Origin of the sequence: Sphingopyxis sp. H053, assembly GCF_001468225.1 — a bacterium.
Lineage (GTDB): Bacteria > Pseudomonadota > Alphaproteobacteria > Sphingomonadales > Sphingomonadaceae > Sphingopyxis.
In genome coordinates, this window is record NZ_LNRU01000005.1 from 223103 (window position 1) to 279154 (window position 56052).

Genomic DNA, 56052 nt, shown 5'->3' on the forward strand with positions numbered 1-56052 from the left:
ATCGGCTGTCGCCGCGCGGCAGGGCGCTGCTCGACACCCTGCCCCGCTAGCGGCGTCAGGCGAGCTCGGCTTTGAACAACGCCAGCATCCGCGCCCACGCCTTTTCGGCCGCCGCCTCGTTGTAGGCGCGGCCGTCGGGCGGGCACCAGCCGTGCATCGCGCCTTCGTAAACCTCGACCTCGTGCCACTGCTTGCGCGGTTCGAGAACGGCCTTGAGCAGTATCTTCTCGTTCGGCGTTTCCTTGTCGTCGTTATCGGCGATCGCGAACAGGTAACCGGCGTTGGTTTTCGGAATCAGCAGGTGCGGGCTGTCGGGCTTGTCGGTGCCGACCCCGCCGCCATGGAAGCTGCCCGCCGCGCCGACGCGATCGGGCTTCAGCGCCGCGGTATAGATCGTCATCGCCCCGCCCATGCAATAGCCGGTCGTGCCGATCTTGCGCTTGGTATCGACCTCCTTCTGCGCATCGAGGAAAGCCAGATGCGCCTTGGCATCGGTTTCGACGATCGGGCGCGTCAGCAGCTTCAGGTAACCGAACAGTTTTTCGCGGATCGCCGGATCGTTGAAATCGCTCGTCGCGGTCACGACGGGCGACTTCTGCCAGCGGTAGAAGGGATTGACGCAGAGCACCGCATAGCCCTCGCCCGCCAGCCGGTCGGCCATCTGGCGAAAGGCGGGACGCAGCCCGCGAATGTCGGGCCAGATGAGCACGCCGGGATGCTTGCCGCTCGCGGGCGCGACGAAATAGGCGTCGCAGGTGCCATCGGCGGTCTTGATCTCGACATCGCGGCCCTTCACCGGCTTGCCCGCGATCGCACGCGCGGGCAGCGCCGCGATCAGCGCACCGGCACTAGCAAGCGCGGCAAAACTACGCCGCCCGACGGGCAATCCCGCGCGGTCGAGATCGGCTTCGGTGTTTTCGGTGCACATATCTCTCTCCTCGAAAGGCGTTTTGAAAAAATCGCGGAAAACTGCGTAACTTCACTCGCGATTGCATATTTCGTCCCGCGGTCGGGATCGAACCGGGCGCGAAGCTAATCCAGCGATCCAAAGTAGGACAGAGATTTTTGCAGCTTCAATCCTCCCTGCGGCGAAGCCATGGGGAGGGGGACCATCCAAAGGATGGTGGCGGGGCAGCGACGTCGCGCCATTGGCCCCTCCGTCAGCGCTTTGCGCTGCCACCTCCCCATGGCTTCGCCACAGGGAGGATCATTTGAGGTTGAGCGTCAGCGCTGCAACCTCGTCGAACGTCAGCGCCACATGATGCACGCCAACCTCTTGCAGCATCGCGCCATGGCCCGCGCGGTCGACGATATGCCCCGCGCCGCAAAAGCCGACGACGGTCATCCCCGCCGCAATCGCCGCCTGCGCGCCGGTCGGCGAATCCTCGATCGCTAGGCACGCGGCCGGATCGACGCCCAGCCCCTTCGCGGCGGCGAGATAGATATCGGGATGGGGCTTGCCGCGGTCCCAGTCGTCGGCGCTGTAGACATGTTCGCCGAAATGATGGCCGAGCCCGAACAGGCCGAGCGCCCAGCCGATATATTCGGCGCGGCTCGACGAGGCGATCGCGCGCGGCATGGAGCCCACGCTGCCGAGGAAATCCGCGACGCCCGGGACGGCATCGAACCCTTCCATATAACGCGCCCGTGCCCGCGCGCGGTGCGTCTCACGAAAGTCGACCGGCAGCGGACGCCCGTAACGCGCGACGATGCGCCGCTCGGTTTCCTGCCAGTTGTGGCCATAATAGTCGCGCAGGCATTCGTCATAGGTCGCGGGCATGCCGGCGGCGGTCAGGCTCTCCGCCAGCGACAGGTTGGCGCGCACCTCGCTGTCGGCGACGACGCCGTCGAAATCGAAGATGATCGCGGCGGGACGGGTCGATCTGATATTCTTCATATTTCCCGCCTAGAGCATCGGGGATCAGGAGACACCCCAATGAAATTCATTTCGCTCAAGTCGCGCGGCGGCAATTACCTCGTCGTCGCCGAAAATGTCGCCTGGCTCCGCGACTATGAAAATGGCCAGACGCAGGTCGGCATGGTCGGCGGCGCGCCCTTGCTCGTCGCCGGCAAGATCGACGAAATCGCCGCGTCGATTCTCGAGCAGGCTAATGCGGCGGAGTGATGGGCGGGCGCCCTACTCCACTGTAACCGACTTGGCCAGATTGCGCGGCTGATCGACATCGGTCCCCTTCGCCACGGCGACATGATAGGCCAGCAACTGCACCGGCACCGCATAGACGAGCGGCGCGATCAGCGGGTGGACCTTGGGCATTTCGATCGTCGCCATGCAGCCGTCGCCGGCTTCGGCGAGGCCCTCGGCGTCCGAAATCAGCACGACCTTGCCGCCGCGCGCCATGACTTCCTGCATGTTACTGACGGTCTTTTCGAACAGCGGGCCCGACGGGGCGAGGACGATCACCGGCACCGCCTCGTCGATCAGTGCGATCGGCCCGTGCTTCATCTCGCCCGAGGCGTAACCCTCGGCGTGGATGTACGAAATTTCCTTGAGCTTGAGCGCGCCTTCGAGCGCGAGCGGATAGTCGGGGCCGCGGCCGAGGTAGAGGACGTCGCGCGCGGGAGCGACGAGGTGCGCCATCTTGGAGATTTCCTCGTCGTGCGCGAGCGCCGCGTTGAGCGCGGCGGGCGCCTCGATCAGATGCTTGACGATCTCGCGCTCTTCAGCGGCGCTGAGCTTGCCTTTCTTGAGCGCGAGGTGCGCGGCGAGCGCGGCGAGCACCGCGAGCTGGCAGGTGAACGCCTTGGTCGACGCGACGCCGATTTCGGGCCCCGCGTGGGTTGGAAGCAGCAGATCGGCTTCGCGCGCCATGCTGCTCGTCGGCACGTTGACGACGACCGCGATCGTCTGCCCGTTCGCCTTGCAATGGCGGAGCGCTGCGAGCGTGTCGGCGGTCTCGCCCGACTGCGAGATGAAGAGCGCGAGCCCGCCGGGCTGGAGCACCGGGTCGCGGTAGCGGAATTCGGAGGCGACATCGATGTCGACCGGGACACGGGCAAAAGTCTCAAACCAATATTTCGCGACCATGCCGGCGTAAAAGCTGGTCCCGCACGCGACGATGGTGATGCGCTCGACCTTGGACAAGTCGAAGTCCATCTGCGGCAGCGCGACGGTCTGTTCGAGCGGGCGGATGTAGGAGGAGAGCGTCTGCGCGACCACCGTCGGCTGCTCGAAAATCTCCTTCTGCATGAAGTGGCGGTAATTGCCCTTCTCGACCGCCGCGGCGGTGACCCCCGAGGTGGTGATTTCGCGCGTCACCGGGTTGTTTGCGGCGTCGTAGATCTGCGCGCCGTCGCGGGTGATGACGACCCAGTCGCCTTCGTCGAGATAGGCGATCTTTTGCGTCAGCGGCGCGAGCGCGAGCGCGTCCGAGCCGAGATAGGTTTCGCCATCGCCATAGCCGACGACGAGCGGCGAGCCGAGGCGTGCGCCGATGAGCAGATCGGGATGCTGGCGGAAGGCGATCGCGAGCGCGAAGGCGCCGCGGAGCTGTGGAAGCACCGCCTTCACCGCCTCCTGCGGCGACAGGCCGGCTTCGATCTGTTCGCTGACGAGATGCGCAACAACCTCGGTATCGGTCTCGCTTTCGAACTTACGGCCGCGCGCCTGCAAGGCTTCGCGCAGCGGCTTGAAATTCTCGATGATCCCGTTGTGGACGAGCGCGACTTCGCCCGTCGCGTGCGGGTGCGCGTTGCTCGTGGTCGGCGCGCCGTGCGTCGCCCAGCGCGTGTGCGCGATGCCGACGGTGCCCGGCGCGGGATTGCCGGCGAGTTCCTTGACGAGATTGCCCAGCTTGCCCTCGGCGCGGCGGCGGATCAGCTGGCCGCCCTCGACCGTGCACACGCCCGCCGAGTCATAGCCGCGATATTCCATGCGCTTCAGCCCGTCGACCAGGCGGTCCGCCACCTGGGCCGTGCCGATGATTCCGATAATTCCGCACATGGGTAATTGCTTTCGTTAGAGCGTGTAAGGAACGCGAATGCCCGGCATGTTGGCCGGAAAATCCTTGGTGTTTCGTGTCACCAGCACCCGGCCGCGCGACTGCGCTGTCGCCAGAATGATGGCGTCGGGCGATTTCAGCCGCGGCCGATCGCGGCGAAGGTTGGCGGCGCGCCCTGCGATCTCTTCATCGACCTCGTCGACGCCGAAACCCGAAAGCAGCGTCTCGGCCCGGCGCAGCCCTTCGCCCTCGCCCTTCGACATCACCTCGATCCACACCATCCGGCTTACCCAGAGGCGATCGCGCTGAAGAGCGCGCTCAATCTCCCGGCGCGCTTCGGGGAAACCGCGAAGCGCGTCGATCAATATATTGCTGTCGAAGGTAAAGCCGCTCACGTCCGGCCTTGCTTCTTCTTTTTCTTCGGCTTGGCATCTGCCGCTTCGGGAGCGTCCAATGCGACACCGTTTTCGGCCGCCCATGCTTTATGAATTTCATGCTCGCGGTCATCGTCTTCGTCGAACAGGTCGGGAAATTCGGCGCGAACCTCTGCATAGTCGGCGTCCCAAGGCCGCGTCCATGACGCGCGTTCGCGCCGCTGCCATTCGACGGCATCGCCTATATCGGTGCGATCTTTCCACGCTCCGAATCCGACATCGAGCCAGTCCTTCGGCGTTTCGGCCCGATAGGCCGCCACCGCCTCGCGAAGAACCGATGCGCGCGACTTCCCCTGCTCGGCCGCGAGCTGGTCGAGCCATTTGATGTCGTCGTCAGGCAGATCGGCAAGGATGCGGGTCATTGATATACTGATATCATATCATGATATCATGTCAACCGATCGACTTGCGATAGACGAGAAAACCCGATTTTTCGGCAATCCGATCATAGAGTATCATCGCCGCGTCGTTCGTTTCGTGCGTCAGCCAATAGACACGCGGCAGCGAACGCTCCTTTGCCGCGTCATAGACGGCCTCGATCAGCGCACGGCCAACGCCCTTTCCGCGCGCTTCGGCGGTGGTGAAAAGGTCCTGCAGATAAAGCGACGGTAGCAACGACGTCGTGCTGCGGTGGAGCAGATAATGGGTGAGGCCCAGAAGCGCGCCGTCCTGTTCGGCGACAAGCGCGAACATCGGCTCATAGGGATCGAAGAAGCGCTCCCACGTCGCGGCGGTGATCTCCGGCGCCAGCGCCGTATCGCCGCTACGGCCGTAGAATGCGTTGTAGCCGTCCCATAAAGGCAGCCAGCGATCATAGTCGGCGCGCGCCGCCGGACGGACGATCGGGCCGCTCATGTTCGCCCGAAATTCCGGTCGACGAAGATCATCGCGAACTGCACCGGATCGGGCGCCTCGCCATTGCCCGCGGCGAAGCGTGCCTTGCCGTCGGTCCAGATTTTCAGGATCTGCGCCTTCACCTCGGGGCCGAACTTCATCTGCTGCTCGACGATCTGTTCCCAGCTGCCCGTCACACCGAAGCTCTGTTCGAGCTGCGGCACCATCGCCTTGCAATAAGTCTCGGTCGCGGCGTCGAGATGGCCGATCGCCTTCAGCACCCAGGCGTCGACAAAGCGCAGGAAGGGCTTGTCGGTATAGCGATCACTCATTGCGTCTTCTCCATCATCCATTCGTCCCGCAGCAGGCCGTAGATCAGCGAATCGCGCACGCCGATATGCGTCTCCCACTCGCCGCGCAGCCTGCCTTCGCGCTGGAACCCCAGCCGTTCGAGCAGCCCGATCGAGCCGGGGTTTTCGGGGTCGGTGTCGGCAAAGATCCGGCGCAGCCCCATCTCGCCGAAGCCATGGTCGATCACCCGCGTCACCGCTTCGCGCGCGATACCGCTGCCCCAACGGTCACGGCGCAGGATATAGCCGATCTCTTTCACGTCGGGCTTGCCGTCGATCAGGATCACCCAGCCGAGCGCGGCATCATCGCCCGCGGTGATCGCCCAGCACAGATAGCCCTGCCCTTCGCTGGCATTGCCTTTGACATAGGCCTCGGTCTCGGCGGGCGATATATGCGGCCCGCTCGACCACCAGGTCATCACCTCGGGATCGGACAGCACCGGGAACAGCGCGGCGGCGTCGTCGTCGCGCAGCTGGCGCAGCACGAGGCGCGCGGTCGTCAGCGTCGGTGCGGGCATCGGGCTATTTCTTTTCCGCCGCTTTTTTCTTGCGCATCGCGTCGTGGAAGCGATCGGCCCAGCCGGGCTTGACCAGCTGCTCGGCGCGAACGAGGCGGAGTTCGCCGTCGGCGACGTCGAGCGTCACCGCGCTGCCCGCGGCGACGATCGCGTCGCGGCCGATCCTGACCGGCGCAATCAGTGCGCTGTTCGATCCGATGAAGGCATTCTCGCCGATCTCGGTCTTATATTTGAAATAGCCATCATAGTTGCACGTGATCGTGCCTGCGCCGATGTTCGCGCCGGCCCCCACGGTGACGTCGCCGAGGTAGGTGAGGTGATTCGCCTTCGCGCCCTTGCCGAGCACCGCTTTTTTGGTTTCGACGAAATTGCCGATCTTGGCCTTCTCGCCGAGGATGGTGCCGGGGCGCAGCCGCGCGAACGGGCCGACCTCGCAGCCGGTGCCGACGATGGCGCCTTCGATATGGCAGTTCGCGCGGATCTTCACATTGTCTGCGATCTTCGCGCCGGGGCCGAAGAAGACATTGGGTTCGATCGTCACGTCGCGGCCAAGCTCGGTATCCCACGCGAACCAGACGGTGTCGGGGGCGATCAGCGTAACGCCGTCGGCCATCGCGTCGCGACGGCGAAGCGCCTGCCAGTCGGCCTCCATCGAGGCGAGTTCACCGCGGCTGTTGATGCCGGCGACATCATAGGGGTCAGTCTTAATCACGACGCAGCGCCGCTTGTCGGCAATCGCAAGGTTGACGATATCGACAAGATAATATTCGCCCGCCGCATTCTCGTTGGTGACCCGGGCAAGCAATGCGAACAGATCCTTTGCGCGCACCGCCATCAGGCCGCTGTTGCAGACGCGAAAGTCGCGTTCGACCTGCGTCGCGTCTTTATATTCGACCATCTTGGTGATGGTGCCATCGTCCCAGCTGATGACCCGGCCATATTGCAATCCGTCCCACGGCTCGAAACCGAGCACGACGACCGCGGGCGCATCTTCCGCGTTCAGCCGGTCGATCATCGCCTGCATCGTCGCCGCGGGAACGAAGGGCACATCGCCGTAGAGGATCAGCACATCGCCGTCGAAACCCGCGAGCGCGGCTTCGGCCTGCTGAACCGCATGCCCGGTGCCGAGCTGCGGCTCTTGCACCGCCAGATCGGCGCTGCCTGCAAGCGCGGCTTCGAGCTGGTCGGCCTTGTCGCCGACGACCACGACCTTCTTCGCAGGGCTGAGTTCGTCGACGCTCGCCATCAGGTGCAGCAGCATCGGCCGGCCGGCGATCGGGTGCAGAACCTTGTGCAAGTCGGACTTCATGCGGGTGCCCTTGCCCGCGGCAAGGACGATAGCGGCGATTTTATTGCTCATGCGCGCTGCCATGCCAGCAAATCATTGCGGTTTCCAGAGCATCGCGCCATGCGCGGCGGATGAACGGATTTCCTTTTGCGATCGTCGGCTTCGACCTCGACGGCACGCTCCTCGATACGCTCGGCGACCTTGCGGCGGCGGTCAATCATACGCTGGGGCTGATGGACCGCGCCCCGCTGGCCGAGGCGGCGGTGCGGCCGATGATCGGACGCGGCGCGAAGCATATGCTCGAGGAAGGGCTGCGCGCGTCGGGCGGCGTCCCCGATGGCGCGGTCGAGCGGCTTTATCCCGAACTGCTCGATTTCTACGAAGCGCATATCGCGGTCCACAGCCGCCCCTTTCCGGGTGTGATCGCCGCGCTCGACCGGCTGGGCGCGCTGGGCGTGCGCACCGCGGTCGTCACCAACAAGGCCGAGCATCTGGCGCGCCTCCTGCTCGGCGAATATGATCTGGCCGACCGCATGGCGACGATCATCGGCGGCGACACGCTGGGCGTCCGCAAGCCGTCGCCCGAACCGATCCATGCGATGATCGAGCGATGCGGCGGCGGGCGCGCGGCCTTCGTTGGCGACAGCATTTATGATGTGATGGCGGCGAAGAATGCGGGCGTGCCGAGCGTCGCGGTCAGCTTCGGCTTTCTCGACCGGCCCGCCAGCGAGCTCGGCGCCGACCATGTCATCGATCATTTCGACGAACTGGTGCCGCTGCTCGAAACGCTTTAGCGCTTCCGCCACTTCGTCCAGAGATGCCTGGCGAGCATCGCAGGCGGCATGCGCAGCCAGTGTGAGCGGATGTAGAAAGCCTGTTCGAGCAGCGGATCGGTCACGCGCCCCCAATCGTCGCGCGCGAAGAGGCGGCGGCGGAACCATACGTCGGACGGATCCTGCCGATCCCACGCGCTCGGCAGCGCCACCCCATAAAGATCGCGCGACAGCCGCGCGGCGCGGTGAACGGCGCTTTGCAACCCGTGCAGCGCTGCCCGCCCGTCGAGCTCCCCCCAATAGCCCGGATCGGCGGCGGCGAAATCGCGCGTCATCGTGTGGAAATCCCACAGATTGCGCAGCCCACCCTGCAAATCGCCGTCGGCAAGCATATGCGCGGCGCAGTGGCACGCCATGTCGGCAGGGTTCAGCACCGCGAACCCCGCGCCGCTCGTCACCGCATCGCCGACCAGCGCCAGCGCGTCGGGCGTGATCCGGTGGGTGCGCGGCAGGATGGTGTGGTGGACGTCGATCATCCGGTCGCGCGCCTTGTGGATCATCGGCGGTAGCTCGTGCATATGCTGGCGGTAATAGGCGTCGTCATAGGGATCGGACTTCACCCATTCCCACCCCGCCTTGAGCAGCAGATTTTCGGCGCGGCGGATGTCGGGCGCGAGGACCAATATGTCGAGGTCGCCGATCTGGCGTCCAGCGGCGCACGACATATCGGCGGCGGCATAGGCCGCGCCTTTCAGCAGCACGAACTCGATCCCCGCGGGGGCGAGCGCGCGCCGCGCCATCTCGGCCTCCCACAAGGCCTGCGCCTGCGCGACTTTCGCGGCGGCGCGCTGATCGGCAAAGAGCGCGGCGACGGCCGGCGGCAGGCAGGCATCGGCGAGCCGGTGCGCGAGCGTCGCGAGCATCGCCTCGCTGCGCGCGACGCCGATCACGCCGTCCCAGTCGCGCGGGCCGAGTGCGGCGGGGTCGCGGCGGCCGGCGAGCAGGTCGACGAAGCTTCGTACCGCGCTCACTTCGCCGCCTCCGCCCAGAGCTGCTCGACCAGCGCGATACCGGCGGCGCTGTCGGGATAGGAAATGGCGAAAGCCGGGGTTTCGCGAACGAGCCGCGTCAGCGCGGCGAAACCCGCCTCGCCGAGCGCGACATAATTGGTCGACGCCTCGGTCAACCGGACGAACGCCTCGCCCTCGCCCATCGGCTCGACACTTGCCTCGCCGCCGAAGCGCGGGAACAGCAGCAGCGCCGGGCGCGCGGGCTCGTGCATCGCCGCGATCGCATCGGCACGCGGGATCAGGTGACGGATATCGCCCTTCGGCGTTGCGGCGAGCAACGGACCGAGCCGCGACGGGTCGACGCGGGCCGCGACCTCGGCGATCGCTTCATTCTTCAGGCTGACCGCGCGCGGGAAAGCGAAGGCATTGCCGCCGGCGGGGTCGATCAGCGTGAATTCGTCGCCCATCAGCCGCCAGTCGCCCCCACCCTCCTTCTCGCCGAGCAGCGCCGCGAGCGTCGATTTGCCCGACCCCGATTCGCCCGACATGATCAGCGCGCGGCCATCCTTCGCCACCGCGCTCGCATGCAGCAGCATGTGCCGCCGCCAGCCAAGCGCGACCTGCAAATTCATCCCCATTTCGGCCGCGAGTAGCCCCATCGAGAGTGGCAGCGGCAGCGCATCGGGGACAACGAAATCGCCGCCGATGTGGACCGACGGCCGAAGCCAGCGCCGCCACGGCCGCGCCGCGAACAGCCGCACGGTCGCGTCGGAAGGGCGCGTATCGTCCTGCGGATACCCCGCGTACAGATGTTCGAGCGCCGCGATCGGCTCGGCCCAGTCGCTTCCGATCCGGAACTGTACCGGGCCGACGGCAATGCGCGTGCTGTGCCTCACGCGCGCTCCACCAACCCCATCGCCGCGAGCTCGCGCAGCCGTTCGGCCAGGATGGGCTGCGCATCCTCCGTCGCGTCGAGATCGAACGCGGCGGCAAGGCGCGCGGCGAGACTGGCGGCATTGCAGGCATCGGCGCCCATCGCGTCCAGTATCTCGGGCATCGGCGATACGACGAGATGCGTTTGCATCGACCGCCGGTCGAAAATCGCGGTCAGTTCGCCCAACGGCTCGACGCGCAATGCATCGGCCGGTGCGGCGCGATAGATGCGATCAGCCATAATCTTCGGCGGCGGCGGTCAGTTTCGCAAGGATGGCCATCAGCGTCGCGCGTTCGCTGGCGCTGATGTTCGATTCGAGCTGCGTCTCGCTGGCCAGCGCCGCGGGGACGATCGCGTCGTAAAGCGAACGCCCCGTTTCGGTGAGTTCGAGATGGTGCGAACGCCCGTCTGCCTCATGCGCCTGGCGCGCGATGAGCTGGCGGTCGGCGAGCGCCTTGGCGGCGCGGTTCACCGTCACCTTGTCCATGCGCGTCGCCTCGACCAGCTCGCGCTGCGTCTTCGGCTGGCCTTCGCCGAGCACCGCCATCAACCGCCATTCGGGGATCTTCAGCCCAAAGCGATTCTCATATTCGGCGGCGATCCGGCTCGACAGGGCGTTGGAGGCGATGGACAGGCGGTAGGGCAGGAAATTATCGAGATTCAGCTTCTTCGCGGCCATGAATTGGTCACCCCCACACGCTCAAAAAATCCCGGCGCGCCCATCCTATCGCCTGTTTCGGGCCTGTGAAGGGCGGAATGACGCGAAAGTCAGAAAGACATGCGCGCGCCGACCCACAAGGTGCGCGGCGTCGCGCGTTCGACGATGCCCGACGACGAGATCGCGGCGGGCACCAACTCGTCGAAGAGATTCTCGCCGCGCGCCTCGATGCTGATCGCCTTGGTCAGTTTCCACGACAGCCCGGCGTCGAGTGTCAGTGCGTCACCGAGTTCGAGCAGGCCGAGGTCGTCCTCATTCTGCTTGCCGACATAACGCAGCGTCGCAAAGCCGTCGAACGGACCGCCGGTATTGCTGCGCAGCGACACGCTGCCGCCGTGTTTTGCGATCTGCGCCGGGCGGCGGCCGTCGAGCGCCAGCGCCGCGCCCGATGCATCGACCTTCGCGTCGGTGAAGGCATAGGTCGCGCGCAGCGTCGCGGGGCCGATCCGCTGCTCGGCGCTGACTTCGACGCCCTTGCTGTCAATCGCTTCGAGATTCTGCCGCTGGTTGAGGTTCGGCGCGAGCGTCACATTGGCGATCGCGTTCGTCAGATGGTTGACGAACAATGTCGCCGACAGCTTGGTGTCGCCATTGTCCCAATCGGCGCCGACCTCGCCGCCCCACAGGCGTTCGGGTTTCAGCGCGGCATTCGCGGTCGTCACTTCGGCGCCGACGCGGAACGGGCGATAGAGTTCGTTGAGCGTCGGCAGGCGCCAGCCGCGATAGGCGGCGGCGCGCAGCGAGAATGCGTCCGACGTCCAGCGCACGCCGGCGCGGCCGCTGCCTTCCCAGCCCTGCCGCGCGGCGAAGCGCAGGTCGGTGATGACGGGACCCGCGATATTGCGTTCGAGCCGATAGCCCTCGCCGAGCCACCAACGGTCGACGCGGCCGCTGAGCGTCCACAGAAAGCCGTCATTGACATCGCCCGACGTCCATTCGGCGAAGGCACCGACGGTATCGCTGCTGCCGCCCGCGGTGCGGTGGCGACCCGGCGTGACGCCGCTGAAGAAGAAATCCTCCTCGGTGCGTCCGGTTGTCCGCCGCCAGTCGGCGCCGATGCGAAGCGGGTTGGCGTCGCCGATCAGCGGCCGCAACTCGACGCGCGCGCCCAGCCCGGTGGCCGGCACCCGCTGAAAAAGCGCCGGTGCGACGCTGTTCCGTCCCGCCGGGACGCTTGCGAAGCCGCTTTCGAAATCACGAAGCTGGATATAACCGAGCGCGAGCCATTGCGTTTCGCCAACCGGATCATGGATGAAGCGAAGGCTGGCATCGACCCCATCGACCTGGCTTTGCGTAAAATCGGTGCCCCGGTCGCGCCGATCCGAAAAGCCGCGCACGCTCGCTTCGATCCGGCTGTCATCGCCGGCATCGAAGCGCAGGCGCAGGCCGAGCCCGCCCTGTTCATAGGGCGCGGCGCGATCGACGATGCCGCGCTGTCCCTTCGCGACCGGCACAAAACCGTCGCCGCGGCTGTAGCGCCCGTCCACCGCGATGTGTCCGCTGCCGACCTCGCCGCCGACCGACGCCGACGCGTCCCAACTGTCGCGGCTGCCATAGGCGAGGCTCGCCTCGCCGCCATCGGTCATCTCGGAATAAAGCCCGATCGTTCCGGCTAGCGCACCCGGCCCGTCAGCTCCGCTGCCACCGCCGCGCGCGATCGCGATGCCGCCGAGGTTGATCGCATCATAGGCGCTCCAAGCGACCCAACCACCGAACGGGTCAGCCTGCGGCACGCCGTCGAGCGTGACGAGCGCGCGGCTCGATGCGTTCCCGCCTAGCCCCCGCAATGTCACGCCTTGGCTGGTCGGGTGCGCAGTGCGGCCGTCCGAGCGGCGGAACTGGACAATACCAGCCTCGTCACGCAGCCGATTTTCGACGCGTGCCCCCATACCCGGCTCAAAATCAGTCAGCACCGTCGCGCCCAGCGGATTGCGGGCATTATTGGGCAGCAGCCCACCGTTCACCACGATCGCGTCCGGATAATATATCTTTGTCGGGATAGTGATCGGCTCGAGAGAATCCGAGACTTGGTCGTCCTGCGCCATCGCCGCCGCCGGCAGCGCCAGCGCGAGGGTTCCCGTCAGAAGGCGGATCACGCGGGCTTGACCGCGTCGGGGTGGGCGCGCTGGAACGCCTCATGCTCCATGCAGGCGGCGTCGATTTCGATCAGCCGCGGGAAGGCATCCAGCGGCACCTCGAAACGCCGCGCGTTGTAGATTTGCGGCACAAGACAGCAGTCGGCGATCCCCGGCGTATCGCCGCCGAGATAGCGGCCGTCACCCGCCATCGCCTCGAGCGCCTCGAACCCCTGGCTGATCCATGTCGCGATCCAGCGGTCCTTGGTCTGCTCGTTGAGGCCGAGGTCGCGCTTCAGATATTTGAGCACGCGCAGATTGTTGAGCGGATGGATGTCGCTCGCGATCACCTGCGCGCGTGCAAGCGCGACGGCGCGCGGCATCGCTTCCTCGGGGATCAGCCGCGGTTCGGGAAAGGCACGGTCGAGCCAGTCGATGATCGCCATGCTCTGGATGATCGGCTCACCATCGACGACGAGCATCGGGACAAAGCCTTGCGCATTAAGTTCGAGATAGGCGTCGCTGCGCTGCTCCCCCGCGATCAGGCTGATCTCGACGCGCTCATAATCGAGCCCCTTCAGGTTCAGCGCGATGCGGACGCGAAAGCTGGCCGAGGAGCGGAAATAGTCGTGGAGGACGAGCTGGGTCATGGCCCGCCTAATGCGATGCTTTCGGCATCTCCGCAATCCATTGCCGCAGCAACGCCGCGCCCTCCTTGTGCACCGTCGAGCGCCCGACCTCGGGCATCGCGATGCCGGGGTCGGTGCTTTCGAGGCGATAGATCAGGAAGCTGTGCGCGGGATCGCCCGGCGCGATGGCGAAGTCCATCCCGCCGCTGCCGCGCCCTGCCGCGGTCGGGCGCTTGCCGATGCCGTAATTGACGCCCGCGGGATCGTCGGTCCAGCGCAGGAAAAGCCCGCTGTTCGACGCGCTGCCTGCAGGATTGTGGCAGTGCGCGCAATTGACGTCGAGATAGGCGCGCGCGCGCGTCGCGACGCTGCCGCTCTTGGGATCGTCCCACACCGGCATCGTCGGTTTGAGCGCGGCAGGGTTCTCAAAATAGAGGCTGCGCAGCGTGTCCGACGCCGCCGGGTCGAGGATGAAATTGCGCGCCTTGGGCCCGATCGGGACAATCTCGCCGGCGAGGCTGTGGCATTCCTTGCACTGGTTCTTGTTCGGCACCGCGTAGCGGATACTGTGCGTCTCGCCGTCGGGGCTCTTGAAGGTCACCGGCACGCGGCGCCCGCCCAGGGCCAGCGTCGCATCCTTGCCGTCGGCGTCCCAGATATAGGGCAGCGCGGTCCAGCCGCCGGCGCGGCGGATCAGCAGGCGCGTTTCGACCGGGCGGCCGTCGTTGACGTCGCTCCAGCCGAAGCTTTTGACGAGCACGGTTCCAACCGGAAACTCGATGACGCCGTCGGCCGCGACCTTCGCCTTCTTTCCCGCCGGGATCGAGATGAAGCGGTGCTTGTCGGTATAGTCGCTAAACAGCGGCGCACGCAGCGTGTAGCCGATGCCGGTCGAGGGTGTTTGCGGATCATTGCCGCGAAACAGCCCGAACGCTGACAGCTTTGCCGGCATCGCATCGCTTTCGACCACCGCCTGATCGACCCCGGGCGGCGGCGATGCCGCCCCGCCGCTCGCACACAGCAGCGCCGCTCCAACCGCGGCGAAAACGCGCCTCACCGGACCTTCGCCTCCATCGCGTCGGGCAGCTTGATCACGGGCAGCGCCGCGGGCGGCGTGCCCTTCGACAGGTCGGCGGGCGACGGCTTCGCCTCGCTCTGCGGCGTCTTTACGTCGGGCAGGTTCAGCGACAGCACGCCGACCTTGTCGAGCACGATCGCATCGCCCGCACCGTCCCAAAGGACTGGCGGGATGCTGCCGCCCATCGCCGCCGCGATCATGTCGCCGCCAGGGAACTTCGGCGCATAGCCCGCCTTGCCATGCTGGTTGCCGCGCACGACGATCGCGCGGGGCAGCGGCTGATATTTCGGATCCTTGTGCTCATAACGATAGCCCACGATCATCACGTTCGCGGTGCCATTGTCGGCGAAGACATTGTCGAAAATCTCGACATTGCGGTTCGCCATCACGAGCACGCCCGTGCCCGTCGGAACGCTCGCGACAATATTGCCCTTGGGCGCGAAATTGGCCGTGCTGTTGTCGTTCACGATATTTTCGAAGACGCGGACATTGTGCCCGCCCTGCATCGGCAGGCTCGGCAGGTCGAACACCAGGATGCCGCCGGTATTCTTCGTCGCGATATTGTCGTGGACGTCGGCGTCGTAGCTGTTCTCGATTTCGATCCCCGCGACATTTTCGGTCGCGATCGAATCGCGGACGACGATATTCTTCGACTGGCCGACATAGATGCCCGCATCCGACGCGCCGCGCACGAACACGCTGTCGATCAGCACGTCGGTGCTTTCGACGGGGTAGATTCCGTAGGCGCCGTTGGTTTCCTTGGGCCCCGCGGTCCATTCGACGCGCAGCTTGTGATAGACGATACGGTCGGCGCCCTTCGACTTTATGCCATCGCCCTTGGTGTTGAGCACCGCAAATTCGGTCAGGAAGACATCGTCGGAGGTGACGAGCAGCCCCTCGCCGGCGCCCTGCTGTCCGATAAAGTCGAGGATCGATCCGCCCTCGCCCGCCCCGGCGCCGCGCACGGTCACATTGGCGACGTCGAGCGACAGGCCGTCGGTGAGCTTCCACACGCCCGCGCCCAATTGCACCGTGTCGCCCGGCTGCGCGAGGATCAGGGCTTCTTGCAGCTTTTCGTTCGCGTCGGGCGTTGTTGCACTGACGCTGATCACTTTCGCCGCCGCCGGACTGGCGGCAAGGACCGCCACGATGCAGAGCGTCGCCGCGTGGCGCAGGCCATGGAATCGCATATGTCTCTCCCCTTATTTTCGGGGAGCATGGTGCAAGACTTGACGGATGCCAAGCGATGTTGCTGACATATGTGTAGCTAACCCGGGGAGAGGTCGCTTTGATTCACAGATTAGGTTTGGCGCTTGTCGCCTTGATAGCCGTGCCGTCGATGGCGGCGGCGCCCGCGCCGATTGCCGGGCGCTGGAAAACCGACGATGGCAAGGCCGTCGTCGTCATGGCCGCGTGCGGAAACAAGATGTGCGGGCGCGTCGATCGCCTGCTGATCAAGCAGCCGACTGGGGGCCAGCGCGACGAGCGCAATCCCGACAAGGCGAAACGCGGCCGCCAGGTCACCGGACTACAGATTTACTGGGATCTCGTGCCGCATGGCGACGGCTGGAAGGGCGAAGGCTATAGCCCCGAGGATGGGCGATATTATAAGGCGCACCTGCGCGTGAACGGCGGCAAGATGACGATGAAGGGCTGCGTCAGCCTGTTCTGCCGCACGGTGACGTGGACGAAGATGGGATAAACTCGATCCTCCCTGTGCCGCAGGCATGGGGAGGTGGCAGCGCGAAGCGCTGACGGAGGGACTGTGGCGCAACGTCGCCGCCCCTCCACCACCGCCGACGGCGGCGGTCCCCCTCCCCATCGCTTCGCGACAGGGAGGATTTGCCTTCACCCTTCGCCCAAAATCCAGTTGACGCCCTCGGCGACATGTATCCGCGTGGTGTCATAGATCGGCAGCAGATTGGCGTCGGTGTCGACCAGCATCACCAGTTCGGTGCAGGCGAGCACGATCGCCTGGATATCCTGCTTGGCGATATCGGTGATGAAGGTTTTCATCGTCCGGCGCGAACTTTCGTTCACCTTGCCGAGCATCAGCTCTTCGTAAATGATGCGGTCGATCTCGTCGACGCGGCTCGAGTCATAGGGTGCGAGCGTCAGCCCGTGGCGCACCAGCCGCTGACGGAACCAGGGTTCGGTCGTCACATTGCGCGTGCCGATCACCGCCGCCGACTTGACCCCGTCGGCCTTCATCTTCTGGCCGGTTTCGTCGACGATGTGGAGGATCGGGATCGAGATCGCCGCGGCGACATCCTCGGCCACCTTGTGCATCGAATTGGCTGCGATCATCAGCGCGGTCGCGCCGGCGGCCTCAAGCCGCTGCGCGGAGGCGATCAGCACCTCTTTCGCATGCGTCCACCCTTCAGGGGTCGTGATGCGCGACAGCTCGCAATAGTTGAGGCTCTCCATCAGGATCGGCGCCGAACAGGCTGTGCCGAGGCGCTTTTGCACCCCCTTGTTGAGATGGCGGTAATAAAGCTCGGTCGATGCCCAGCTCATCCCTCCGATCAGGCCGATTTTGCGCATATTGCCCCTTTAAAACACATCGCCCCCGCGTAGGCGGGGGCCGCTATCAAGGCAGCGCAGGGCTGCCAGCGGCCCCTGCCTTCGCAGGGGCGACGATTCTTGTCTAGTGCCCGCTGCCGCTAAGCGCCTTGACGATGTCGTCGGCCATCTTCTTGGCATCGCCGAGCAGCATCATCGTCTGGTCCATGTAGAAGACGTCATTGTCGACGCCGGCATAGCCGACCCCGCCCATCGAACGCTTCACGAACAGCACCGTCTTCGCCTTTTCGACGTCGAGCACGGGCATGCCGTAAATCGGCGACGTCTTGTCGGTCTTCGCCGACGGGTTGGTCACGTCGTTCGCGCCGATGACGAAGGCGACGTCGGCCTGCGCGAATTCGCCGTTGATGTCCTCGAGCTCGAACACCTCGTCATAGGGGACGTTCGCCTCGGCGAGCAGGACGTTCATATGGCCGGGCATGCGGCCTGCGACCGGATGGATCGCATATTTGACCGTCACGCCCTCTTTCTTGAGCTGGTCGGCCATTTCGCGGAGCGCGTGCTGCGCCTGCGCGACCGCCATGCCGTATCCCGGAACGATGATGACGGTGTCGGCCTGGCTCATCAGGAAGGCCGCGTCTTCGGCGCTGCCGGGTTTCCACGGACGCTGTTCCTTCGACCCGCCGTCGCTTGGTCCGGCGTCGGCGCCGAAGCCGCCCGCGATGACGCTGATGAAGCTGCGGTTCATCGCGCGGCACATGATGTACGACAGGATCGCACCCGACGAGCCGACGAGCGCGCCGGTGATGATCATCGCGGTGTTGCCGAGCGTGAAGCCCATCGCCGCCGCGGCCCAGCCCGAATAGCTGTTGAGCATCGACACGACGACCGGCATGTCGGCGCCGCCGATCGGGATGATCAGCAGGAAACCGATAAGGAAGCTGAGCCCGGTAACCGTCCAGAAGATCCACGGGCTCTGGTCGAAGGTGAAATAGGCGACGAGCCCGATGATCGCGGCGAGCGTGCCGAGGTTGATGATATGCCGCCCCGGCAGCATGATCGGCGACCCCGACATATTGCCGTTGAGTTTCAGGAAGGCGATGACCGACCCCGAGAAGGTGATCGCACCGATCGCGATGCCGAGCCCCATTTCGATCCGGCTGACGGTGAAGATTTCGCCCGCGGCGTCTGCAATGCCGAACGCTTGTGGATTGAGATAGGCCGCCGCTGCGACCGCGACGGCCGCCAGGCCGACGAGGCTGTGAAAGGCCGCGACAAGCTGCGGCATCGCGGTCATCGCGATCCGCCGCGCCATCACGATACCGATCACGGCACCGATCGCGATCGCGACGAGGATTTCGACCAGCCCGACCGTATCGAGGAAGCCCTCGGCGGTGGCCGGCGCATGGGTGAGCAGCGTGGTCACGACGGCAATCAACATGCCCGCCATACCGAAACGGTTACCGGCCTGCGCCGTCGCCGGGCTCGACAGCCCGCGCAGCGCGAGAATGAACAGGACGCCCGCTACCAGATAGGCGACGGAGGCCCAGGGATTAACCGCGAGACCGTGGCCGCCGGTTGCGGCGGAAAGGATCGACTGAAATTCCATCTCAGCGCTCCTTCTTCTTGTACATCGCCAGCATGCGCGCGGTGACGGCGAAGCCGCCGAAGATATTGATGCTCGCCATCACGACCGCGGCGAGGCCGAGCCATTTGGACGAGGCCGAACCCGCGGCGGCGCTGGCAATCAGCGCGCCGACGATGATCACCGACGAAATGGCGTTGGTGACGCTCATCAACGGCGTGTGCAGCGCCGGGGTCACCGACCAGACGACGAAATAGCCGACAAAGCAGGCCAGTACGAAAATTGAAAAAATCGCGATAAAATCCACGGGCTCGCTCCCCTGCTGATTCCGTTTCGCGCACCTCTTGCCGCGCGCCGCCGAATGTGTCGACTCCAAAGCTCCCAAAAAGAAGCGCCCGCATTTCTGACCAAGAGAAATGCGGGCGCTTTGCGACATAAAATATCGCTTTGCCGGGCCAGCCGGCGATGTTTTTTACATTTTCGGGACGAGCACCGCGTCGACGACATGGACGACACCGTTCGACTGGCCGATATCGGCCTGCGTCACCGTCGCCTTGTTGCCGCTGGCGCTGGTCAGCAAAATGGTGTCGCCGCTCCTGGTTGCGGTCAGATCCTGCCCGTCGGCGGTCTTGAGCACGGCCTTGCCGCCGCCTTCGGCGATCTTCGCGTCAAGGTCCGCCGCGGTCAGCTTGCCCGGAATGACATGATATTTGAGTACGCCGGCGAGCACATCCTTCTGCGCCGGGCGCATCCAGCCGTCGCGCGTCACCGGCGGCACCTGCACAAAGGCGGCGTCGTTCGGAGCGAACACGGTGAATGGCCCCGCGCCCGAGAGCGTTTGCGCCAGACCAGCCTGCGTCACCGCCGCGGCCAGCGACTTGTGATCGGGCGAGGCCGCGAGGTTGGCGGCGATGGTGCTGCTCGCCAGCATCGCCGACGGGCCGGCAGCGGGCGTCGCGGGCACCGCGGTTTCGCCGCCCGCGACGGTGGTCGTCTCGGTCGGCGTTTCCTTCTTGTCGCCGCAGCCCGACAGCGCGAGCGCGGCCGCTGCGGCCGTCAAGATCAGATGGGTTTTCATATCCTTATCCTTTCGAAAGCCGGACGCAGCGGCGCGAATCATCAGCCGAGGCTGGGCATCAACACGCCGTTGATGACGTGAATATTACCGTTCGACTGCTCGACGTCGGGCTGGGTGATGAAGCCGCTGCTGCCCTGCGTGCCGTCGACCTTGATGTTGCCCTGCACCTCGGTGAAGGTCAGCGTCTCGCCTTCGACGGTCGCGAGCGTCGCCTTGCCGCCGCCGGCCTTGATCTTCGCGTAAAGATCCTCGGCGGTCACGCGGCCCGGAACGACATGATAGGTCAGCACCTTCGCAAGCGATTCGGTATTGTTCGGGTTCATCAGCCAGTCGGTCATCGGCTGCGGGACCGCGGCGAAGGCCTGGTCGGTCGGCGCGAAGATCGTGAAGGGCTGGCCCGCGAGCTTGTCCGACACGCCCGCCGCGGTCAGCGCGGTGGCCAGCGTCTTGTGGTCGGGCTTGGCGGCGATTTCGAGCGCGATGCCGGTGGGCTGCGCGGGTGCCGCAGGAGCAGCGGCTTCAGCCGGAGCGGCGGCGTCGGCGGCGACTTCAGCGGCTTCGGCCGGCGCGGCGGTTTCCTGTGCGTAAACGGGCGACAGGGTGGCAAGCACAAGGAGGGGAGTGGCGAAAAGCTTCGCAGACGACATCAATCATTCTCCAACTGGTTGAAACTCAGGGTTTGGGAAACCCTGAACGCATAGTAACCAAAGGAGGTTTCATGAAAAGGCCGAAAACGGCCATTTTCTGATAAATGATAGGTCGCTCGTGCGAACCCGGATTATACCAGGCAGCCGGGACCCCGCTGAAACCGGAAACCCGGGTCAAAAGGAACGGCCTCGCATTTCCCTGGCGGGGATGCGAGGCCGATCAAGCCTGATATTGCGGTTACATCTTCGGCGTCAGCACCCCGTCAACGACGTGGATGACACCATTCGATTGGTTGACATCGGGTTGGGTCACCGTCGCCTTGCTGCCGTCGGCTCCGGCAAGCGTGACCGTATTGCCGCTCATCGTGGCGGTCAGATCCTGCCCGTTCACGGTTTTGAGCATCGCCTTGCCGCCGCCCTCGGTAATCTTGGCGGCGATATCCGCTGCACTCATCTTGCCAGCAACGACGTGATATTTGAGCACGTCGCCGAGAACGGTTTTCTGCGCCGGGCGCATCAACCCGTCGAGTGTCGCCTTCGGCACCTTTGCGAAGGCATCGTCGGTGGGCGCAAAGACCGTGAAGGGGCCTGCGCCCTTCAAAGTATCGACCAGCCCGGCCTGAGTCACCGCGGCGACGAGTGTCTTGTGAATCGGCGACGCCATTGCATTTTCGACGATCGTCTTGGTCGGGAACATTTCGGCGCCCCCAACCATCGGGTTGGTGCCGGTCGCCATTGTATCGGCAGGCATCGCCTCTTCCGCGGCGACGGTGGTGGTTTCGGTGGGCGGCGTTTCGGAGGTTTTACCGCATGCGGTAAGCCCGAGTGCGACCGTCAGAGCGGCCGAAGTAAGATATGCGATTTTTATGCATCGTCTCCACGGAGTCGGGAAAGATTTTCCCTCTCGCTTAGAGACCCGCGGCCGCCCGCATTGTTCCGTATTTTGCCGGAAATTCACGAGCGGCTGCGACGGAAGCAAATGATATTTCCCGGTTCCGTTACCCCAGCAACCGCTCGTTCACGACCTTGCCGCCCTGCGTCAGGCGCACGGCATTGCCGATTTCCTCGTCGAGCACCGGCTTGCCGGTTTCCTTGTCCCAGAAGGCCGAGAGGAAGTTGAACAGGTTGCGGCTGAACAGCGCGCTGGTATCGGCGGGCATCAGCGCCGCTATATTCTTCGCGCCGATCACGGTGACGCCGTGGATCTTCTTCGCCTCGCCCGAGACCGAGCCTTCGACATTGCCGCCGCTTTCGGCTGCCATGTCGACGATCACGCTGCCGCTGCGCATCGTCGCGAGCTGCGCGTCGCTGATGAGCCGCGGCGCGGGGCGCCCCGGGATCAGCGCGGTGGTGATGACGATGTCCTGCTTGGCGATGTGCGATGACACGAGTTCGGCCTGCGCCGCCTTATATTCGTCGGACATTTCGGTGGCATAGCCGCCCGCGCCCTCGCCCTCGATCCCCGCGACGCTCTCGACGAAGATCGGCTTGGCGCCGAGCGACATGATCTGTTCTTTGGTCGCGGCGCGCACGTCGGTCGCGCTGACCTGTGCGCCGAGGCGGCGCGCGGTCGCGATCGCCTGAAGCCCGGCGACGCCGACGCCCATCACGAACGCCTTGGCAGCGCTGACGGTGCCCGCGGCGGTCATCATCATCGGAAAGGCGCGGCCATAGGCGTTCGCCGCGATCAGCACGGCCTTGTAGCCCGCGAGATTCGCCTGGCTCGACAAGATGTCCATCGACTGCGCGCGGGTGATGCGCGGCATGAATTCCATCGCGAGCGCCTCGAGCCCGAGCTTCGCATAGGCGTCGACGCGTTCGCGCTCGCCGAACGGGTTGAGACCTGCGGCGAGCCAGGCGCCCTCGGCAAAGCCCGAAAGCCCCTTGGGATCGGGCCCCTGAATCGCGAGGATGATGTTCGCGCCCTTCAGCGCGTCGGCGCGGCTGCCGACGCTCGCGCCCGCGGCGCTATAATCAGCATCGGCGATCGAGGCTTGTTCACCTGCCCCCGATTCGACGGCAACTTCGGCGCCCAGGCCAATGAATTTCTTCACGGTTTCCGGGGTCGCGGCGACGCGGGTCTCGCCTTCGGCGAGCTCCCTCAGGACAGCAATGCGCATGCCGTTCGATCAGGACGCGATGAGAAGGACGACGCCGATGACGACGACCGCGGTGATGATCGAGCCGATCTTGAACAGGCTGATGAAACCCGCATAGGTTTCTTCGGCTGCCTTCATTTCCTGCTGTGCCATCGCTTTTCCCCTTAAACGGTCAATTACTGTGCGCGAACGCACAGCGCCGCACCCAGAATCGGTTATCGCGCCGGTCTTAGCTACGCGCCCCGCGATGCTCAAGTGCGGGTTTGGCCGCTGGACTTAACTGTGGGAAAAGACGAATGCCCTTAATCGCCCTTTTACCCCTATCGGATACACATGCAGCCCTCAGCAGAACAAACCCATAGCAATGTCGGTTCAGGGGGCAGATTCGGAACGATGACGAACACGCGCGACACGCGAATGGTGATGATCGTCGACAGCGAGCCTGCCCAGCAGCGCTTTCTGGCGGCCCTTGTATCGCGCGGCGGCTGGCGCAGCGTCATCGCCGCGGACACCGACACCGCGCTTGCCAAACTCGGCACGCAGGAAGGCATGGCGCTCGACGCCGTTCTCGTCGATCAGGGCGCGCCGGGGATGGATATTTCCGAATTCGTCGGCGAACTGCGCCGCTGGCGGCCCGCGCTGCCGCTCGTCGTGATCACGATGCGCAACGGGGTCGAGGTCGCGGTCGGCGCGATGCGCGCCGGGGCGAGCGACTTCGTCCAGAAACCGATCGCGCCCGACCGGCTGCTCGAAGCGCTCGACCGCGTCGTGTCGACCAGCGGCCCGCAGGGCGAATTGCGTCCGCTCACCGAAAAGCTGCGCGCACCGCTCGCTTTCGAGGAAATCATCGGGTCGAGCCCCAATTTCCGCAGCGCGCTGGCGATCGCCGCCAAGGCCGCGCGCGCGCGCGTACCGGTGATGATCAACGGCAAGCCCGGCACCGGCAAGGAAGTCTTTGCCCGCGCGATCCACAGCGCCAGCCCGCGCGCGCGCGGCCAGCTCGTCATGGTCGATTGCTCGGCGGTGTCCCCCGGTCTCATCGGATCGGGGCTGTTCGGCCACGAACGCGGCGCCTTTGCCGGCGCGTTCGACCGCCAGGTCGGGCGGCTCGTCCAGGCCGACGGCGGCAGCATCATCATCGACCATGTCGAATGCATCCCGCTCGAAACGCAAGCGAAGCTCGTCGAATTCCTGAATTCCGGTGAGGTGCAGATGATCGGCGGATCGATCCGCCAGAGCGTCGATGTGCGCATCATCGCGACCAGCACGAGCCCGCTCGACAAGCTGATCGAGGCCGGCCACTTCCGCGAAGACCTGTTCTACGCGCTGTCGAGCGCCCAATTCACCCTGCCCTCGCTCTCCGAGCGCCGCGGCGACGTCGGACCGCTCGCGCGGCATCTGCTCGCGCGCATCGGCGGCCTGCCGGGCATGGGGCCGATCGGGGTCACCGACGACGCGCTGCGCCTGCTTGCCGCTTATGCCTGGCCGGGCAATGTCCGCCAGCTTCAGGACGTGCTGTTCCGCGCTGCGGTGAACAGCACCACCGATGTCCTCACCAGCGCCGATTTCCGCGCGATCGAGGCGACGCTCGGCGGCGGCAGCCCGAGCGGCGAAGGCGAGATCGCGATCAACGGCGAGGCGATCGGCGTCACATTGTACCTGCCCGACGGCAACCTCCGCCCGCTCGAGGAAATCGAGGCCGACGTCATCCGCCTCGCAATCGGCCATTATCGCGGCCGCATGAGCGAAGTCGCCCGCCGCCTCGGCATCGGCCGCTCGACGCTCTATCGCAAATTGAGCGACCTGGGGATCGATACGGCCGCTTAATATAAGTCTAGACTTATATAATTGACGACTTATCTATTCTCCGAATTCAATCGGGAGAATCATCATGTCGTTCGATACCGTCGCCCAAGCCGCCATGGTCGTCCGCAAGGTCGAGGATGTGACGCACGAGGGCCAACCCGCGCGCGCAGTCGTCGCCTCGCGCGACTATCCCACCGACATCGCCGATCTGTGGAATGCGATCACCGAAAAGGAGCGCATCCCGCGCTGGTTCGCGCCGGTCGACGGCGACCTCTCCCTCGGGGGAAAATATCAGATCAAGGGTAATGCCGGCGGCACCGTCACCGCGTGCGACCCGCCGCGCAGCTTTGCGCTGACGTGGGAATTCGGTGGCGGGGTAAGCTGGGTCGAGGTCGAACTGGCCGCGGCGGGCGGCGACAGGACGCGCCTGACGCTGAGGCATATCGCTCCGCTCGACGACAAATCCGAGGAATTCTGGGACAGGTTCGGCCCCGGCGCGGTCGGCGTGGGCTGGGATCTGTCGCTGATGGGACTTGGCTGGCATATCGAAACCGGTGAGAGTAACGAACGCTTCGCCGAAGAGACCTGGGCGCTGAGCGACGAAGGCATGGCGTTCGCGACATGGAGCAGCGAGGCATGGACCGCCGCTTCGATCGCCTATGGCACCCCAGAGGCGGCCGCGAACCGCGCGGGTGCTAGCACAACCGCCTTCTACACCGGCGCCGCTGCGCCCGAATGAGTCACGCCTTCGACATCCTCGGCGACCCTGTGCGCCGTCGCATCCTCGAACTGCTCGCCGACGGCCAACGCGCATCGGGCGAGATCGTCGAGGTGATCGCCGCCGAATTCGCCATCTCGCAGCCCGCGGTGTCGCAGCATCTGCGCGTGCTTCGCGACAGCGGCTTCGCGACGTCGCGTGCCGACGGGCGGCGGCGGCTCTACGCCATCGCGCCCGAGCGATTCGACGAGATCGACGCATGGGTCCAACGCTTCCGCCGGACGTGGGAGCCAAGGTTCGAGGCGCTCGCGACCGAAGTGGCGCGCGGGAAGAAGGCGCGGCGGGTGGAAGAATAACTCCCCTCCCTTTAGGGAGGGGTCGGGGAGGGCCTGTTTCGACGGCGGACGACCTCGACATGCCCTCCCCTAACCCCTCCCGCAAGCGGGAGGGGGAAAAGATCAAACCGTCAGCGCCGCATCGCGCAGCCCGCGCCAGACGCGCAGCGCCTGCCGGTTCTCGGCAATGTCGTGCACGCGCAGCAACTGTGCGCCCTGCGTCGCCGCCTGATAATGCAGCGCCACCGTGCCGCCGAGCCGCTGATCGGCGGGCGCTTCGTTATCGAGCGCGCCGATCATCCGCTTGCGGCTGGCTCCAAACAGGACCGGGCAGCCCAATGTGTGGAACAGCGCGAGGCCGTTGATCAGCGCGAGATTGTCGCCGACGCCCTTGCCGAAGCCGAGCCCCGGATCGACGATGATCTTCGCCGGGTCGACCCCGGCGGCAACGCACGCCGCGACGCGCTCGGCGAGCATATCGTAGACGTCGAACAGGACGTGCGCGTAATTGCCGCCCTCGTGCGGATCGCTCTTGGCCGACGGCGCGTGCATCAGCACGACCGGGCAACCCGCGTGCACGACCACTTCCATCGCGCGGTCGTCGTAGCGCAGCGCCGAAATATCGTTGACGATCCGCGCGCCGGCGGCGAGCGCCGCCTCCATCACCGCGGCCTTGCGCGTATCGATCGACACCGCGACGCCGCCTCTCGCGAGTGCCGACACCACGCCCTCGATGCGCTTGATCTCGTCGCCTTCCCAGACCAGCGGCGCGGCGGGGCGCGTCGATTCGCCGCCGACATCGATGATCGCCGCGCCCGCGGCGCCCATCGCGAAACCGGCTTCGGTCGCCGCAACCGCATCGACATGCTTGCCGCCGTCCGAAAAACTGTCGGGCGTGACGTTCAAAATGCCCATGAGCTGCGGCTCGTTCAGCCGGATCTTCCGCTCGCCGAGTTGCAGCACACCGCGCGGCCGCGCGACACCGGCACGCTGCGCATTTGCCGCCTGCGCCAATCTGTCGGGCATCGCCGCGATCCAGCCATCCCACTCGGGAATGGGAACAATTGCCGATTTGACGGTCAGACCGTCGCGCAGGCTGATATGCCATGCCGCGAACCAGACCATCGAGTCGGCGATCCGCAGGCAATCGTCGTCAAGTTCGTGCGGGCGGTCGACGAAGCAGGTCGGGCGGCAATAGATTTGCGCATCCGCCGACGCGGCGCCGAAGTCGGGCTTGGTTAGAGGTGAAAACATGCCCGGTCCCTTCGTCGCCCCCGCGAAGGCGGGGGCCGCTGGCATTATAAAGCCGCCACGTCGTGGCAAGCCGATTACGGCCCCCGCCTTCGCGGGGGCGACGGTCTTTTACGCTTCGTTTGCCAGCAGCCAGTCCTGCCGCACCGCATCGATCACGCGGAGTTCCTTGCCATTGTCGACATGCCAGAAGGTCCAGCCGTTGCAGCTCGGCGCCCCCTGCAGGCCCGCGCCGACCTTGTGGATCGAGCCTGCGGGCTGGCCTTCGCAATCGAGGCTGCCATCGACGCGCACCTTGGCTTTCCAGCGGCGCTTGGTATCGGTCAGTATCGTTCCCGGCGCGATCATGCCGCATTCGACGAGCGTGCCGAACGCGACGCGCGTCGCGGCCTTCGGCGCCATCATCGTCTTCACCGCACTTTCGTCGAGCGGCAGCGCCAGCTCGATACGTTCCAGCGCGGCCGCGATATAATCATCCTCGCGTTCGATGCCGATGAAGTGACGACCAAGGCGCTTTGCGACCGCACCCGTCGTGCCGGTGCCGAAGAAGGGATCGAGGATCACGTCACCGGGGTTCGAACAGGCGAGCAGGACGCGATAGAGCAGCGCCTCGGGCTTTTGCGTCGGGTGAACTTTCGTGCCGCCCTTCTTGAGCCGTTCCTGGCCGCCGCAGATCGGGATCAGCCAGTCCGAACGCATCTGCAGTTCGTCGTTCAGCGTCTTCATCGTGCGATAATTGAAGGTGTAGCGCGACTTTTCGCCCATCGACGCCCAGATCAGCGTCTCATGCGCGTTGGTGAAGCGCGTGCCCTTGAAATTGGGCATCGGGTTCGCCTTGCGCCACACGATGTCGTTGAGGATCCAATAGCCATTGTCCTGCAGCGCGGTGCCGACACGGAAAATATTATGATAGCTGCCGATCACCCAGATGCTGCCGTTCGGCTTCAGGATGCGCTTCGCTTCCTTGAGCCAGGCATGGGTGAAGCGATCGTAGGTCGCGAGGCTGTCGAACTTGTCCCAGTCATCGTCGACCGCGTCGACCTGGCTGCCGTCGGGGCGCAGCAGGTCGCCGCCAAGCTGGAGATTATACGGCGGATCGGCGAAGATCATGTCGACCGACGCGGCGGGCAAGCTGCGCATCATCTCGACGCAATCGCCCTGCAAGATGCTGTCGAGCGGCAGGTCCGCGGGGTCGACCTTCGGCGTCCGCTTCTTCGTCGCCGGCGCCTTGACCCGTTCCATCACACCCATGCTTCACCCCGTTCCTTGCTCGTAAGAAGGCCCTGATGAGTCCAGCGGAGTCCGCCGTCAAGCGCAGGAGTCTAAGGAATCCGCCTCTCTAACTGGTTAACGCGATGAGAACGAAACGAGTCTGGCACACCATATGGAGTCGGCCGCGACTCGGAGACTCAACCACTGGTGGTGTGGCGATGAAGACTCACTGGCGAAAAAAATTTGCGTCTCGGGGTCAGAGCCCCGGATCGACCCCCGTCAGGTCGATCGAACGCTGCCACAGTTCGCGCGCGAGCTTTGGATCGCGCGCGTCGCGCGTTGCGCGCGCCGGGCCCGAGCGGCCCGACACCTCGCCGAGCCCCTGCGGCCCCAGATAGTCGCCGCCCTGCACGCGCGCGCCCGTCGCCGCCTGCAAGGTCGGCCACGCGCCCTGCGCCGCGCTGTTGAAAAAGGGCGCGGCGAGCGGGGTCATCGTGCGCAGCGGCAGCGGCAGGTGGCGCGTCAGTTCGGTGAGCGCGACCCCCGGGTGGCACCCGATCGCCTGCGTCGCGCGCCCGGCAGCGCTCAGCCGCCGGTCGAGCTCGAACATATGGAGCAGGTTCGCGAGCTTGCTCATCTGGTAGCGCGCCCAATTGTGATAGCTGCGCGACGCCGACAGGTCGCTGTAATCCATCGCCCCGTTGCGGTGCGCGATGCTGCCGGTGATGACGATCCGGTCGTCGACATGGGGATGGAGCAGCCCGGTCAGCGCGAAGGTGCCGAGGTGGTTGACCCCGAATTGCAGCTCATACCCCTGCCTGGTCAGCGTCCGGGGCGGGATCATCACCCCCGCATTGTTGATGAGGACGTCGATCCGCGGCCCCGCGAGCACCGCCTTCGCCGCATCGCGCACCTGGTCGAGATCGGCAAGATCGAGCGGCTGGAACGACAGTTCGGCCTTTGGCACGTCGACCCAGATGCGGTTCATCGCCACCTCGGCCTTGTCCTCATCGCGGCAGGCAAGGATCACATGCGCGCCGCGCGCCGCGAGGATTTTGGAAACTTCAAACCCGATTCCGGCATTGGCACCGGTAACAAGGAAACGCCGCCCTGTTTGCGTACCGACATCGTCGGCCGAAAATCCTCTGCTCATCGCCTGTTCCCCTCTTAGGCTTTTAGGCTTCGGGCGGTCAGACCAGCTGCATTTGTGCGACCGGGGCAAAACTGGTCCGATGGTGCGGCGTCGGGCCATGTTGGCGCAGCGCCGCGAGATGCTGCGCCGTACCATAGCCCATGTTGGTTTCCCAGCCAAAGCCGGGGAAGTCGCGCGCCGCGGCGACCATGAAACGGTCGCGATGCTCCTTCGCGATGATGCTCGCCGCCGAAATGCACGGGTGGAGTGCATCGCCGCCGATGATCGCGGTCGCGGTGTAGCGCCAGCGCGGCAGCCGGTTGCCGTCGACGAGGACCTCGGCGGGCTCGAACCCCAGCGCCTCGACCGCGCGCGTCATCGCAAGGAAGGTCGCCTGCAGGATGTTGACGCGGTCGATCTCCGCAACGCTCGCCTCGCCGACGCCCCAGCGGCAGCGCGCCTTGATCTGCGCTTCGAGTTCGGCGCGGCGCTTTGCCGTGAGTTTCTTGCTGTCATCGAGGCCGGGGATGCCGCCTTCGCAGAGCAGCACCGCCGCCGCGACGACGGGGCCGGCGAGCGGCCCGCGACCGGCTTCGTCGACGCCGACGATCACTTGCTCCCCTTCCATTTATGGGAGGGGTTAGGGGAGGGCCGGTCGGGGTTCGGCGCTGTCGAAACATGCCCTCCCCCAACCCCTCCCGCAAGCGGGAGGGGAGCTATATCCGCCACGGCGGATATCTCCGATATTCGGCCGCTTGGTACAGGCACAGGCGATTGCCCGCGGGATCGGCCAGCCGTGCCTCGCGCCAGCCCCATTCCTCGTCCTTGGGCATCTGATCGAAGCGCACCCCGCGCCGCGCCAGATAGGCGACCCACGCATCGAGCGCACCGCTCTCGAGATAAGCGGTCACTCCGCCCGCCGCGCCGTCGCCGACGTGGATCGACAGGGTCACCCCGTTGGCGGCCTCGAAGCGCGCGTAACCATTGTCGGGGCTATCGACGATCTGTGTCAGCCCCATCTGCTTGTAGAAAGCGACCGACACCGCATAGTCGTTCGCGGGCAGCGTGACCTGATTCAGCGCCGGGCCGGTGAACAGCCCGTCGTTGCGCACATATTGCTGCCCCATCGGGCCATGCCCCTGCCCCAGTCCCGGCGCATCGTGCAGCGAAAGCCGCACGAAATCGCGCGCGCGCGCGATCGCGGGTTCGAGCGGCATGCCCTGTGCCAGCCCGGTCGCGATCGCGCTCGCGAGCGTGCAGCCGGTGCCGTGGCTGTGCGGCGTGTCGATGCGTGGCGCTTCCCAGCGCGCGACTTCGCCCTCGCCGGTTTCGAGCAGCCGGTCGATCACCGTCTCGCCCTCGGCATGGCCGCCCTTGACGAGCAGCGAACAGCCGTGCGCGAGCACCGCATCCTCGCCGCCCAAGGCTTCCAGTTCGGGCAGGTTCGGCGTTGCGACCATCGCGCGATCGAGCAGCGCGCGAAACGCGTCGATCGTCGCCGTGTCGGCGAGCACCGATCCGCTCGTCGCGATCATCACCGGATCGAACACGAGCGCCGCCTGCGCGAGATCGGGCCGCGACAATCGCTCCGCAACCGCGGCCGCGGTTTCGGCGCTGCCGATCATCCCGATCTTGACCGCGTCGACGCCGATGTCCGACGCGACACTGTCGATCTGTTGCAAGACCATCGTGGTCGGGACCGGATGGACGCCCTGCACCCCCAGCGTATTCTGCGCGGTGATCGCTGTGATGGCGGTCATCGCATGGCCGCCGAGCATCGTGACCGCCTTGATGTCGGCCTGGATACCCGCACCGCCACCGCTATCCGAGCCGGCGATGATCAGGACGCGCGCGGTCACCGAACCACTCCGTCGTCCCAGCGGAAGCTGGGACCGCTATCGGGCATAAGCCGCGTCATGACGCACCCGATCCCAGCTTTCGCTGGGATGACGTGAAAGTGGACGGTCACCCCTTATGCTTTCGCTCCGTCGAAGCGGGGAATTTCGCCAGCGCCGCGCCCTCGCGCAGCGGCCGGTCGAGCAGGTCGCCGCCGCAATTGGGGCAAATCTCGTCGAGCTTGTCGGCGCAGTTCGCGCAGAAGGTGCATTCGAACGAGCAGATGAAGGCGCCGTGAAGGTTGGCGGGCAGATCGCGTCCGCATTTTTCGCAATCGGGTCGCATTTCAAGCATGATAAGTCTCTTTCGGTTCTAAAAAATCAAATGGTTATGCCGTCGCCGCGCGCACGGCGTCGCAAATCATGTCGACGACCTGCTCGACCTGTCCGGCATCGTCGCCTTCGGCCATGACACGGATCAGCGGTTCGGTGCCCGACGGGCGGATGACGAGGCGGCCGCGGCCGTTGAGCGTGGCTTCGCCTTCGGCGATCGCCGCGATGACCTGTTTGTCTTCGAGCGGCTTGCCGCCCGCGAAGCGGACATTCTTCAAAAGCTGCGGCACCGGGTCGAACTGGTGCAGCAATTCACCCGCGGGCTTGCCCGACGCGATCAGCTCGGCGAGCACCTGCAGCGCCGCGAGCGTGCCGTCGCCGGTCGTCGCATGATCCGACAGGATCATATGCCCCGACTGCTCGCCGCCGACGTTGAAGCCGCCCTCCTTCATCCGTTCGAGAACATGGCGGTCGCCGACCTTGGTGCGCTCGAGCCGCAGCCCCTCGCCTTCGAGGAAGCGTTCGAGGCCGAGGTTCGACATCACCGTCGCAACGACGCCGCCGCCTTTCAGCCGCCCCTGCCGCGCCCAGCTCGCGCCGATCAGTCCCATGATCTGGTCGCCGTCGACGATCCGTCCCTTTTCATCGACGACGATCAGCCGGTCGGCGTCGCCGTCGAGCGCGATGCCGATGTCGGCGCCGCTGGCGACCACCGTTTCCTGCAGCAGCGCGGGCGCGGTCGATCCGCATTTGTCGTTGATGTTCGTGCCATTCGGCTCGACCCCGATCGCCACCACGTCGGCGCCGAGTTCCCAGAACACGGTCGGCGCGCTGTTATACGCCGCGCCATTGGCGCAATCGAGCACGATGCGCAGCCCGTCGAGACGGACCGATTCGGGCAGGCTCTGTTTCACCGCATGGATATAGCGGCCGCGCGCATCGTCGATGCGCTTGGCGCGTCCGATGTGGCTGGGCTCGGCGAGCTTCGGTTCCTGCCCGAGCAAATGCTCGATCTGCGCCTCATCCTCGTCGGACAGCTTATACCCGTCGGGGCCGAACAGCTTGATCCCATTATCCCGAAACGGGTTGTGACTCGCCGAAATCATCACGCCGAGGTCGGCGCGCATCGAACGCGTGAGCATCGCGATCGCGGGGGTCGGCATCGGCCCGACCTGCACCACGTCCATCCCGACGCTGGTGAACCCCGCGACCAGCGCGTTTTCGAGCATATAGCCCGACAGGCGCGTATCCTTGCCAATCACGACGCGATGCTTGTGGTCGCCGCGCAGGAAGTGCGCGCCCGCCGCCATGCCGACGCGCATCGCGACTTCCGCGGTCATCGGGACCTGGTTGGTCAGGCCGCGAATCCCGTCGGTTCCGAAAAACTTGCGCATGTTCCCTCAGCTACCTAACCATCGCCCGGCAAATGCCTGCCCCGGCTTCCCACGGGATGGCCCCCGCGGAGCATTTCCCGGCCCAAAAACCGGTTCCCGTTTCTTTCGGGAGGTGCTCTAAGTCACCCTCTTTTGCTTGGCAAGCAGGCCAGAAAAAACGCCGGGAGAATCCGTCTTGAAATCCGCTTGGTTCATCCTTTCGGCGCTCGTCGCCGGCATGCTTTTGGGAATCGGCGTCGAGCTGGTGTCCCCCGATGCCGGAACCGCCTCGCTTCCCTTTGTCGAACCGATCGGGCTGCTCTGGCTCAACGCCTTGAAGATGACGATCGTCCCGCTCGTCGTCGCGCTGCTCATCACTGGGATAACCGCGACCGCCGACGCTGCGCGCGCAGGCAAGCTCGCCTTTCGCGCGGTGATGATCTTCCTCGGCGCGATCACGCTTTCGGGGCTGATGACACTGTTTCTGGCGCCGCTGCTGCTGCGCCTCTTCCCGCTCTCCCCCGACGCCGCCGAAGCGCTGCGCCACGGCCTTGGCGGCACGACGCAGACAGGACCGTCGCCGACCTTTGGCGATTTCCTGCTCTCGCTGATCCCGACCAATCCGATTGCCGCGGCGGCCGAGACCGCGATCCTGCCGCTGATCGTCTTCACGACCATTTTCGCCTTCGCGATCACGAAGCTCGAGCCCGTGCAGCGCGCGACGCTGTCGGGGCTGTTCAAGGCGCTCGGCGACGCGATGCTAATCGTCATCGGCTGGGTCCTCGCGCTCGCGCCGATCGGCGTTTTCGCGCTGGGCTATGCGCTCGCGGTCAAGGCGGGGGTCGCGGCGTTCGGCGGGCTCATCCATTATGTGCTGATCCTCTCGGCGATCGGGATCAGCTGCCTCCTCCTCGGCCTGCTGCTCGCGTGGCTCGTCGTCGGCATTCCGCTGCCGCGCTTCATCCGCGCGATGGTCCCGACGCTCGCGGTCGCGATCAGCACGCAAAGCTCGCTCGCCAGCCTGCCCGCGATGCTGACATCGTCGGAGGAACTCGGCGTCGACCCGAAAAAGGCCGACGTCGTGCTGCCGCTCGCGGTCGCCCTGTTCCGCTTCACCAGCCCGGCGATGAACCTCGCGGTCGTCGTCTATGTCGCGTGGCTGTTCGGTGTCGAGCTGACCCCATGGGAAATGGCGGTCGGCCTTGCGGTCGCAATTGCCGCGGCGCTCTCCTCGGTCAGCCTGCCCGGCTCGATCAGCTTCGTGACCTCGATCGCGCCGATCGCGGTGTCGATGGGGGTCCCCGTCGCACCGCTCGGGCTGCTCGTCGCGGTCGAGACTTTTCCTGACATCTTCCGAACCCTAGGTAATGTTATCGGTGACGTAGCGGCCACCAAATATGCCGCCGACGGTGTCGACGACGCGGCCCCCGCAGCAGGAGAAACGCCATGAAATATCGCAAGCTCGGCCACGGCCTCGAAGTCTCGGCGATCGGCATCGGCTGCATGCCGATGATCAAGGGCGGCAACATCCTGTACGGCGAAGCCGCCGACCTCGACGAATCGACGCGCACGATCCACCGCGCCATCGACCTGGGCGTCACTTTCTTCGACACCGCGCAAATCTATGGTCCCTTCTCGAACGAGGAACTGCTGGGGGAGGCGATCAAGGGCAAGCGCGACGGGCTCGTCATCGCGACCAAGTTCGGCTTCAAGTTCGAGGGCAAGGCGATCACCGGCGTCGACGGTTCGCCCGCCAACGCGCGCGCCGCGTGCGAAGGCTCGCTCCAGCGTCTCGGCATCGACACGATCGATCTTTTCTACCAGCACCGCGTCGACCCGTCGGTGCCGATCGAGGAAACCGTCGGCGGCATGATGGAGCTGGTGAAGGAGGGCAAGGTCCGTCACATCGCGCTCTCCGAAGCCGGCCCCGAGACGATCCGCCGCGCCGCAAAGGCCGCGCCGATCACCGCGCTGCAGAGCGAATATTCGATCTGGGAGCGCGACATCGAGGACGAGATTCTCGGCGCGTGCCGCGAGAATGGCATCGGCTTCGTCCCTTACTCACCGCTCGGCCGCGGCTTCCTCGCGGGCGCGGTGCGCAGCCGCGACGAGCTTCCCGAAACCGACTGGCGCCGCAACGATCCGCGCTATTCGGACGAGAATCTGCCCGCCAACCTCGCGATCGTCGATGCGATCGGCGCGGTCGCCGACAGGCATGGCGTGTCGAAGGCGCAGGTCGCGCTCGCCTGGCTGCTCGCACAGGGCGACGACATCGTCCCGATCCCCGGCACCAAGCGCCGTGCGACGATGGAAGACAGCGTTGGCGCCGCCGAAGTCACGCTGACCGCCGACGACCTCGCCGCGATCGACGCAGCGGCGCCGAAGGGCGGAACGAGCGGGCCGCGTTATGGCGAGATGGGGATGCGGATGGTGCGGCTGTAACCCGTTCGTTACACGTCGGCTTCGGCCGATTGCGGACGGTGAACTAGCGCCGAGATACTTGGATAAAGCGCCGTTCAAGATAAAGAGTCACGTCATGCTCGAAGTTAGGACTATCTATGCGTTGAATACTATGCCGCCCCTCAAACGGGCCAAAAAGACTAATGCTCTGAAAATCATCCGCATAAGTCCGCGCGCGGCAGTAGTTTCCTTCCCGCTCAAAATGATAGTCTAGAAAATTATAGCTCTCGTGTAGCTGATCGCCTTCCCACACTTCATCTATGGAGTGTTCGATCTGAATCGGCTCGATCTTATCAATATGTTGCTCGGCCATTTTTGCTCCCTTGGCGCACTCGCGGCATAGCGCTGGAAGCATCCACTTCCCGCCCCATAGCCACCATCCCTCGTTCGACTATCCTTTCGAATCCAGCCGCGCGCACAGCGCGTCGACCTTTTCCGCCAGCTCGGCGATCCGCATCTGGTCGAGCTTCTCGTGCAGCCGCATGATCTCCAGTTCGGCGCGCAGGTTGATCTCGTAATCGACACTCGCGGTCAGACGGTCCTTTGAGGCCTGCCGGTTCTGGCTCATCATGATGATCGGCGCCTGGATCGCCGCGAGCGTCGAGAGCATCAGGTTCAGGAAGATGTAGGGATAGGGGTCGAACGCGAGGCCGAAGCGCTGGAGTATTTCCGAATTGAGCAGCATCCAGCCGAACAGGATCAGCGCAAAGACGATGATGAAGCCCCATGAGCCGCCGACCGCCGCGACCTTGTCGGCCAGCCGGTCGCCGGTGCTCGCCTGCGCATCCTCGATATCGGCGGCGTCGCGGCTGCTGGGGGCGCGCTTTGCGATCGACGCGACCACACGCGATTCCTCGGGATCGAGCTCGTCGAACGCGCGGCCAAGCAGCCGCAGCGACAGGTCGTTGAGATGCGTGTCCGCGTTCATTCGGGTCTTATCCCATCCAGCGCCAGATCCCGGCGACCATATAGCCAAGCGCGCCATGCGCCCAGGTCGCGACAAACCAAAGCAATATTCCGCCGAATAAGGCATGCGGGCGCGGGATCGTGTCGGCCCATGGCGTCGCCCCGCCGACCTGCCGCGCATAGGGCACGAAACTTGTCCGCGCCGCCCACTGGCGCCAGGCATCGCCCATCAGCCGCGCCTTTTTTGCATCCTGCCCCGCCGAACCGACGAGCGCGAGGAAGATGATCGTCGCGGACAGGATGATTTGCGCCGTGGTCGGCATCACCAGCACATGCGCAAAAGCCCACAGCGCGAAGCCCCACATCATCGGGTGCCGCGTGATCGCGAACACGCCGCGCGGCGCGGCCTGTGCCGCCTTCGCCGCGCCCGGCGCGGGCAGCGCCGGATTGCCGATCAGCGATCCGATGAAGAGGATGCTGGCGAAAAGTACGATCAGCGACGTGAGGATCCACAGCGGATCGTCGACCACCCATAATGGCGGCTCGGGCGGCATCCCGCGCCACGCCTGCACCACCATGATGAACGTCGCGATCGCGACGATCGAATAGGTGATCTGGAACCCGCGCTCGCCGAGCCGCGCCGCGAGCCCGTCTCGAAGCGGATGCGACAGCGCGAGATGCGACCCCACGAACAACACGCAGGTGGTGATCAAAAGCGACACGGGCTGCATGACCAATCCCTCCTCCAACAATGTCTCATCATTTATCGCCCCGCTCGCCGCTGCGCGACTCGGAATGCGCCGGGTGCCAACGATTGCGCGACAAAGATAACAGTGTCAACATAAAGGGTGGGCAATGGGCAGGCGCCGAAACGCCTGCCCAGCCCTATCGGTCGTATGCCTTGGGCAATGCCCCTTCCTGCGGCGTTGCATAACGATCGCGCAGGCGGTCCTGCCGTGTCGTCAGCGATTGCGCCTTGCCGTCGATCCACACCGCCGTCGGACGGCTGCCGAGTTCGAGCGGGTCATTGTCCCAGATCACGACATCGCCGGCGCGGCCCGGACGCAGCGAGCCGATGCTGCCTTCCATGCCGACGGCGCGTGCCGGGACGCTGCTGATCGACGCGAACGCCTGATCCCACGTCATCCCGCTGGCACCCGGCACGCGCGCGAGGCCGACGAGGTTGCCGGCATATTGCGTCGCATAGCCCATCTTGTGCGCGTCATCGTCGTCGAACACTCCGACCGACACGTCGACGCCCGCAGCCTTGAGCCGGCCCGCGTTCGACTGCGTCGCGCCAAGCAGTTCGAAGGTCGACGGCAGGTCGGTGAGCGGCGAGACGAGCACCGGAACCTTCGCCGCCGCAATGTCGCGCGCGACGAGCCAGCCTTCGGTCACCCCGACGAGCACGAGCTTCAGCGCGGGGAACTCGCCCTTCAGCTTGATGACGTTGACGATGTCGGCGGCGCGGTCGACGCGCACAAACAGCGGCGTCGTGCCGTCGATCACGCGCACCAGCGCATCGGCGTCGGCGCGCTGGATCATCGCGTCATTGCCCCATTCGGCGAGCGCCGCCGGGTTGCGCGCATAGCTGCGCGCCGCCAGCAATTGCTCGCGGAAGAGCAGGAAAGTCGCCGCACGGCTGCCCCCCGCCTTTGCCGAGCCATCCTCGCCGAACGCGACATATTGCAGCGCGCGGGGCTTGGTCACCATGTCCATATCGTCGGCGAGGTCGACGACCGCGCCTTGGCCTGCGAACAGATTGCTGCTGCTGCCCGGCGCGACGATCGCGCGCGTCACGCCCGACGCGCGGTTGACCGCGACGGGCGAGCCCATCGGGTTCAACGCGGGCGCGATGTCGAGCCCCGCCGAGAAACGCGTGCGCGGGGCCGAGCGGTCGTTCGTGCCGGTGACGGCATCGACTTCGGTCAGCCCGACGCGGCTGAACGCCGCGACGATGCCCGGCGTGACATATTTGCCCTGCGCATCGACGCGTTCGACGCCCGCGGGCACCGCAACGCCGGCCCCCGCCGCGACGACCTTGCCGCCGCGCACGACGACGGTGCCGCCGTCGATCGGCGCGCTGCCGTCGCCGATGACGAGCTTGGCATTGACGATCGCGATATCCTGCGCCGCCGCCGGAACCGCAACGATCGCCGCAGCGGAAAGAAGGAGCGCGCGGATCATTTCACGTCTCCTTCGCCCGGCTGGCCCAGCTCGAAATCGCTCACCGGACGCCGCTTGGGGTCGTTCGCGTCGAACATCAACGCACCGTCGATCCACACCTTTTCGGGGCGCGTATAGGCGCTGAAGGGATTGCCGTTCCACAGCACGACGTCGGCCATCTTGCCGGGCTTCAGGCTGCCCGTCCTGTCGCCGATGCCCAATGCCTTCGCCGGATTATACGACAGCCAGGTCCACGCCACCTCATCGCTGACGTCGATCCCGATGCGGCGCCCCGCGGCACGCGCTTTCGCAGCTTCCTGGTTCAGCCGCTGGATCTGGTTCGCATCGTCCGAATGAACGATCGTGCAGGCACCGGCCTTGTACACCAGCGGGATATTCTCGTTGACGCTGTCATAGGCTTCCATCTTGAAGCCCCACCAGTCGGCCCACATCGCCGAGCAAATGCCTTCCTTCGCAAGAATGTCCGCGATCTTGTACGCTTCGACCGCGTGGTGGAAGGTCGACACCTTATAGCCGAACTCCTTCGACATATCGATGACGAGCGCCATTTCGTCGGCGCGATAGCAATGGTTGTGGACGAGGATCTCGCCCGACAGCACACCCGCGAGCGTTTCCATCGCGAGGTCGCGGTCGACGGCCTTTCCGTCGTCCATCTTCTTCTTGTACGCCGCCGCCTTCTGCCAGGTCGCGCGGTTCACCGCGAAATTGCCCATGCGCGTCGAGGGCGCGCGCCCCTTACCGCCATAGACGCGCTTCGGATTCTCGCCGCACGCCATTTTGAGGCCATAGGGCGCGCCGGGGAACTTCATCCCCTGCACCGTGCGCGAGGGCACATTCTTGAGCGTGATCGAACGCCCGCCCATCAGGTTCGCGCTGCCCGGCAGGATCTGCAGGCTCGTCACGCCGCCATTCGCAAGCGCGCGGCTGAAGCCCGGATCCTGCGGCCAGACGCTATGTTCGGACCAGACTTCGGGTGTCGTCGGCGATGTCGCCTCATTGCCGTCCGAATGCGCCTCGACGCTGGGCGAGGGATAGTCGCCAAGGTGGCTGTGGATATCGATGATGCCGGGGGTAAGGAACTTGCCGGTGCCGTCATAGACCGCGATGTCCGCCGGGATCGGCGTATCGGGACCCCCGACGGCCTCAACCTTGCCGTTCGCCAGCAGCACGGTGCCATTGTCGATCCGCCCGCCCTCGCCGTCGAAGATCGTGACGTTACGGACCGCCGTGACCTGCCCGGGATAAGCCTTGTAGGTCGACGGATACGGGTCCTTCTTGAACTTCACCGGCTTTTCGGCGGGCTTGTCGCCCGCCGAGGCCGTCTCTCCATTGCTCGCCGCACAACCGACGAGCGCCAGCGACACCGCAGCCAGCAGGCTGCCCTTCACACCACGGATCATCGATTACGCCCCCTTGGGTTCGGGATGAACGCCGGCCGCCTGCGGCTCGGCCTCGCCGATGCCCGCCAGCCCGTCGTCGCGGTCGCGCAGCGTGTCGAGGTGCATCCAGCGTTTGACGATCGGGCTGACCGCCAGCACCGCCACCGCGGCACCGATCGCGATCCAGCCGAACATCTCGTAAATCTCGAGCAGCTTGGCCTTGCTCATCTCGCCGCCATGCCCGCCGGTCGCTTCGCCGATCTTGCCGGCAACGAAATTGCCGACCGCGGTCATATAGAACCACGCGCCCATGATGAGCGACGCGACGAAGGTCGGCGCCAGCCGGTTCATCGCCGAGAGGCCGACGGGGCTGAGACACAGCTCGCCGGTCGTGGCGAGGAGGTAATAGAGGAAAACGAAGATCACCGGGGTCATCGCCGCGATGCCGAACGCCTGTGCGCCCCAGACGAGGATGAGGTTCGCAAGCCCCATCTGCGCCAGCGCCAGCCCGAACTTGGCGGGGGCCGACGGTTCCTTGCCGCGCTTGCCAAGCCATTGCCACAGTGCGGCGAACAGCGGGGCGAGCAGGATGATGTAAATCGGGTTGATCGACTGGAAGATCGAAGCCGGCACCGCGCCGCGATCGACATAGCGGTCGGTGAACAGGTTCATCGATCCACCCGCCTGTTCGAACAAGCCCCAGAACAGCGGGTTCAACGCGATCAGGAACAGGATCGCGAACATCCGGTCGCGCGCATGGTCTTCGCGGTTCATCTTCTCGACCACCATCACGCCGAGGAGGAGGAGGAAGCCGAACAGCGCCACCCACGCCGCGGGCGCGAGCCCGAGCGCGACGGGTCCGCTGGCGATGCCGAGGCCGAGGATCAGCGCCAGCGGCAGGAACAGCATCAGGGCGAGGCCCGCGAGCGCGATGTTGACGCGGCTCCGCGGACCGGCGCCGATCGATCCGTACGGCAGCTGGAACGTCGCCACGAGGACGACATAGCCGAGCAGGAGAATGCCCGAGACGAGCAGCAGGTTCTGGATAACGTCCTGATACTGGACGAGCGCCCAGATCACCGCGACCGCGCCCAAACCGACGGCGTAGAGCGTCCACTCGCTCGACCGCGACAGCGGTGCAGGCGCTTCGCCCGCACCCTTCAGCGCGCTCTTGCCGAGAACGAAGACGACAAGGCCGGCGAGCATGCCGATGCCGGCGAGCCCGAAGCCATAGCCCCAGCCGATCCGCTGGCCGAGATAACCGACGAGGATCGTGCCGAGCGCGGCGCCGACGTTGATGCCCATATAGAAGATCGTATAGGCGCCATCGCGGCGAATGTCGGTGAGCCGGTACAGCTGGCCAACCATCACCGAGATATTCGCCTTGAGGAAGCCCGAGCCGACGATGATGAAGGCGAGCGCGGCCCAGAAGACGTTGATCGTCGGATCATTCTGTCCGCCGACGCCTTCGACCGCCATCAGGCTGTGGCCGGCGGCGAGCAGCAGGCCGCCGAACAACACCGCCTTGCGCTGCCCGAGGTAGCGGTCGGCGAGATAGCCGCCGAGCACCGGGGTGATGTAGACGAGGCTGGTGTAGGCGCCGTAGATCAGGTTCGACTTGCTGTCGTTGAACAGCCAATGCTGGGTCAGGTAGAAAATCAGGATTGCGCGCATGCCGTAGTAGGAGAAGCGCTCCCACATTTCGGCGAAGAAGAGCATGTAGAGGCCCTTGGGGTGTCCGGCGAATTCGGGTTTCTTGCTGCCGGCGATCAGCGCACCGATGCTGAGGAAGACGCCGAGGACCAGAAGTGCGATTACCGCAATCCAGTCCCCCTCGTCCCACGAGCCCATATTTTTCATTATGTTGCGTCCCTTTTAGGATTGTCTGGCGCGGCCTCCCGCCGCGCGAATGCGGCAACCTAGCGCGAAAATTGCGTATTGGAAGAATCTAATTGCGCGTGAAACCGTCTCGATCGGGCCAAATATTACTGCGAACCGTTCGCAACACTTGCGCCAAGGCACGCCAAAGGCCACATGGCGCACCATGTTCAACGACACCTCCTCGCTCCTCGCCCATCTCGCCACCCGCCGTTCGGGCAAGGCGCGCGACATGATCGCCCCCGGCCCCGACGCCGCGCAGCTTCGGGGCATCATCGCGCTGGCACTACGCACCCCCGACCATGGCAAGCTCGCGCCCTGGCGCATCGTCACCGTCGCCGACGATCAGCGCGAGGCGTTCGCGGCGCTGCTCAAAAAGGCATGGATCGCGGAGAATCCGGGCGCCGCGGGCATGGACCTGTCGGCGCTCGACCAGTTCGCGCATCAGGCACCGACCTTGCTCGTGCTCGTCTCGGCGCCGGTGGCGGGAGCGAAGGTCCCCGTCTGGGAACAACAGATGTCGGCGGGCGCGGTCGGCATGAACCTGCTTCACGCTGCGCACGCGCACGGCTTTGTCGGCAGCTGGCTGACGGGCTGGGCCGCTTATAGCGCCGAGGTCGCCGCCGCGTTCGGCGCCGGCGAAGGCGACACGATCGTCGGCTATTTCTTTCTGGGAACGCCCGCGCGCGAACTCGATGAACGGCCCCGCCCCGAATATGACGATGTCGTCCGGGCTTGGGAAATTTAGTTTCACTTTCCGAACCTAATTTGTAATTAGTGGCATTTGACTGTGCTGCTGTCTTATGGCATTAAGGCGGCATGCTCGATCAGTCCAAACCCGTGTACCAGCGTCTGCGCGATGTCATCGCCAACGCCATCCTCGACGGCCAGTTTCGCGATGGCGACATGTTGCCGTCGGTCCGATCGCTCGCCGCCGAAGAAGGCGCCAACCCGCTGACGGTGGCGAAAGCATATCAGACGTTTCAGGACGAAGGACTGGTCACGGTGAAGCGCGGGGTCGGCATGTTTGTCGCAGCGGGTGCGACAGAGCGCCTCCGCGACCTTATGCGCGCCGATTTCCTCGCCAATGTCTGGCCGCCGGTCGCGCAGCAGATGCGCCGCATCGGCCTCGACGCGCGGACGTTGCTGGATTTGACCGAGGCGTAACGCCTTTTTCCGCTTTTGGATTGAGACCTGCCGTTCGCCCCAAGCTTCGTCACCCCGGACTTGATCCGGGGTCCATAACGATGGTGCGGTCATGGATCCCGGATCAAGTCCGGGATGACGATGAAAGATAGGGCGGCAATCGGTCGTTAGCCGACATTCCTCCACCTACCGCCCGATCTGCGCCGCCTTGTCGCGCAGGTCCGTCGCCGCTTGTTTGCTGCCGCGGCGTTCGAGCAGGTCCGCGTAAAACTCCATGATCCCGGCATTGAGCGGCTGCAACCGATAGGCGCGGTCGATCAGCGGCAGCGCGCGCGCATCGTCGCCTTTCGCCGCCCACGCCCGCGCCAGTTCGCGGAGCACCACGACGTCGCGATTGCCGATCCGCCGGCGTACGCGTTCGAAATGCGCGATCGCCTGGTCCCAATGTTCGAGGTCCATCGCCAGATGCCCGGACAATCGGTCGGCGGCGATGCTCGACGGCTGGCTGCGCTGCAGCGCGAGGATCGCAGCGCCCGAACCCGCGGCATCCCCCGCGCGGAACAGCGCATTGGCGAGCCGCAATGTGGTGCGCTCGCTCGCATCGAGATCGCGCGCGGCGCGATACGCCTGCACCGCCAGCTCAGTACGTCCCGCCGCCAGCGCCGCATCGCCCAGTAGGATATGCGCGTCGGCAACGCCGCGGTTCGCATCGCGGAGCCGCGTGGCGCGCGCGATCGCTCGCGCGCCATTGCCACTCGTCAAATCGGCCGAAATAGCGGGAATCGCACTAGCCGGATTGAGCGGCTCGGCATCGGCCGCCAACGTCAGCAGGCCATAGTCATTGTCGGCGGCAAAGGGCACCGCCTCGCCGGGCGCCAGCGCCGCCGCGCGCCCCAGATAGTCCGCCGATTCGATGCGCCGGCCGAGTTCCGCCGCCGCGCGCGATGCGAGCAGCAGCGACCAGCTGTCGGCGTCGGGCCGCTGGACCAGCGGCAGCAAGGCGGCGAGCGCGGCGTCGGCGTCGCCATCGCTCCATTCGGCGGCCGCGAGGATGCGGCGTGCGGTAAAATTCTCCGGCTGCTCGGCCAGCAGCCGGTCGGCCCAGGTCGCGGCCACCGCTTCGCCGCCGAGTTCGAGTTCGACGATCGCGCTCAGCAGCATGAACGACGGCTGCGCGTCGAGTTCGCCGCGCGTGCGCTGGAGCAGGCTGCGCGCGAGCCGGTAATTGTCGGCGCGCGCCGCGAGCACCCCCTGCAGATAGAAGAGACGCGGATCGCGCGGGACGATCGTCGCGGCGCGGCGCAGCGATGCGAGCATGTCGCGGTAGCGCCCGAGGTCGCCGAGCGTCGCCGCCTGCTCGATCAGCGCATCTTCATTGTCTGGATCGGCGGCAAGCGCGTCTTCGTACCAGGCGAGCGACGCGTTGAGCCCATCCTCGGTCCGCACGAGGTTCGCCTTGAACGCCAGCGCCGCGCTGTTCGCCTTGTCGAGTTCGATCGCATAATCGACCGCGTCGCGCGCGCCGAGCGTGTCGGCATTGGCATCGCGAAAGCGCGCGACGTCGACCCACAAGGCCGACGAGCGCGGCAGTTCGTGCACCGCGCGGTCATAGGCTTCGCGCGCGGCGGCCAGATCGCCATTGCCGAGGTGCACGTCGCCCGCGACCCACGCCGCCTCCCCGATCATCTCGGGAATGATCGGGCCGTCGTCGAGCGTCTGGAGCGCACGGCTCCCCTCATCCTGCATTGCATAGGCGCGCGCCAAGAGCGGGCGAAGCGCCGCTTCCTTGGCGCCCGCACCGATCGCGCCCTTGACCGCCGCCTCGGCCCCGACCCCGTCGCCCAGTTTGATCGCGACGCGCGCCAGTTCGACACGCTCGACAATGACCTTGGGATCGCTCGCGATGGCGTTCTCGAGGGCAGCGCGGCGCTCCGCGAGCGCCTTGCGCGGCGCGGACGACGCCCCGTCGCCGCACGCTCCGAGCAGCAGCGCCGCCAGCAGCAGCGCCTTTGTCCAGAAGCGGCCTAAATCCATTCAGGCCTGCATCCGATATTGTTTGAGCAGGTCGTAGAGCGTCGGGCGGCTGATCCCGAGCAGCTTGGCGGCCGCCGAAATATTGCCCTCGCTCTGCGTCATAGCGCGGCGGATCGCGACGCGGTCGGCGGCTTCGCGCGCGCTGCGCAGGTTGAGCCACGCCTCCTCGCCTTCCGCCTCGCCGCCCGCCATATCGAGATCCTCGCGCATCACCAGCTTGCCATCGGCCATGATCACGGCGCGCTTGATGCGGTTTTCCAGCTCGCGGACATTGCCCGGCCAGCGCCCCTCGTCGATCGCCTGCAACGCGTCGGGCGCGAAGCCGCGCACACCGGGGTTCATCTCGGGCGCATATTGGTGGAGGAAATGCCGCGCGAGCAGCACCGCATCGCCCGGGCGCTCGGCGAGCGATGGAATCTTTACGACCATCTCGGCGAGCCGATAATAAAGGTCGTCGCGAAAGCTCTGGTCGGCGATCATCGCATCGAGGTCGCGGTGCGTCGCGCACACGATCCTTGTATCGACCGCGATCGCCTTGCGCCCGCCGATGCGCTCGATCGTCCGCTCCTGCAGAAAGCGCAGCAGCTTGACCTGGAGCGGCAGCGGAATGTCGCCGACCTCGTCGAGGAAGAGCGTCCCGCCATGCGCGAGCTCGATCTTGCCCTCGGTCGTCTTGACCGCGCCCGTGAACGCCCCCTTCTCGTGCCCGAACAGCTCGCTTTCGAGCAGATTCTCGGGGATTGCAGCGCAGTTGATCGCGACGAACGCCCCGTCGCGCCGCCCGCTCGCCTCGTGCAGTCCGCGCGCGAGCAATTCCTTGCCGGTGCCGCTCGCGCCGAGCAGCATCACAGAGACGTCGAGGTTCGCGACGCGCTCGATCGTGCGCGCCACTTTCTGCATCTCGGGCGCCCCGGTGATCATCCCGCCGAGCACGCGATTGTCGCTCGAACCCTGCTCGGCGAGCCGCGCATTCTCGACCTCGAGCTCGCGCACATGGAAGGCACGGGCCACGATCAGCCCCAGCTCGTCGATGTCGATCGGCTTTTGATAGAAGTCCCACGCGCCGCTCGCGATCGCGGTCAGCGCGCTCGCGCGTTCGCCGTGCCCCGACACGACAATCACTTTGGTGTCGGGCTTGGCTTCGAGGATCGCTTTCAGCGTCCGGAACCCCTCGCGCGTGCCGTCGGGATCGGGCGGCAGGCCAAGGTCGAGCGTCACCACATCGGGTTCCTCGGCGCGCAGCAACTCGATCGCGGCATCATGGTCGCCCGCGACGAGCACCTGATAATCCTCATACGCCCATTTGAGCTGCGTCTGCAGCCCCGGGTCGTCCTCGACCACCAGCAATTTGCGCAGATTGGCCCCGCTATCGGTCATTTATGCCCCACTTTCATCACACGCGCGTCGACCCCCGCGTCGCCCCGGGCATCGGCGAGCGGCAGCCACAGCGTGAAGCTGCTCCCCTTGCCCGGCTCGCTCGCCACCTCGATCGCCCCGCCCATCGCCTGCGCGATCTGCAGCGCTTCGAACGCCCCCAGCCCGAAACCCGATTCCTTCGTCGACACGAACGGTTTAAACAGCTCGTCGCGGATGAAATCGCGCGTCATGCCGCAGCCCTGGTCGATCACGTCGATCCGCACGCGCCCCTGTTCGGCCACCGCGACGACCTGGACCGAGGTGTCAGGCGCCGACGCATCGATCGCATTGGCGACAAGATGCTGCACGATCTGCCGGACCGCCCCCGCATCGGCCCATGCCGACAGCCCCGCCTGACAACCGACGAACAGCGCGCGGCGCGGACGCATTTCGGCCGCGATCTCGTTCAGCACCGGCTCGACCAGCGTCCGCCCCGCCTCTGCCGCTGGCCCGCGCTCGCGCGGCGACAGGCGGACGAGGAGGTCGCTGAGGCGCCCCGCCGAAATCTTCAGCGTCTCGATCATATCGGCGCGGAAATCGGGCTTGTCGGCGTGACGCTCGGCGTTGCGCGCGAGCAGCCCGATCTGGCTCGCCAGATTCTTGATGTCGTGCATGATGAAGGCAAAGCGCCGGTTGAATTCGTCGAACCGCCGCGCCTCCGACAAGGCCTGCTGGCTCTGCGATTCGGCGAGATAGCTTGCCGCCTGCTGCCCCGCGATGCGCAGCACGTCGAGATCCTCCCAATCGAGCGCGCGTGACACCGCGGGCCGATGCAGCACGACGACCGCGATCATCCGCTGGAAATGCAGCACTGGCACGACCACCCAAGCGCGCGTATCGGCGATCAGCCACTCGGGGATCGCCAGATCCTCGCCGGGATGACCCCGGCGCTCGGCATCGAGGTCGACGATATGCTGCGTTTCCTGCAGCATGAAGGCCGACCGCAACGAGAGCATGGCATCCTCGCTCGCGCCGTCCGGCCAATGCCAATGCTCGGCGATGCGAAAGCCCCCCGATGCGCCGGGCAGCATCAGCAACGCGCCGGGGCTTCCGGTCAGTTCGGCGAGCGCCTTGGCGACGCGGCGGTGCAGATTGCGGTCGTCCTCGCCCCCATCGCCTTGGGCACCCTGCCCCAATGTCGCGGTAAAGCGCATCCATTCGGCGCGATAGTCATAGCGATGCTCGAAGAAATGCTTGGAAATCATCACCGACAGCCACGCCCGCGATCGCGCCGAGGCGAGCATCAGTCCGCCAGTGCCGAGCGCGACGAGCAGCGAGATCGCCTGCGCCAGTTCGGCATAGTCGCCGCCGGCGACGCGCGCGACGGCACCGGTCAGCGCGATCACGATCAGATAGGCGGCGGCGCCGAGCAGGATCAGCGTGCGCGTCGCGGCGGTGCGCGACAGGCGCATCCGCTCGCGCCCGATGTCCATCGCGGCGACAATATAGACCGGCAGCGTGAGCAATACGATCGCCGGAAGCAGGGCGATCAGCGTCGACGCGATTTCGCCGGTCAGCGCACCGATCAGCTGGACGTTGAGCTCATAGGCCCACAGCATCGCAAACCCGCCGGCGACCGCCATCACGGGCATGCGTTGCCCCGCGCTCGCATGGCGAACCCCGGCGTCGATCATCAGCAGTCCGCCGATCGCGACGACCGTCGCGGCAAAGCCCAGCGTCGGCGTCATCCATGGTTCGGCCGCCGCTCCGGCGCGCAAATGCGCCGCCGCGCCGAGCAGCAGCGCCAGCAGGCAGATCGTCGCGAGCATGCGTGCGATCAGGCGCAGCGGCCGCGACATCGGCGCACGCGGCGACCAGAAGGTTGCCCCCAACCAGAGGAGCATGGCGAGGTCGCGCACCGTCTGCACGACCAAAGATTGCGACGATCCGGCGCCATAGACGGCCATCGCTGCGCACCACAGCGCGGTGGCGGCTGCGGTTACGGCGAGCAACCGCGGCGCCGGCATCAATGCCGCCATCCGCGCGCGCGGCCGCATCAGCAGCCACAAAGTGACACCGGTAAAGCCCGCCAGCGCAAGGCCCGACAGGATCTGGGACAGGCCGGCCAGCGCGCCCACGGCTACCGCGCGCCCTCCGGCCACAGCACGACGCGTACGGTCTGGAGCAGGATCAAAAGGTCGAGGAAGGGCGAATAATTCTTGGCGTAATAGAGGTCATATTCCAGCTTGACGCGCGCGTCCTCGACCGAGGCGCCATAGGGATAGTTGATCTGCGCCCAGCCGGTCAGGCCCGGCTTCACCATGTGGCGTTCGGCATAAAAGGGCAGCTTCTTTTCGAGTTCCTCGACGAAGCTCGGCCGTTCGGGGCGCGGCCCGACAAAGCTCATGTCGCCCTTCAGCACGCACCAGGTCTGCGGCAGCTCGTCGATGCGCAGCTTGCGGATGATGCGGCCGACGCGGGTGACGCGCGGGTCGTTTTCGCTCGCCCACACCGCTTTGCCCGCCGCCTCGGCATCGGTGCGCATCGAACGAATCTTGAAGATGTCATAGGGTTCGCCGAATAGCCCGATGCGCGGCTGGCGGTAAAAGACCGGGCCGCGGCTATCGAGGATCACCGCGATCCCCGCGACGATGATCAGCGGCAGGCCGACGACCAGCACAAGCAGGCTGGCGAGGATGTCGAACAGCCGCTTGCCGACCTTCGAAATCCGTTGTCCCGCCGAAAATCCGTCGGAAAAGATCAGCCCGCTGGGGTTCGTCGTCGCAAGGTCGACGCGTCCCGTTTCGCGCTCGATAAAACTCGCGATATCGTTGACATGCACACCCGTCGTCTTGACGCGCAGCAGGTCGTTCAGCGGCAGCGCGTTGCGCCGTTCCTCCAGCGCGAGCACGACTTCGCCCGCGCGCAGCATCACGACATGGTCAGACAGATTGTCGAGGGCTTCGCGCGGCACGGCGCCCGGCACGGTCCTTTCGGTCGCACTCATCGCAATGAAGCCGACCATTTCGAGCCCGCTCCCCGGCGCGTCGGCAAGCGCCGCAAGGCGCGCGGCGCGCGGCCCGGCGCCAAGAACGAGGATGCGGCGCCGGAACGCCTCGGTCCCCGATGACTGCGTCAGCGCGAGGCGGATGACGAACAGCACCGCGATGGCAAAGATCATCGCGTACAGGCTGTTGGCGCGCCACAGCGTCGCGGTCGGCAACAGGAAGCCGAGCACCGAAAGGAAAATCACGCCGAGCGAAATCGCCGCGAGCAGGCGCGCGGTGGCGAAACGCATCGAGCGCAGCCCCTCGTTCCCGTACATTCCGGTCGCCATCATCGCGAGCGAATTGGCAAGGCCGAAGGTCAGCAGCGGCAGCCAGCGGCCCGCGAGCGGCCCGGCGTCGAACCCCGCCTGCTGCGCATAAAGATGCCACGCCCCCTCGGCCGAGCCGAGCAGCGCGAAAAATTCGATCAGCGCCAGCCAGACGACGGCGTGCGGGACATAATGTTTAAACAGCCGGAACATGGGGACCTTTCGCGCGCTCGATACTACAGCCGAGGCGTCAACTGTCGGTTAATTTTACACTCCCCATATCCGCAATGACAGGGTGACCCGCCGCTTCCAACGCGATAAACTCGAACTTATGACGCTGATGATCCAGCCTGTAATCCTGTGCGGCGGTGCCGGTACCCGGCTTTGGCCCGAATCGCGCGGCCCCCGCGCCAAGCAGTTCCTGCTGCTTCACGGCCAGCGCAGCCTGTTTCGCCAGACTGTCGAGCGCACCCCTGCCGGTCCCGACTTTCTCCCCCCGATCGTCCTGTGCGGCGACGGGCATGTCGCGATGGTTCGCGAACAGATGGACGACCGTGAGGAAACGCTGCTCGTCGAACCGATGCCGCGCAACACCGCCGCGGCGATCGCGCTCGCGGTCGCGCAGGCCGATGCCGACACTTTGCTGCTCGTGATGCCGAGCGATCATGTGATCGCCGACGTTCCCGCCTTTCACGCCGCGATCGCCAAGGGGGTGCGCCTCGCGCAGCAGGACTGGCTCGTCACCTTTGGCATCACGCCCGACAGCCCCGAAACGGGCTTCGGCTATATCGCCGCCGGACGCCCGCTCGGCGGCGCCGATGAATCCTGGGGCTTCGCGGTCGATCGTTTCGTCGAAAAGCCCCCGCTCGCCGATGCCGAAGCCATGCTCGCTGCCGGCGGATACAGCTGGAACGCCGGGATTTTCCTGTTCCGCGCCGCACGGATGCGCGATGCGATGCTGACGCATTGCCGCGCGATCTTCGAGGCAGCGGACAACTCCGTCGCGGCGGGTATGCGCGACGGCGACGCGCTCTATGCCGACGCAATCGAGTTCGCGAAGGCGCCGTCCGATTCGATCGATTATGCGGTGATGGAAAAGGATGATCGCGTCGCGGTCGTCCCCGTGGCGATGGGTTGGTCCGATCTCGGCTGCTGGCACACGATCCATGCGCTCGCCGACAAGGACGGCGCCGACAATGCCGTCACGGGCGACGCCTTTCTCCACGAAAGCCGCGGCAATCTGGTCCGCGCGGGCGACAAGCGCGTGTCGATCCTCGGCATGGACAATATTGCGGTGATCGTCGACGGCGACGACATATTGGTGATCCCGCTCGGGCGGTCGCAAGAGGTCCGCGCGGCGGCCAAGGCGCGCGAATAGAGCGAAGTCGCATCAAGCACTTGCACCCGCGGTGACTTGCTATACCAGTACACCCATGAGGCGCCTCCACTGGAGCGCGCCATAGCTGTTCTGGAGATCGCCCCATGTTCGACCGTCGCACCCTACTCGCCGCCGCCGCGGCTTCCTCGATGCTCGCCGGCGTCCGTCCGCGCACCGCGTTCGCCGCGGCGCCCGACGGCGAAGGCGCGCGGCTGACCGCGATCTACGAGCGCATCTACGACATGCTGCTCGACCAGGACCCCGAATTCGCGACGTCGCTCGGCGCCGACAAGGGCGACCGCGCCGCGGCGAAAGCGAAACTCGCCGACCGCTCGCCCGCCGGGATCAAGAAATCCCACGACCTCTATCGCACCGGGCTCAAGGAACTGAAAACGATCGACCCGAAGAAACTCTCGGGCATGGACCTCGTCAATTACGAGACGTTCCGCGGCCCGTGGGAGGATTATGTCAAGGCTTACGACACCTTCAGCTACGGACTTCATAGCTGGCCTGAACCGCATCCAGTGACGCAATTGAGCGGCACCTATCGCTCGATCCCCGATTTCCTCGTCAACCAGCACAGCATCGCCAACGCCGCCGATGCCGAAGCCTATCTTTCACGCTGCGCTGATTTCGCGGTGCAGCTCGACAATGAAACCGGCCGCATCAAGGCCGATCACGCCGCCAGCGTCATCCCGCCCGATTTCGTCATCGACCGCACGCTGGCCCTCTTCGAAAGCATCATGGCACCCGCCCCCGATGCGAATATCCTGACCACCAACCTCAAAACCAAGACCGCCGCGATTCCCGGCGACTGGGCGAAGCGCTGCGCCGCGATCGTCGAGAGCAAAATCTATCCCGCGATGCGCCGCCAGGCCGCCGAACTCACCGCCGTGCGCCCGCGTGCGACGCACGACGCCGGCGTGTGGCGCCTGCCCAAGGGCGACGAATATTATGCCTATGCGCTGCGCTATGCGACGACGACGGGCATGTCGGCCGAGGAGGTGCACAAGCTCGGGCTCGACCGCATGGCGGCGCTCACCGCGCGCGCCGACGCGATCTTCAAGAAGCAGGGCATGTCCAAGGGGACGGTCGCGCAGCGGATGCGCGAACTCGGCAAGGACCCGCGTTTCCTTTATCCCAACACCGACAAGGGCAAGGCCGACCTGATCGCCAAATTGAACGAGCAGATCCAGGAAATGCAGCGCCGCCTGCCCGAAGCCTTTGGCCGGCTGCCCAAGGCGAAGTGCGATATCCGCCGCGTGCCGCCCGAGATCGAGGCGGGCGCGCCCGGCGGCTATTACCAGATCCCGGCGCTCGATGGTTCGCGCCCCGGCGCCTATTACATCAACCTGCGCGACACCGCCGAAAACCCATCGTGGACGCTGCCGACGCTGACCTATCACGAAGCGACGCCGGGCCATCACCACCAGATCGCGCTCGCGCAGGAGGCCGAGGGCATCCCGCGCCTCCGCCGCCTGCCCGCCTATTCGGTCTATACCGAGGGCTGGGGGCTCTATGCCGAGCAGCTCGCCGACGAAATGGGCGTGTATGAAAACGACCCGTGGGGCCAGCTCGGCTATCTGCAATCCTATATGTTTCGCGCCGCGCGCCTCGTCGTCGACACTGGCCTCCACCACTTCCGCTGGAGCCGCGAGAAGGCGATCGCCTATTATAACGACTCGCTCGGCACCCCCGAAGGGTCGAACGTCACCGAGATCGAGCGCTATTGCGTGTGGCCGGGCCAGGCGACGAGCTATATGGTCGGGCAAACGCGCTGGGTCGCGATCCGCGAGAAAGCGAAGGCCGCGCTCGGCGACAAATTCGATATCCGCGGCTTCCACGACACGGCTTTGTCGGCGGGTGCGATGCCGATCTCGGTTCTCGAATCGGTGATCGACCGCTGGACGGCCGCGCAAAAGGCCTGAGCCACACATGAAAACCCTTCGCCTGTCAGCGACGGGCGAAGGGCCATCGCGGCCCCGAAGGCAGCTAATTCTGGAAGATCGCCGGGGTTCCGGGCTTGACCATCTGCGCCAGACGCGCGGCGTCCCAATTGGTCAGCCTGACGCAGCCGTGGCTCTCGGCGCGCCCGATCGTATGCGGCTCGCTTGTTCCGTGAATGCCATAGTGCGGCTTGTTGAGGTCGAGCCACACGACCCCGACCGGGCTGTTCGGCCCGGGTTGCAGCAACACCGCCTCCTTGCTGTCGCTGACGTCCCAGAACAGTTTCGGATTATAATGAAAGTCGGGATTGCGGCTCACGCCCTGAATCTTCCAGTTGCCGATAGGCAACGGGTCGCGGCTGCTGCCCATCGTGGCAGGAAATTGCGCGACCAGCTTGTCCCCCTCGTCATAAACTTTCAGCACACCCTCTGATTTGTCGACCACCAGCTTTGCGGCTGCGACCTGTGTCGGCGCGACGCCCAGGCGTTCGAGCGTGCCGTTCCAGCCGCGCGCGTCCTCGCCCAATGTCGCCCGGTCGATATCGGGGATGTTGGGGACGCGGAATGGCCGGCCCGCGCCCACCAGCGTCGAGGGGCTGTTCAGCGCGACCAGCGTTTCGGGCGTGGTGTGAAAGCGTTCGGCGAGCGCTTCGGTCAAATTGCGATAGCCCAGCGCGGGCAATTTGGCCTGGTCGGCCGCGTCTTTCGGAAACGCCGGAACGAACGGCCCCGCAGCAAAGCCGGCGGGAATGATCACCAGCCGGGTCGCGGGAACCTGTTGCCATTGTTGCAGCGCCTGCAGCGTCGCCGCGTCGAGTTTGCCGCTGTCGTCGAGGTCATGCGCTTTCTGGAAACCGCGGAGCGCCGCCGTATAGGACTGCCCTTCCTTTCCATCGATTACTCCCGGCGAAAAGCCGAGACGATCGAGCAGGACTTGCGCGCGAAGCGGCGGTGGTTCGCTGAATGAAACCGCGGCGGGCGGGGCATCTTTGAAATCCAACGAAGCCGGATCGGCGGCGACCGTCGATGATGTCGGTTTTTTGGCGCTATCGTCCGGGGCGGCGTTGCAACCGGCGATCAGGAAAAGGCACGGTAAAAAAGGGGAAAGTTTCAAGCGCTGGTCCTCTTGGCTAGGAGCAGGATCAACGATCCTCCGCGCGAAAGGATGCGCGCGCAGCAGGCGATCGGCCGCGTGTGAGTCAGTTGGAACTGCTCATCGGTCGGCGCCGCGCGGGCCGATCGGATGATCGGGATCCGGCACGGCGGCCGACGCCGTGCTCGACGCAAGGATGCGAACGCGCAGCGCATCCCAATCTTGAAAGCGCCAGAAATTCGGGCTGTCGCGACTGATGATCCGCGGATGTTCGGCCGCCGGCGCGATCGCGCGGTCGATGGGTTCGATCTCGGACAGCGTCTCGCAGTCGAAAAAGACCCGAACGACGACATCTTCGTCCGCATCGCCGGCGCTTCCGGCGATAACCCCGAGCTCGCCGGTCGACAGCCGGACCAGTGTTCCGACCGGAAAGATCCCCAGGCTATCGGCGAAGCGGTCGAGCAGCATGGGGTCGAAATGCCCAGTCCATTTCTGCATCGCGGTCAGCGCCTCGCACGGCGTCCACGCGTCCTTGTACGGCCGGTTCGACGTCACTGCGTCATAGACGTCGCAAATCGCCCCCATGCGCGCGGCGAGCGACAGCTCGTCACCCTTCAGGCCGCCCGGATAACCCGACCCGTCGATCTTTTCATGATGCCGCAGGCAGAGTTCGAGCGCGAGGCCGGGGGCGCCGGGCGAACTTGCGAGCAGGCGATGACCGGCGACCGGATGGCTCCGCACCGACCGCATTTCGACTTTCGACAGTGCGCCGGGCTTGTTCAATATCGCGTCGGACACCGCGACCTTGCCGACATCGTGCAGCAGTCCCGCGACGCCCAGATCCTCGACCTCCTGCGGTCCGAGCCCCATGTGGCGGGCGAAGTTGATCATCAGCGCGCAGACCGCGACCGAATGAAGATAGGTATATTCGTCCTTCTCCTTGAGCCGGACGAGGTTGATCAGCGCCTTGGAATCGCGCTCGATCGAGGCGCCGATCGCGCTGGCGAGCTTGACCATCCGGCGAACCTCGACCGCCCGGCCCAGCCGCGCGGCGTCGAACATGTCGACCACGGCCTCGCACGTCCGCTCGATCGCCCGCTTGGCGCGGCGGCACTCCCCGGCATAGCCGCGGCGGCGGCGTGGCGCGTCGCGCGCGGGCGACGACGGCGGCGCAAAAGTGGCCGCCGCCCGGAGCGAAATGGCCTCGCCCCCCGATCGTTTCGATGCCGACGGACGCTTGCCCTGCGGCTTTTCTCTGGTTTCGGTCTCTAGCCGATCTTCGGGCGCGCCAAGGCCGCGCCCTTCGTCGATGACGATGCCATCGATGCCTGAATGGCGGATTCGCTGCAGCTGGTCCTGGGTCTCGACCCGAAAATAACGGCGCCAGAACGGGTGGTCGAACCACGACCCTTCAAAGGCGTGGATGAACATGCCGATCTCGACGTCTTCTGGTCTTATTCGAACAAGCATTTTCGGTCCCGTCGCGGCCGATCACCGCGCCACGTTCCAAATACGGCACGGCGCGTGTCGATTTAAGCCGCGCATCGGCGATTTTCGGTCAATCGCCCGCGAAATCGAACGCGCTCACCCCGCGCTCGCCTTCGCGGAAGCGCAGCGGGCGGCCGAGCGGCGGCATCGAACGCTGGACACAGCCCGTCCGCGTGCAGCGGCGGCAGCCGAGCCCGATCGGCGTCGCGGGGCTGCGCATCAGGTCGATCCCGCGCGCCGCGATCAACGGCGCGGCGACCTTGGCATCGACCCCGACACACACGGCAAAGCGCGCGGGCGTGCCGCTTCCGGTCGCGCCGGGGGCGGCGACCGAACGCGACTGGGTGAACCAGCGCGATCCGTCCTCGAGTTCGACCAGATCGGCGACCACCTCGCCGGGGCGGGCGAAGGCTTCATGGACTCCCCACAAAGGGCAGCGCGCATCGCCGTCGACCAGCGGCGACTGGCTCGCGCCGGCATAGCGTTTGCTCCCCTGCCCCGCGCGGTCGATGCGCAGCATGAAGAAGGGCAGCCCGCGCGCGCCGACACGCTGGAGCGTCGTCAACCGGTGCGCGACCTGCTCATAGCCCGCACCGAAACGGCGCTGGAGCAACAGCAGATCATAACCCGTCGCATCGCACGCGCGCAGGAAGCGGCTGTACGGCATCATCAGCGCGGCCGCGAAATATTGGATCAGATGGCGCTCGAACAATCGCGCGGCGGCCGTTTCAGCAAATTCGGCGCCCGCGACGAGCGCGTCGATCTCGGCCTTCGCCTCGATCTGCGCCAGCGTCGCCGCCGCCTGAAAGGTGCGCGACGCGGGGCGCAGCAGTTCGTTCAGCATCAATTGCCGCGCGTGCCAGTCGAGCCAGCGCAGCCGGTCGGGCATCACGTCGCTCGGCAGGATGCGGATGCCGAGCTGGTGCCGCGTGCGCAAACGCTCCGAAATCGTGCCGTA

58 protein-coding genes (2 of these 58 only partly in view) are annotated in these 56052 nt (G+C 65.8%); 13 read left to right on the forward strand and 45 right to left on the reverse strand.

Annotated elements, in window-relative coordinates; translation table 11 throughout:
- Nucleotides 1-50, forward strand: partial view of a winged helix DNA-binding protein gene (locus tag ATE70_RS11415; RefSeq protein ID WP_058538024.1) — the final stretch only. 526 nt of this gene lie to the left of the window's left edge; the window shows 50 of its 576 coding nt (coding positions 527-576); its start codon lies beyond the left edge, outside the window; the stop codon is at nt 48-50.
- Nucleotides 51-55: 5 nt separating this feature from the next.
- Here ATE70_RS11415 and ATE70_RS11420 read toward each other — a convergent pair whose 3' ends face one another.
- Both ATE70_RS11420 and ATE70_RS11425 read right to left on the reverse strand, forming a co-directional pair.
- A complete protein-coding gene (locus ATE70_RS11420) occupies nt 56-928 on the reverse strand; it encodes a dienelactone hydrolase family protein (RefSeq protein WP_058538025.1) in 873 nt (290 codons plus the stop codon).
- Between the two features lie 279 nt (nt 929-1207).
- Nucleotides 1208-1897, reverse strand: a complete 690-nt coding sequence (locus tag ATE70_RS11425) for an HAD family hydrolase (protein ID WP_058538026.1) — start codon at nt 1895-1897, stop codon at nt 1208-1210.
- 39 nt (nt 1898-1936) lie between these two features.
- On the opposite strand from ATE70_RS11425, the gene ATE70_RS11430 reads away from it, so the two are divergent.
- Nucleotides 1937-2125 carry a hypothetical protein gene (locus ATE70_RS11430; protein ID WP_058538027.1) on the forward strand — a complete coding sequence of 63 codons (189 nt, stop codon included), beginning with the start codon at nt 1937-1939 and terminating at the stop codon, nt 2123-2125.
- A gap of 12 nt (nt 2126-2137) precedes the next feature.
- On the opposite strand, the gene glmS is transcribed toward ATE70_RS11430, so the two are convergent.
- From glmS to glmU, 7 genes are read right to left on the reverse strand one after another with little or no spacing between them, the layout of a single operon-like run.
- Nucleotides 2138-3961: a glutamine--fructose-6-phosphate transaminase (isomerizing) gene (glmS, locus tag ATE70_RS11435; RefSeq protein WP_058538028.1), complete on the reverse strand. Its 1824-nt coding sequence runs from the start codon at nt 3959-3961 to the stop codon at nt 2138-2140.
- Nucleotides 3962-3976: 15 nt separating this feature from the next.
- The gene (locus ATE70_RS11440) at nt 3977-4354 is read right to left on the reverse strand and encodes a type II toxin-antitoxin system VapC family toxin (protein WP_058538029.1); all 378 of its coding nucleotides are present in this window, start codon (nt 4352-4354) and stop codon (nt 3977-3979) included.
- The gene (locus ATE70_RS11445; protein WP_058538030.1) at nt 4351-4755 is read right to left on the reverse strand and encodes a ribbon-helix-helix domain-containing protein; all 405 of its coding nucleotides are present in this window, start codon (nt 4753-4755) and stop codon (nt 4351-4353) included. The genes ATE70_RS11440 and ATE70_RS11445 overlap by 4 nt, the downstream gene beginning before the upstream one ends.
- A gap of 31 nt (nt 4756-4786) precedes the next feature.
- Nucleotides 4787-5248: a GNAT family N-acetyltransferase gene (locus tag ATE70_RS11450; RefSeq protein ID WP_058538031.1), complete on the reverse strand. Its 462-nt coding sequence runs from the start codon at nt 5246-5248 to the stop codon at nt 4787-4789.
- Nucleotides 5245-5559, reverse strand: coding sequence for a hypothetical protein (locus tag ATE70_RS11455; protein ID WP_058538032.1), 315 nt, complete (start codon nt 5557-5559; stop codon nt 5245-5247). The genes ATE70_RS11450 and ATE70_RS11455 overlap by 4 nt, the downstream gene beginning before the upstream one ends.
- Nucleotides 5556-6095, reverse strand: coding sequence for a GNAT family N-acetyltransferase (locus ATE70_RS11460; protein ID WP_058538033.1), 540 nt, complete (start codon nt 6093-6095; stop codon nt 5556-5558). Before ATE70_RS11460 ends, ATE70_RS11455 begins: the two co-directional genes overlap by 4 nt.
- 4 nt (nt 6096-6099) lie before the next feature.
- Nucleotides 6100-7455 (reverse strand): bifunctional UDP-N-acetylglucosamine diphosphorylase/glucosamine-1-phosphate N-acetyltransferase GlmU, encoded by a 1356-nt coding sequence (glmU, locus tag ATE70_RS11465; protein WP_231732642.1) that lies wholly within the window; start codon nt 7453-7455, stop codon nt 6100-6102.
- A gap of 59 nt (nt 7456-7514) precedes the next feature.
- Between glmU and ATE70_RS11470 the strand changes: the two genes are divergently transcribed.
- Entirely contained in the window at nt 7515-8177 is a 663-nt protein-coding gene (locus ATE70_RS11470; RefSeq protein ID WP_058538035.1) for an HAD-IA family hydrolase, read from the forward strand.
- Here the strand turns inward: ATE70_RS11470 and ATE70_RS11475 are convergent.
- The 8 genes from ATE70_RS11475 to ATE70_RS11510 all read right to left on the reverse strand — a co-directional run bounded on the left by ATE70_RS11475 (nt 8174) and on the right by ATE70_RS11510 (nt 15790).
- Nucleotides 8174-9187: a nucleotidyltransferase domain-containing protein gene (locus tag ATE70_RS11475; RefSeq protein ID WP_082639413.1), complete on the reverse strand. Its 1014-nt coding sequence runs from the start codon at nt 9185-9187 to the stop codon at nt 8174-8176. The two genes, ATE70_RS11470 and ATE70_RS11475, sit on opposite strands and share 4 nt — an antisense overlap.
- Entirely contained in the window at nt 9184-10062 is an 879-nt protein-coding gene (locus ATE70_RS11480; protein ID WP_058538036.1) for an HprK-related kinase A, read from the reverse strand. Before ATE70_RS11480 ends, ATE70_RS11475 begins: the two co-directional genes overlap by 4 nt.
- Nucleotides 10059-10340 carry an HPr-rel-A system PqqD family peptide chaperone gene (locus ATE70_RS11485; protein ID WP_058538037.1) on the reverse strand — a complete coding sequence of 94 codons (282 nt, stop codon included), beginning with the start codon at nt 10338-10340 and terminating at the stop codon, nt 10059-10061. Before ATE70_RS11485 ends, ATE70_RS11480 begins: the two co-directional genes overlap by 4 nt.
- Nucleotides 10333-10779, reverse strand: a complete 447-nt coding sequence (locus ATE70_RS11490; RefSeq protein ID WP_058538038.1) for a MarR family winged helix-turn-helix transcriptional regulator — start codon at nt 10777-10779, stop codon at nt 10333-10335. The genes ATE70_RS11485 and ATE70_RS11490 overlap by 8 nt, the downstream gene beginning before the upstream one ends.
- An 89-nt stretch (nt 10780-10868) precedes the next feature.
- The gene (locus ATE70_RS11495) at nt 10869-12914 is read right to left on the reverse strand and encodes a TonB-dependent receptor (protein ID WP_058538039.1); all 2046 of its coding nucleotides are present in this window, start codon (nt 12912-12914) and stop codon (nt 10869-10871) included.
- Nucleotides 12911-13543, reverse strand: coding sequence for a maleylacetoacetate isomerase (gene maiA, locus ATE70_RS11500; RefSeq protein ID WP_058538040.1), 633 nt, complete (start codon nt 13541-13543; stop codon nt 12911-12913). The genes ATE70_RS11495 and maiA overlap by 4 nt, the downstream gene beginning before the upstream one ends.
- Before the next feature lie 7 nt (nt 13544-13550).
- A complete protein-coding gene (locus tag ATE70_RS11505) occupies nt 13551-14579 on the reverse strand; it encodes an SO2930 family diheme c-type cytochrome (RefSeq protein WP_058538041.1) in 1029 nt (342 codons plus the stop codon).
- On the reverse strand, nt 14576-15790 hold the full coding sequence (locus ATE70_RS11510; RefSeq protein WP_058538042.1) for a parallel beta-helix domain-containing protein: 1215 nt from the start codon (nt 15788-15790) through the stop codon (nt 14576-14578). Before ATE70_RS11510 ends, ATE70_RS11505 begins: the two co-directional genes overlap by 4 nt.
- A 98-nt stretch (nt 15791-15888) precedes the next feature.
- On the opposite strand from ATE70_RS11510, the gene ATE70_RS11515 reads away from it, so the two are divergent.
- Complete coding sequence (locus ATE70_RS11515; RefSeq protein ID WP_156419665.1) at nt 15889-16302, forward strand: DUF2147 domain-containing protein; 414 nt, start codon at nt 15889-15891, stop codon at nt 16300-16302.
- Between the two features lie 146 nt (nt 16303-16448).
- Here the strand turns inward: ATE70_RS11515 and ATE70_RS11520 are convergent, their stop codons facing one another.
- The 8 genes from ATE70_RS11520 to ATE70_RS11555 form a co-directional block, all read right to left on the reverse strand.
- Nucleotides 16449-17144 carry an aspartate/glutamate racemase family protein gene (locus ATE70_RS11520; protein WP_058538044.1) on the reverse strand — a complete coding sequence of 232 codons (696 nt, stop codon included), beginning with the start codon at nt 17142-17144 and terminating at the stop codon, nt 16449-16451.
- 103 nt (nt 17145-17247) lie between these two features.
- Nucleotides 17248-18732, reverse strand: coding sequence for an NAD(P)(+) transhydrogenase (Re/Si-specific) subunit beta (locus ATE70_RS11525; protein WP_058538045.1), 1485 nt, complete (start codon nt 18730-18732; stop codon nt 17248-17250).
- A 1-nt stretch (nt 18733) separates the two neighbouring features.
- Complete coding sequence (locus ATE70_RS11530) at nt 18734-19015, reverse strand: proton-translocating transhydrogenase family protein (protein ID WP_039573456.1); 282 nt, start codon at nt 19013-19015, stop codon at nt 18734-18736.
- Between the two features lie 165 nt (nt 19016-19180).
- Nucleotides 19181-19786, reverse strand: coding sequence for a fasciclin domain-containing protein (locus ATE70_RS11535; protein ID WP_058538046.1), 606 nt, complete (start codon nt 19784-19786; stop codon nt 19181-19183).
- Between the two features lie 41 nt (nt 19787-19827).
- Nucleotides 19828-20433, reverse strand: a complete 606-nt coding sequence (locus ATE70_RS11540; protein WP_058538047.1) for a fasciclin domain-containing protein — start codon at nt 20431-20433, stop codon at nt 19828-19830.
- Between the two features lie 238 nt (nt 20434-20671).
- Entirely contained in the window at nt 20672-21184 is a 513-nt protein-coding gene (locus ATE70_RS11545; RefSeq protein WP_082639414.1) for a fasciclin domain-containing protein, read from the reverse strand.
- Between the two features lie 247 nt (nt 21185-21431).
- Nucleotides 21432-22553, reverse strand: coding sequence for an NAD(P) transhydrogenase subunit alpha (locus tag ATE70_RS11550; protein WP_058538048.1), 1122 nt, complete (start codon nt 22551-22553; stop codon nt 21432-21434).
- A 9-nt stretch (nt 22554-22562) separates the two neighbouring features.
- Nucleotides 22563-22685 carry an aa3-type cytochrome c oxidase subunit IV gene (locus ATE70_RS11555; protein WP_056374262.1) on the reverse strand — a complete coding sequence of 41 codons (123 nt, stop codon included), beginning with the start codon at nt 22683-22685 and terminating at the stop codon, nt 22563-22565.
- A gap of 240 nt (nt 22686-22925) precedes the next feature.
- Here ATE70_RS11555 and ATE70_RS11560 point away from each other — a divergent pair, with 240 nt between their 5' ends.
- From ATE70_RS11560 to ATE70_RS11570, 3 genes are all read left to right on the forward strand, one after another.
- The gene (locus tag ATE70_RS11560) at nt 22926-24359 is read left to right on the forward strand and encodes a sigma-54-dependent transcriptional regulator (RefSeq protein ID WP_058538049.1); all 1434 of its coding nucleotides are present in this window, start codon (nt 22926-22928) and stop codon (nt 24357-24359) included.
- A 64-nt stretch (nt 24360-24423) separates the two neighbouring features.
- Entirely contained in the window at nt 24424-25077 is a 654-nt protein-coding gene (locus ATE70_RS11565; protein ID WP_058538050.1) for an SRPBCC family protein, read from the forward strand.
- On the forward strand, nt 25074-25412 hold the full coding sequence (locus ATE70_RS11570) for an ArsR/SmtB family transcription factor (protein WP_058538051.1): 339 nt from the start codon (nt 25074-25076) through the stop codon (nt 25410-25412). The genes ATE70_RS11565 and ATE70_RS11570 overlap by 4 nt, the downstream gene beginning before the upstream one ends.
- Before the next feature lie 102 nt (nt 25413-25514).
- Here the strand turns inward: ATE70_RS11570 and folP are convergent, their stop codons facing one another.
- The 7 genes from folP to glmM all read right to left on the reverse strand — a co-directional run bounded on the left by folP (nt 25515) and on the right by glmM (nt 32548).
- Nucleotides 25515-26645 (reverse strand): dihydropteroate synthase, encoded by a 1131-nt coding sequence (folP, locus tag ATE70_RS11575; RefSeq protein WP_058538052.1) that lies wholly within the window; start codon nt 26643-26645, stop codon nt 25515-25517.
- Nucleotides 26646-26753: 108 nt separating this feature from the next.
- On the reverse strand, nt 26754-27893 hold the full coding sequence (locus ATE70_RS11580; protein WP_058538053.1) for a site-specific DNA-methyltransferase: 1140 nt from the start codon (nt 27891-27893) through the stop codon (nt 26754-26756).
- A gap of 217 nt (nt 27894-28110) precedes the next feature.
- On the reverse strand, nt 28111-29007 hold the full coding sequence (locus tag ATE70_RS11585) for an oxidoreductase (RefSeq protein WP_058538054.1): 897 nt from the start codon (nt 29005-29007) through the stop codon (nt 28111-28113).
- 37 nt (nt 29008-29044) lie between these two features.
- Nucleotides 29045-29599: a ribonuclease HII gene (locus tag ATE70_RS11590; protein ID WP_405053493.1), complete on the reverse strand. Its 555-nt coding sequence runs from the start codon at nt 29597-29599 to the stop codon at nt 29045-29047.
- Between the two features lie 103 nt (nt 29600-29702).
- Nucleotides 29703-30845, reverse strand: a complete 1143-nt coding sequence (gene thiD, locus ATE70_RS11595) for a bifunctional hydroxymethylpyrimidine kinase/phosphomethylpyrimidine kinase (protein ID WP_058538056.1) — start codon at nt 30843-30845, stop codon at nt 29703-29705.
- 106 nt (nt 30846-30951) lie between these two features.
- Nucleotides 30952-31176 (reverse strand): DUF1272 domain-containing protein, encoded by a 225-nt coding sequence (locus tag ATE70_RS11600; protein ID WP_037510600.1) that lies wholly within the window; start codon nt 31174-31176, stop codon nt 30952-30954.
- 34 nt (nt 31177-31210) lie between these two features.
- Nucleotides 31211-32548 (reverse strand): phosphoglucosamine mutase, encoded by a 1338-nt coding sequence (glmM, locus tag ATE70_RS11605; protein WP_058538057.1) that lies wholly within the window; start codon nt 32546-32548, stop codon nt 31211-31213.
- Nucleotides 32549-32723: 175 nt separating this feature from the next.
- Between glmM and ATE70_RS11610 the strand changes: the two genes are divergently transcribed.
- Entirely contained in the window at nt 32724-33977 is a 1254-nt protein-coding gene (locus ATE70_RS11610) for a dicarboxylate/amino acid:cation symporter (protein WP_082639416.1), read from the forward strand.
- Complete coding sequence (locus tag ATE70_RS11615; RefSeq protein ID WP_058538058.1) at nt 33974-34969, forward strand: aldo/keto reductase; 996 nt, start codon at nt 33974-33976, stop codon at nt 34967-34969. Before ATE70_RS11610 ends, ATE70_RS11615 begins: the two co-directional genes overlap by 4 nt.
- A 43-nt stretch (nt 34970-35012) precedes the next feature.
- Here ATE70_RS11615 and ATE70_RS11620 read toward each other — a convergent pair whose 3' ends face one another.
- The 6 genes from ATE70_RS11620 to ATE70_RS11645 form a co-directional block, all read right to left on the reverse strand.
- Nucleotides 35013-35300 (reverse strand): hypothetical protein, encoded by a 288-nt coding sequence (locus ATE70_RS11620; protein WP_058538059.1) that lies wholly within the window; start codon nt 35298-35300, stop codon nt 35013-35015.
- 78 nt (nt 35301-35378) lie between these two features.
- Nucleotides 35379-35915: a DUF1003 domain-containing protein gene (locus tag ATE70_RS11625; RefSeq protein WP_058538060.1), complete on the reverse strand. Its 537-nt coding sequence runs from the start codon at nt 35913-35915 to the stop codon at nt 35379-35381.
- 7 nt (nt 35916-35922) lie between these two features.
- The gene (locus ATE70_RS11630; protein ID WP_058538061.1) at nt 35923-36624 is read right to left on the reverse strand and encodes an NnrU family protein; all 702 of its coding nucleotides are present in this window, start codon (nt 36622-36624) and stop codon (nt 35923-35925) included.
- Between the two features lie 154 nt (nt 36625-36778).
- Entirely contained in the window at nt 36779-38080 is a 1302-nt protein-coding gene (locus tag ATE70_RS11635) for an amidohydrolase family protein (RefSeq protein ID WP_197411443.1), read from the reverse strand.
- Nucleotides 38077-39480: an amidohydrolase gene (locus ATE70_RS11640; RefSeq protein WP_082639417.1), complete on the reverse strand. Its 1404-nt coding sequence runs from the start codon at nt 39478-39480 to the stop codon at nt 38077-38079. The genes ATE70_RS11635 and ATE70_RS11640 overlap by 4 nt, the downstream gene beginning before the upstream one ends.
- A gap of 3 nt (nt 39481-39483) precedes the next feature.
- A complete protein-coding gene (locus tag ATE70_RS11645) occupies nt 39484-41319 on the reverse strand; it encodes a peptide MFS transporter (RefSeq protein WP_058538062.1) in 1836 nt (611 codons plus the stop codon).
- Nucleotides 41320-41503: 184 nt separating this feature from the next.
- Here ATE70_RS11645 and ATE70_RS11650 point away from each other — a divergent pair, with 184 nt between their 5' ends.
- Nucleotides 41504-42085 (forward strand): nitroreductase family protein, encoded by a 582-nt coding sequence (locus ATE70_RS11650; RefSeq protein WP_058538063.1) that lies wholly within the window; start codon nt 41504-41506, stop codon nt 42083-42085.
- A 71-nt stretch (nt 42086-42156) separates the two neighbouring features.
- Complete coding sequence (locus ATE70_RS11655; protein ID WP_056374231.1) at nt 42157-42504, forward strand: GntR family transcriptional regulator; 348 nt, start codon at nt 42157-42159, stop codon at nt 42502-42504.
- Between the two features lie 165 nt (nt 42505-42669).
- On the opposite strand, the gene ATE70_RS11660 is transcribed toward ATE70_RS11655, so the two are convergent.
- From ATE70_RS11660 to ATE70_RS11675, 4 genes are read right to left on the reverse strand one after another with little or no spacing between them, the layout of a single operon-like run.
- Nucleotides 42670-44517, reverse strand: a complete 1848-nt coding sequence (locus ATE70_RS11660) for a tetratricopeptide repeat protein (protein WP_058538064.1) — start codon at nt 44515-44517, stop codon at nt 42670-42672.
- Nucleotides 44518-45894, reverse strand: coding sequence for a PEP-CTERM-box response regulator transcription factor (prsR, locus tag ATE70_RS11665; protein WP_058538065.1), 1377 nt, complete (start codon nt 45892-45894; stop codon nt 44518-44520). It abuts the gene before it with no gap.
- The gene (gene prsK / locus ATE70_RS11670; protein WP_058538066.1) at nt 45891-48011 is read right to left on the reverse strand and encodes an XrtA/PEP-CTERM system histidine kinase PrsK; all 2121 of its coding nucleotides are present in this window, start codon (nt 48009-48011) and stop codon (nt 45891-45893) included. Before prsK ends, prsR begins: the two co-directional genes overlap by 4 nt.
- Before the next feature lie 2 nt (nt 48012-48013).
- Nucleotides 48014-49402 (reverse strand): TIGR03013 family XrtA/PEP-CTERM system glycosyltransferase, encoded by a 1389-nt coding sequence (locus tag ATE70_RS11675; RefSeq protein ID WP_058538067.1) that lies wholly within the window; start codon nt 49400-49402, stop codon nt 48014-48016.
- Nucleotides 49403-49529: 127 nt separating this feature from the next.
- On the opposite strand from ATE70_RS11675, the gene ATE70_RS11680 reads away from it, so the two are divergent.
- A complete protein-coding gene (locus ATE70_RS11680; RefSeq protein ID WP_231732641.1) occupies nt 49530-50567 on the forward strand; it encodes a mannose-1-phosphate guanylyltransferase in 1038 nt (345 codons plus the stop codon).
- A 104-nt stretch (nt 50568-50671) separates the two neighbouring features.
- Nucleotides 50672-52495 (forward strand): DUF885 domain-containing protein, encoded by a 1824-nt coding sequence (locus ATE70_RS11685; RefSeq protein WP_058538069.1) that lies wholly within the window; start codon nt 50672-50674, stop codon nt 52493-52495.
- A gap of 64 nt (nt 52496-52559) precedes the next feature.
- On the opposite strand, the gene ATE70_RS11690 is transcribed toward ATE70_RS11685, so the two are convergent.
- From ATE70_RS11690 to ATE70_RS11700, 3 genes are all read right to left on the reverse strand, one after another.
- Nucleotides 52560-53627, reverse strand: coding sequence for a L,D-transpeptidase family protein (locus ATE70_RS11690; protein ID WP_058538070.1), 1068 nt, complete (start codon nt 53625-53627; stop codon nt 52560-52562).
- A 99-nt stretch (nt 53628-53726) separates the two neighbouring features.
- Nucleotides 53727-55076: an HD-GYP domain-containing protein gene (locus ATE70_RS11695; RefSeq protein ID WP_082639419.1), complete on the reverse strand. Its 1350-nt coding sequence runs from the start codon at nt 55074-55076 to the stop codon at nt 53727-53729.
- An 88-nt stretch (nt 55077-55164) separates the two neighbouring features.
- Nucleotides 55165-56052, reverse strand: partial view of a helix-turn-helix domain-containing protein gene (locus ATE70_RS11700; protein WP_058538072.1) — the 3' portion only. 501 nt of this gene lie beyond the right edge of the window; only the last 888 of its 1389 coding nucleotides appear in the window; its start codon lies off the right edge, out of view; its stop codon occupies nt 55165-55167.

Coding starts and splice junctions, on each gene's coding strand:
- ATE70_RS11620 (WP_058538059.1), bottom strand. CDS start 35,300: ATGGCCGAGCAACATATTGATAAGATCGAGCCGATTCAGATCGAACAC.
- ATE70_RS11585 (WP_058538054.1), bottom strand. CDS start 29,007: ATGAGCAGAGGATTTTCGGCCGACGATGTCGGTACGCAAACAGGGCGG.
- ATE70_RS11525 (WP_058538045.1), bottom strand. CDS start 18,732: ATGGAATTTCAGTCGATCCTTTCCGCCGCAACCGGCGGCCACGGTCTC.
- ATE70_RS11645 (WP_058538062.1), bottom strand. CDS start 41,319: ATGAAAAATATGGGCTCGTGGGACGAGGGGGACTGGATTGCGGTAATC.
- ATE70_RS11470 (WP_058538035.1), top strand. CDS start 7,515: ATGAACGGATTTCCTTTTGCGATCGTCGGCTTCGACCTCGACGGCACG.
- folP (WP_058538052.1), bottom strand. CDS start 26,645: ATGTTTTCACCTCTAACCAAGCCCGACTTCGGCGCCGCGTCGGCGGAT.
- ATE70_RS11650 (WP_058538063.1), top strand. CDS start 41,504: ATGTTCAACGACACCTCCTCGCTCCTCGCCCATCTCGCCACCCGCCGT.
- ATE70_RS11560 (WP_058538049.1), top strand. CDS start 22,926: ATGACGAACACGCGCGACACGCGAATGGTGATGATCGTCGACAGCGAG.
- ATE70_RS11600 (WP_037510600.1), bottom strand. CDS start 31,176: ATGCTTGAAATGCGACCCGATTGCGAAAAATGCGGACGCGATCTGCCC.
- ATE70_RS11625 (WP_058538060.1), bottom strand. CDS start 35,915: ATGAACGCGGACACGCATCTCAACGACCTGTCGCTGCGGCTGCTTGGC.
- ATE70_RS11460 (WP_058538033.1), bottom strand. CDS start 6,095: ATGCCCGCACCGACGCTGACGACCGCGCGCCTCGTGCTGCGCCAGCTG.
- ATE70_RS11635 (WP_197411443.1), bottom strand. CDS start 38,080: ATGATCCGCGCGCTCCTTCTTTCCGCTGCGGCGATCGTTGCGGTTCCG.
- ATE70_RS11540 (WP_058538047.1), bottom strand. CDS start 20,433: ATGTCGTCTGCGAAGCTTTTCGCCACTCCCCTCCTTGTGCTTGCCACC.
- ATE70_RS11655 (WP_056374231.1), top strand. CDS start 42,157: ATGCTCGATCAGTCCAAACCCGTGTACCAGCGTCTGCGCGATGTCATC.
- ATE70_RS11510 (WP_058538042.1), bottom strand. CDS start 15,790: ATGCGATTCCATGGCCTGCGCCACGCGGCGACGCTCTGCATCGTGGCG.
- maiA (WP_058538040.1), bottom strand. CDS start 13,543: ATGACCCAGCTCGTCCTCCACGACTATTTCCGCTCCTCGGCCAGCTTT.
- ATE70_RS11675 (WP_058538067.1), bottom strand. CDS start 49,402: ATGTTCCGGCTGTTTAAACATTATGTCCCGCACGCCGTCGTCTGGCTG.
- ATE70_RS11535 (WP_058538046.1), bottom strand. CDS start 19,786: ATGAAAACCCATCTGATCTTGACGGCCGCAGCGGCCGCGCTCGCGCTG.
- ATE70_RS11565 (WP_058538050.1), top strand. CDS start 24,424: ATGTCGTTCGATACCGTCGCCCAAGCCGCCATGGTCGTCCGCAAGGTC.
- ATE70_RS11450 (WP_058538031.1), bottom strand. CDS start 5,248: ATGAGCGGCCCGATCGTCCGTCCGGCGGCGCGCGCCGACTATGATCGC.
- ATE70_RS11695 (WP_082639419.1), bottom strand. CDS start 55,076: ATGCTTGTTCGAATAAGACCAGAAGACGTCGAGATCGGCATGTTCATC.
- ATE70_RS11680 (WP_231732641.1), top strand. CDS start 49,530: ATGATCCAGCCTGTAATCCTGTGCGGCGGTGCCGGTACCCGGCTTTGG.
- ATE70_RS11550 (WP_058538048.1), bottom strand. CDS start 22,553: ATGCGCATTGCTGTCCTGAGGGAGCTCGCCGAAGGCGAGACCCGCGTC.
- ATE70_RS11555 (WP_056374262.1), bottom strand. CDS start 22,685: ATGGCACAGCAGGAAATGAAGGCAGCCGAAGAAACCTATGCGGGTTTC.
- ATE70_RS11615 (WP_058538058.1), top strand. CDS start 33,974: ATGAAATATCGCAAGCTCGGCCACGGCCTCGAAGTCTCGGCGATCGGC.
- ATE70_RS11570 (WP_058538051.1), top strand. CDS start 25,074: ATGAGTCACGCCTTCGACATCCTCGGCGACCCTGTGCGCCGTCGCATC.
- ATE70_RS11545 (WP_082639414.1), bottom strand. CDS start 21,184: ATGCCTGCCGATACAATGGCGACCGGCACCAACCCGATGGTTGGGGGC.
- ATE70_RS11660 (WP_058538064.1), bottom strand. CDS start 44,517: ATGGATTTAGGCCGCTTCTGGACAAAGGCGCTGCTGCTGGCGGCGCTG.
- glmU (WP_231732642.1), bottom strand. CDS start 7,455: ATGAGCAATAAAATCGCCGCTATCGTCCTTGCCGCGGGCAAGGGCACC.
- ATE70_RS11485 (WP_058538037.1), bottom strand. CDS start 10,340: ATGGCTGATCGCATCTATCGCGCCGCACCGGCCGATGCATTGCGCGTC.
- ATE70_RS11420 (WP_058538025.1), bottom strand. CDS start 928: ATGTGCACCGAAAACACCGAAGCCGATCTCGACCGCGCGGGATTGCCC.
- ATE70_RS11630 (WP_058538061.1), bottom strand. CDS start 36,624: ATGCAGCCCGTGTCGCTTTTGATCACCACCTGCGTGTTGTTCGTGGGG.
- ATE70_RS11685 (WP_058538069.1), top strand. CDS start 50,672: ATGTTCGACCGTCGCACCCTACTCGCCGCCGCCGCGGCTTCCTCGATG.
- ATE70_RS11430 (WP_058538027.1), top strand. CDS start 1,937: ATGAAATTCATTTCGCTCAAGTCGCGCGGCGGCAATTACCTCGTCGTC.
- ATE70_RS11640 (WP_082639417.1), bottom strand. CDS start 39,480: ATGATCCGTGGTGTGAAGGGCAGCCTGCTGGCTGCGGTGTCGCTGGCG.
- glmM (WP_058538057.1), bottom strand. CDS start 32,548: ATGCGCAAGTTTTTCGGAACCGACGGGATTCGCGGCCTGACCAACCAG.
- glmS (WP_058538028.1), bottom strand. CDS start 3,961: ATGTGCGGAATTATCGGAATCATCGGCACGGCCCAGGTGGCGGACCGC.
- ATE70_RS11520 (WP_058538044.1), bottom strand. CDS start 17,144: ATGCGCAAAATCGGCCTGATCGGAGGGATGAGCTGGGCATCGACCGAG.
- ATE70_RS11425 (WP_058538026.1), bottom strand. CDS start 1,897: ATGAAGAATATCAGATCGACCCGTCCCGCCGCGATCATCTTCGATTTC.
- ATE70_RS11455 (WP_058538032.1), bottom strand. CDS start 5,559: ATGAGTGATCGCTATACCGACAAGCCCTTCCTGCGCTTTGTCGACGCC.
- ATE70_RS11490 (WP_058538038.1), bottom strand. CDS start 10,779: ATGGCCGCGAAGAAGCTGAATCTCGATAATTTCCTGCCCTACCGCCTG.
- prsR (WP_058538065.1), bottom strand. CDS start 45,894: ATGACCGATAGCGGGGCCAATCTGCGCAAATTGCTGGTGGTCGAGGAC.
- ATE70_RS11445 (WP_058538030.1), bottom strand. CDS start 4,755: ATGACCCGCATCCTTGCCGATCTGCCTGACGACGACATCAAATGGCTC.
- ATE70_RS11580 (WP_058538053.1), bottom strand. CDS start 27,893: ATGGGTGTGATGGAACGGGTCAAGGCGCCGGCGACGAAGAAGCGGACG.